This is a genomic window from Williamsia sp. 1138 (assembly GCF_002095435.2).
Classification (GTDB): Bacteria; Actinomycetota; Actinomycetes; order Mycobacteriales; family Mycobacteriaceae; genus Williamsia.
Genome location: NZ_MJEJ02000019.1, coordinates 1 through 47,343 on the forward strand (window position 1 = coordinate 1; position 47,343 = coordinate 47,343).

Annotated in this window: 45 protein-coding genes, 1 tRNA gene and 1 pseudogene; 15 read left to right on the top strand and 32 right to left on the bottom strand. The window is 65.6% G+C overall.

The features are described from left to right. The first annotated feature begins 250 nt into the window (after positions 1-250). A complete protein-coding gene (locus BH683_RS01700) occupies positions 251-1,306 on the top strand; it encodes an IS110 family transposase (protein WP_084834247.1) in 1,056 nt (351 codons plus the stop codon). A 66-nt stretch (positions 1,307-1,372) separates the two neighbouring features. On the opposite strand, the gene BH683_RS01705 is transcribed toward BH683_RS01700, so the two are convergent. The 5 genes from BH683_RS01705 to BH683_RS01725 all read right to left on the bottom strand — a co-directional run bounded on the left by BH683_RS01705 (position 1,373) and on the right by BH683_RS01725 (position 4,950). Then, complete coding sequence (locus tag BH683_RS01705; RefSeq protein WP_084834541.1) at positions 1,373-2,644, bottom strand: M18 family aminopeptidase; 1,272 nt, start codon at positions 2,642-2,644, stop codon at positions 1,373-1,375. Between the two features lie 7 nt (positions 2,645-2,651). Continuing rightward, positions 2,652-3,335 (bottom strand): phosphoribosylformylglycinamidine synthase subunit PurQ, encoded by a 684-nt coding sequence (gene purQ / locus BH683_RS01710; RefSeq protein ID WP_084834542.1) that lies wholly within the window; start codon positions 3,333-3,335, stop codon positions 2,652-2,654. Beyond that, on the bottom strand, positions 3,332-3,580 hold the full coding sequence (gene purS, locus BH683_RS01715) for a phosphoribosylformylglycinamidine synthase subunit PurS (protein ID WP_084834577.1): 249 nt from the start codon (positions 3,578-3,580) through the stop codon (positions 3,332-3,334). The genes purQ and purS overlap by 4 nt, the downstream gene beginning before the upstream one ends. A 78-nt stretch (positions 3,581-3,658) precedes the next feature. Beyond that, complete coding sequence (locus tag BH683_RS01720) at positions 3,659-4,363, bottom strand: DUF2334 domain-containing protein (protein WP_084834543.1); 705 nt, start codon at positions 4,361-4,363, stop codon at positions 3,659-3,661. Between the two features lie 101 nt (positions 4,364-4,464). Further along, positions 4,465-4,950 carry a glutathione peroxidase gene (locus BH683_RS01725; protein ID WP_084834544.1) on the bottom strand — a complete coding sequence of 162 codons (486 nt, stop codon included), beginning with the start codon at positions 4,948-4,950 and terminating at the stop codon, positions 4,465-4,467. Between the two features lie 100 nt (positions 4,951-5,050). Between BH683_RS01725 and BH683_RS01730 the strand changes: the two genes are divergently transcribed. Together BH683_RS01730 and BH683_RS01735 are read left to right on the top strand one after the other, a co-directional pair. Next, positions 5,051-5,566 (top strand): MarR family transcriptional regulator, encoded by a 516-nt coding sequence (locus BH683_RS01730; RefSeq protein ID WP_246833138.1) that lies wholly within the window; start codon positions 5,051-5,053, stop codon positions 5,564-5,566. 32 nt (positions 5,567-5,598) lie between these two features. Further along, a complete protein-coding gene (locus BH683_RS01735) occupies positions 5,599-7,059 on the top strand; it encodes a DHA2 family efflux MFS transporter permease subunit (protein WP_084834545.1) in 1,461 nt (486 codons plus the stop codon). Between the two features lie 76 nt (positions 7,060-7,135). Here BH683_RS01735 and BH683_RS01740 read toward each other — a convergent pair whose 3' ends face one another. Genes BH683_RS01740 through BH683_RS01750 form a run of 3 tightly spaced genes read right to left on the bottom strand, consistent with a single transcriptional unit; the run spans position 7,136 to position 10,570 of the window. Then, positions 7,136-9,250: a S9 family peptidase gene (locus BH683_RS01740; protein WP_084834546.1), complete on the bottom strand. Its 2,115-nt coding sequence runs from the start codon at positions 9,248-9,250 to the stop codon at positions 7,136-7,138. Further along, positions 9,247-10,140: a phosphoribosylaminoimidazolesuccinocarboxamide synthase gene (locus BH683_RS01745; protein ID WP_084834547.1), complete on the bottom strand. Its 894-nt coding sequence runs from the start codon at positions 10,138-10,140 to the stop codon at positions 9,247-9,249. Before BH683_RS01745 ends, BH683_RS01740 begins: the two co-directional genes overlap by 4 nt. Positions 10,141-10,183: 43 nt before the next feature. Continuing rightward, a complete protein-coding gene (locus tag BH683_RS01750; RefSeq protein WP_084834548.1) occupies positions 10,184-10,570 on the bottom strand; it encodes a DUF1304 domain-containing protein in 387 nt (128 codons plus the stop codon). A 56-nt stretch (positions 10,571-10,626) separates the two neighbouring features. Between BH683_RS01750 and BH683_RS01755 the strand changes: the two genes are divergently transcribed. Beyond that, entirely contained in the window at positions 10,627-10,926 is a 300-nt protein-coding gene (locus tag BH683_RS01755; RefSeq protein WP_084834549.1) for a SelT/SelW/SelH family protein, read from the top strand. On the opposite strand, the gene BH683_RS01760 is transcribed toward BH683_RS01755, so the two are convergent. From BH683_RS01760 to BH683_RS01785, 6 genes are all read right to left on the bottom strand, one after another. Continuing rightward, positions 10,923-11,417 (bottom strand): pyridoxamine 5'-phosphate oxidase family protein, encoded by a 495-nt coding sequence (locus BH683_RS01760; RefSeq protein ID WP_084834550.1) that lies wholly within the window; start codon positions 11,415-11,417, stop codon positions 10,923-10,925. The genes BH683_RS01755 and BH683_RS01760 overlap by 4 nt on opposite strands. After that, positions 11,414-11,866, bottom strand: a complete 453-nt coding sequence (locus BH683_RS01765) for an SRPBCC domain-containing protein (RefSeq protein WP_084834551.1) — start codon at positions 11,864-11,866, stop codon at positions 11,414-11,416. Before BH683_RS01765 ends, BH683_RS01760 begins: the two co-directional genes overlap by 4 nt. Beyond that, entirely contained in the window at positions 11,863-12,210 is a 348-nt protein-coding gene (locus BH683_RS01770) for a metalloregulator ArsR/SmtB family transcription factor (protein ID WP_084834552.1), read from the bottom strand. Before BH683_RS01770 ends, BH683_RS01765 begins: the two co-directional genes overlap by 4 nt. Positions 12,211-12,628: 418 nt before the next feature. After that, the gene (gene purB, locus BH683_RS01775; protein WP_084834553.1) at positions 12,629-14,056 is read right to left on the bottom strand and encodes an adenylosuccinate lyase; all 1,428 of its coding nucleotides are present in this window, start codon (positions 14,054-14,056) and stop codon (positions 12,629-12,631) included. A gap of 73 nt (positions 14,057-14,129) precedes the next feature. Further along, entirely contained in the window at positions 14,130-14,729 is a 600-nt protein-coding gene (locus tag BH683_RS01780) for a TetR family transcriptional regulator (protein ID WP_084834554.1), read from the bottom strand. Between the two features lie 98 nt (positions 14,730-14,827). Beyond that, complete coding sequence (locus BH683_RS01785) at positions 14,828-15,979, bottom strand: pyridoxal phosphate-dependent aminotransferase (RefSeq protein WP_084834555.1); 1,152 nt, start codon at positions 15,977-15,979, stop codon at positions 14,828-14,830. A gap of 96 nt (positions 15,980-16,075) precedes the next feature. Here BH683_RS01785 and BH683_RS01790 point away from each other — a divergent pair, with 96 nt between their 5' ends. Then, positions 16,076-17,032, top strand: a complete 957-nt coding sequence (locus BH683_RS01790; RefSeq protein WP_084834579.1) for an alpha/beta hydrolase — start codon at positions 16,076-16,078, stop codon at positions 17,030-17,032. 135 nt (positions 17,033-17,167) lie between these two features. Here the strand turns inward: BH683_RS01790 and purD are convergent, their stop codons facing one another. Genes purD through BH683_RS01810 form a run of 4 tightly spaced genes read right to left on the bottom strand, consistent with a single transcriptional unit; the run spans position 17,168 to position 20,868 of the window. Further along, complete coding sequence (gene purD, locus BH683_RS01795) at positions 17,168-18,418, bottom strand: phosphoribosylamine--glycine ligase (RefSeq protein ID WP_084834580.1); 1,251 nt, start codon at positions 18,416-18,418, stop codon at positions 17,168-17,170. 10 nt (positions 18,419-18,428) lie between these two features. Continuing rightward, on the bottom strand, positions 18,429-19,751 hold the full coding sequence (locus BH683_RS01800; protein WP_246833139.1) for a low temperature requirement protein A: 1,323 nt from the start codon (positions 19,749-19,751) through the stop codon (positions 18,429-18,431). Further along, positions 19,748-20,071, bottom strand: coding sequence for a nuclear transport factor 2 family protein (locus BH683_RS01805; RefSeq protein ID WP_084834556.1), 324 nt, complete (start codon positions 20,069-20,071; stop codon positions 19,748-19,750). Before BH683_RS01805 ends, BH683_RS01800 begins: the two co-directional genes overlap by 4 nt. A gap of 47 nt (positions 20,072-20,118) precedes the next feature. Beyond that, positions 20,119-20,868, bottom strand: a complete 750-nt coding sequence (locus BH683_RS01810) for an SDR family oxidoreductase (protein WP_084834557.1) — start codon at positions 20,866-20,868, stop codon at positions 20,119-20,121. Positions 20,869-20,983: 115 nt separating this feature from the next. Between BH683_RS01810 and BH683_RS01815 the strand changes: the two genes are divergently transcribed. Beyond that, complete coding sequence (locus BH683_RS01815; protein ID WP_084834558.1) at positions 20,984-21,889, top strand: LysR family transcriptional regulator; 906 nt, start codon at positions 20,984-20,986, stop codon at positions 21,887-21,889. Here BH683_RS01815 and BH683_RS01820 read toward each other — a convergent pair. Continuing rightward, positions 21,873-24,020: a glycosyltransferase family 39 protein gene (locus tag BH683_RS01820; RefSeq protein WP_084834559.1), complete on the bottom strand. Its 2,148-nt coding sequence runs from the start codon at positions 24,018-24,020 to the stop codon at positions 21,873-21,875. The two genes, BH683_RS01815 and BH683_RS01820, sit on opposite strands and share 17 nt — an antisense overlap. Beyond that, complete coding sequence (locus tag BH683_RS01825) at positions 24,017-25,279, bottom strand: bifunctional glycosyltransferase family 2/GtrA family protein (RefSeq protein ID WP_084834560.1); 1,263 nt, start codon at positions 25,277-25,279, stop codon at positions 24,017-24,019. The genes BH683_RS01820 and BH683_RS01825 overlap by 4 nt, the downstream gene beginning before the upstream one ends. 333 nt (positions 25,280-25,612) lie before the next feature. Between BH683_RS01825 and BH683_RS01830 the strand changes: the two genes are divergently transcribed. After that, positions 25,613-26,038, top strand: a complete 426-nt coding sequence (locus tag BH683_RS01830; RefSeq protein WP_084834561.1) for an HIT family protein — start codon at positions 25,613-25,615, stop codon at positions 26,036-26,038. Here the strand turns inward: BH683_RS01830 and BH683_RS01835 are convergent. The 4 genes from BH683_RS01835 to BH683_RS01850 form a co-directional block, all read right to left on the bottom strand. Beyond that, positions 26,028-27,488: a HAMP domain-containing sensor histidine kinase gene (locus BH683_RS01835; RefSeq protein WP_084834562.1), complete on the bottom strand. Its 1,461-nt coding sequence runs from the start codon at positions 27,486-27,488 to the stop codon at positions 26,028-26,030. The genes BH683_RS01830 and BH683_RS01835 overlap by 11 nt on opposite strands. Next, positions 27,485-28,183, bottom strand: coding sequence for a response regulator transcription factor (locus BH683_RS01840; protein ID WP_084834582.1), 699 nt, complete (start codon positions 28,181-28,183; stop codon positions 27,485-27,487). Before BH683_RS01840 ends, BH683_RS01835 begins: the two co-directional genes overlap by 4 nt. A gap of 72 nt (positions 28,184-28,255) precedes the next feature. Beyond that, on the bottom strand, positions 28,256-29,437 hold the full coding sequence (locus BH683_RS01845; protein WP_084834563.1) for a winged helix DNA-binding domain-containing protein: 1,182 nt from the start codon (positions 29,435-29,437) through the stop codon (positions 28,256-28,258). Further along, positions 29,437-29,823: a RidA family protein gene (locus BH683_RS01850; protein ID WP_084834564.1), complete on the bottom strand. Its 387-nt coding sequence runs from the start codon at positions 29,821-29,823 to the stop codon at positions 29,437-29,439. The genes BH683_RS01845 and BH683_RS01850 overlap by 1 nt, the downstream gene beginning before the upstream one ends. Positions 29,824-29,910: 87 nt before the next feature. Between BH683_RS01850 and BH683_RS01855 the strand changes: the two genes are divergently transcribed. Then, positions 29,911-30,402 carry a hypothetical protein gene (locus BH683_RS01855; protein ID WP_084834565.1) on the top strand — a complete coding sequence of 164 codons (492 nt, stop codon included), beginning with the start codon at positions 29,911-29,913 and terminating at the stop codon, positions 30,400-30,402. 90 nt (positions 30,403-30,492) lie between these two features. Here BH683_RS01855 and BH683_RS01860 read toward each other — a convergent pair whose 3' ends face one another. The 5 genes and pseudogenes from BH683_RS01860 to BH683_RS01875 form a co-directional block, all read right to left on the bottom strand. After that, on the bottom strand, positions 30,493-31,731 hold the full coding sequence (locus tag BH683_RS01860) for a glutaminase (protein ID WP_084834566.1): 1,239 nt from the start codon (positions 31,729-31,731) through the stop codon (positions 30,493-30,495). A 145-nt stretch (positions 31,732-31,876) separates the two neighbouring features. Beyond that, on the bottom strand, positions 31,877-32,728 hold the full coding sequence (locus tag BH683_RS28860; RefSeq protein ID WP_246833140.1) for a transposase: 852 nt from the start codon (positions 32,726-32,728) through the stop codon (positions 31,877-31,879). Positions 32,729-33,198: 470 nt separating this feature from the next. Next, positions 33,199-33,302 (bottom strand): annotated as a pseudogene (locus tag BH683_RS29200) (hypothetical protein); the annotation flags it as partial. Beyond that, entirely contained in the window at positions 33,302-33,880 is a 579-nt protein-coding gene (locus tag BH683_RS01870) for an IS607 family transposase (protein ID WP_084834567.1), read from the bottom strand. The pseudogene BH683_RS29200 and the gene BH683_RS01870, both read right to left, overlap by 1 nt. A 311-nt stretch (positions 33,881-34,191) precedes the next feature. Then, positions 34,192-34,266: transfer RNA gene (locus tag BH683_RS01875), tRNA-Thr, on the bottom strand. 7 nt (positions 34,267-34,273) lie between these two features. Between BH683_RS01875 and BH683_RS01880 the strand changes: the two genes are divergently transcribed. The 5 genes from BH683_RS01880 (at position 34,274) to BH683_RS01900 (ending at position 40,828) form a co-directional block, all read left to right on the top strand. Further along, positions 34,274-35,785 (top strand): threonine/serine exporter family protein, encoded by a 1,512-nt coding sequence (locus BH683_RS01880; RefSeq protein ID WP_084834568.1) that lies wholly within the window; start codon positions 34,274-34,276, stop codon positions 35,783-35,785. 25 nt (positions 35,786-35,810) lie between these two features. Next, positions 35,811-35,981 carry a hypothetical protein gene (locus tag BH683_RS28555; RefSeq protein ID WP_168186942.1) on the top strand — a complete coding sequence of 57 codons (171 nt, stop codon included), beginning with the start codon at positions 35,811-35,813 and terminating at the stop codon, positions 35,979-35,981. A gap of 3 nt (positions 35,982-35,984) precedes the next feature. Next, positions 35,985-37,466, top strand: coding sequence for a trehalose-6-phosphate synthase (locus BH683_RS01890; RefSeq protein ID WP_084834570.1), 1,482 nt, complete (start codon positions 35,985-35,987; stop codon positions 37,464-37,466). A gap of 125 nt (positions 37,467-37,591) precedes the next feature. Beyond that, on the top strand, positions 37,592-40,150 hold the full coding sequence (otsB, locus tag BH683_RS01895; protein ID WP_084834571.1) for a trehalose-phosphatase: 2,559 nt from the start codon (positions 37,592-37,594) through the stop codon (positions 40,148-40,150). A 165-nt stretch (positions 40,151-40,315) separates the two neighbouring features. Beyond that, the gene (locus BH683_RS01900) at positions 40,316-40,828 is read left to right on the top strand and encodes a hypothetical protein (protein WP_084834572.1); all 513 of its coding nucleotides are present in this window, start codon (positions 40,316-40,318) and stop codon (positions 40,826-40,828) included. 4 nt (positions 40,829-40,832) lie between these two features. On the opposite strand, the gene BH683_RS01905 is transcribed toward BH683_RS01900, so the two are convergent. Together BH683_RS01905 and BH683_RS01910 are read right to left on the bottom strand one after the other, a co-directional pair. Next, positions 40,833-41,660, bottom strand: a complete 828-nt coding sequence (locus tag BH683_RS01905) for a transglutaminase family protein (RefSeq protein WP_084834573.1) — start codon at positions 41,658-41,660, stop codon at positions 40,833-40,835. Between the two features lie 36 nt (positions 41,661-41,696). Continuing rightward, positions 41,697-42,854, bottom strand: a complete 1,158-nt coding sequence (locus tag BH683_RS01910) for an ROK family protein (RefSeq protein ID WP_084834574.1) — start codon at positions 42,852-42,854, stop codon at positions 41,697-41,699. Positions 42,855-42,897: 43 nt separating this feature from the next. Between BH683_RS01910 and BH683_RS01915 the strand changes: the two genes are divergently transcribed. Together BH683_RS01915 and BH683_RS01920 are read left to right on the top strand one after the other, a co-directional pair. Then, entirely contained in the window at positions 42,898-43,665 is a 768-nt protein-coding gene (locus BH683_RS01915; protein ID WP_094647183.1) for an SDR family NAD(P)-dependent oxidoreductase, read from the top strand. Positions 43,666-43,843: 178 nt separating this feature from the next. Further along, complete coding sequence (locus BH683_RS01920) at positions 43,844-45,448, top strand: DUF6777 domain-containing protein (protein ID WP_084834576.1); 1,605 nt, start codon at positions 43,844-43,846, stop codon at positions 45,446-45,448. Between the two features lie 168 nt (positions 45,449-45,616). Here the strand turns inward: BH683_RS01920 and BH683_RS01925 are convergent, their stop codons facing one another. Then, the gene (locus tag BH683_RS01925) at positions 45,617-47,332 is read right to left on the bottom strand and encodes a transposase (protein WP_210405139.1); all 1,716 of its coding nucleotides are present in this window, start codon (positions 47,330-47,332) and stop codon (positions 45,617-45,619) included. Positions 47,333-47,343: the final 11 nt, after the last annotated feature.

A 47,343-nucleotide genomic window follows, 5' to 3' on the forward strand; every position in this document is an offset into this window, starting at 1 on the left:
CCTCAGTGTGACTCTTGTGTTGCCGCTCTGGCGGTGGTTGGGTCCTGATCACCTGGTGTTTGGCTCTTGATGGGCCTACCGGCATCACCATCAAAGGGTGAGGTCTGGTCTCCAAAAGTTGTGCCAACACCAGGTGTGATGGACCGACCGATGTGGCTTGATAGGAGCGTGGCACCGCCCCCAACTGAGGATTGCCCACCGGCCGGCCCAACCGTCCCTGTCCCTGTTTCTGAATCAGGAGGCAACCACCATGGTTGTTGTTGGAGTCGATGTACACAAGTCCACTCACACATTCGTCGCCGTCGATTCCGTCGGCAAGAAGCTAGGCCACCTCACCTCTGCGGCCACCACCGAAGGGCACCACACAGCGATCAACTGGGCACTCACCGAGTTCGGTGGCGATCTGGTGTGGGGTATCGAGGACTGCCGGCAGATGTCGACCCGCCTCGAGCGCGACCTGCTCGGCGCCGGCCAGACCGCGGTGCGCGTACCCACCAAGTTGATGGCCCAAGCCCGCTCCAGCGCTCGCACCCGCGGCAAGTCAGATCCCATCGACGCCCTGGCCGTGGCGCGAGCGGTACTACGCGAACCGGACCTGCCCGCCGCTGGCGCCGACCCCCAATCCCGCGAGTTACGGCTCCTCGTCGACTACCGGGAAGTCGCTGTCGCCCAACGCACTGCGTCAATCAACCGACTGCTGTGGCGGGTCCATGAGATCAATCCCGCCTACGCTCCCAAACCCCGGTCGCTGAGCATGAACAAGCACCAAAAAATACTCGCCACCCATCTCGCGAACCACACCAGCCTCCTCGCCGACATCGCCCGCGCGGAACTCGACGACATCATCTCGCTGACAGCCCGGATCAACAAGCTCGCCACCGAGATCGGCAAGCGAGTACGCCAACTGGTGCCGACCTTGCTCGAGTTGCCCGGCTGTGCCGAACTGACCGCCGGCAAAATCGTCGGCGAAACCGCCGGCATCTCCCGCTTCCGCTCCGCCGACGCCTACGCCAGCTACGCCGGCACAGCACCCATCCCCGTCTGGTCCGGCAACAGCGCCGGCCGCGTGCGACTACCCCGACACGGCAACCGACAGCTCAATACCGCACTGCACCGCATCGCCCTGACCCAAATCCGCCTCGAAGACTCCGACGGCTACACCTACTACCGCAACCGCCTCGCCGCCAACGACACCAAAACTTCAGCCCTACGGTGCCTGCGACGACGACTCATCCGCACCGTCTACCAACGACTCACCACCGACGCCCACACGCACCCCGCACCGACCGAACAAGCCGCCGCTTGACATAGGAGCAACTTTTGGCGAGCATTCCCCCAGGTGGGGACCGCCAAAGGGCCCCATCATCGGCGGTTACGGGGCGAGAAAGGATGCGAGGGAGGCCGAGTACATACCCACGTCATGGCTGCCCATGAGCTCGCGAGCGCTGTGCATCGCGAGTTGTGGGGCACCGACATCGACCGTGCTCAGTCCGGTGCGGGTCGCGGTGATGGGTCCGATGGTGGAACCGCACGGCAGATCGGCCCGATGAACGTAGCGCTGCAGCGGAACGCCGGCCTTGTCTGCAGCGTCCGCGAACAACGCCTCCCCCACGGCATCGCTGGCGTACCGCAGGTTCTGGTTCACCTTGAGCACCGGGCCACCGTTGATCGCGATCTGGTGCGCGGGTTCGTGCCGCTCGGGGTAATTCGGATGGGTCGCGTGCGCCATGTCTCCGGACGCGCACGCACTCATGGACATCGAGCGGAAGTAGTCTTCACGAGTTCCACCAGCTGCCAACACGATTCGCTCGAGCACCGTGGCGAGCAGATCGGAGGCGGCGCCGCGATCCGAACCGCTGCCCACCTCTTCGTGGTCGAACAGCGCCAGTACGGGGATCGCCGGCCCGAGTCCCGCCTCGACTGCGTCGAGCAGCGCGCGCGTGCCTGCGTAGCACGTGCCCTGATTGTCAAGCCGCGGCGCGCTGATCAGGTCACCTTCGACCCCGACGACGCGACTCGGCGCCAGATCGTGGGTCATCAGCTCCCAACCGAGTACCTGATCGACGGAGACGCTTGCTTGCGACGCAATCCATTCCAGGAAACGCGGCCCCTTGTCGCCGACACCCCAGATGGCGTTGACATGCCGCTGCGGATCGAGGGAGACGCCACCGCGGTCCTCGGACAGATGGATCGCGAGCTGCGGTACCCGCAGAACCGGCTCGTCGACGCGAATCAGCTCCTGGCGCAATCCATCCGGCTCGCGGATGGCGATGCGCCCGGAGATGCCCAGATCGCGGTCGAGCCATGAGTTGAGCCACGCGCCGCCGTACTTCTCGAGCCCGACCATCGACAGTCCCGCCGAGCGCAGTTCGGGATGCTGCTTGACGCGCAGATTGGGGCTGTCGGTGTGGCCCCCGATGATCCGGAAACTCCGGCCGTGCCCGCTACTGTCCCAGGCAACGATGGACCCGCCGCGGATCACGTAGTGCCGACCCGGGGTCGACGGCCACTGGTGGCCTTCGCTCAGCTCACGAAAACCTGCCGCCTCCAACAGCTTCGCGACGGTCTCACACACATGGAAGGGCGACGGCGAGGCGTCGACGAACGAGCAGAGCCCGGATGCGGTGGCCGTGGTGGTCAGCATGAAGTACTCAGGCCGCGGCCAGAACCGCGTCGAGAGCCGAGTAGAACAGGCCGAGGCCGTCGTCGCTCGGGCCGGTCAATGCCTCGGTCGCGTGTTCGGGGTGTGGCATCAATCCGACGACTTTGCCGTTGGCGCTGGAGATTCCGGCGATGGAGCGCATCGACCCGTTCGGGTTGTCGCCTGCGTAGCGGAACACCACCCGCCCTTCGCCCTCGAGCTCGTCGAGCACGTCTTCGGAGGCGACGAAGCGACCTTCGCCTGACTTCAGGGGGATGAGAATCTCGGCACCGGGCTCAAAGCGACTGCTCCACGCCGAGGTGGTCGAGTCGACCCGTAGCCACTGATCACGACACAGGAAGTGCAGACCCTCGTTGCGGGTGAGCGCGCCGGGGAGCAGGCCTGCCTCGCAGAGCACCTGAAAGCCGTTGCAGATACCGAGGATCGGTATCCCTTTGCCCGCGGCTTCGACAAGCGCACCCATCACGGGCGCAAAACGGGCGATGGCGCCGGCCCGGAGGTAATCACCGTACGAGAACCCACCGGGCACCACCACGGCGTCGACACCTCGGAGGTCGCCATCGCCGTGCCAGAGCTCTACCGCTTCGGCCCCCGCGAGCCGGACGGCCCGTGAGGCATCGACGTCGTCGAGCGTGCCGGGAAAGGTGATGACACCGATACGGGCCTTGCTCACGATGCGGGGCTCTCGACGCGGGTGACCGAGTACTCCTCGATCACGGTGTTCGCGAGGAGCTCGGCCGCGATGCGGTCGAGGGCCTCGTCGCTGACCGAGTCATCGACTTCGAGTTCGAAGCGCTTGCCCTGACGTACGTCGGCGATGCCCCCGAATCCCAGCCGGCCCAGCGCACCACTGATGGCCTGCCCCTGCGGATCCAGGATCTCTGCTTTGGGCATGACGTCCACTACCACTCGAGCCACTTCGGCGCTCCTCATTCAGCTGGGGTTTGCAGCCGTCACTCTACCGGCTATCAGCGGTGGTACCGCCGCGCGGAGTCCTCAGGCGGCCTTGCGCACCGACGAGAGGGTCAGGCTCCGATAGGTCTGTGGTTCGGATCCGTGGAGCAGAGCGAGATCGATGCAATCGAGTATCGCCTTGCCTGCGACCGGCTCCTCGAGGTGTTTCGCTGCCACAGACAGTCGCACCACCCCACCCCGTCGGGCGATGCGCGCGGTGTTCGCCACCAGCAGGCGGCACCACCAGGGTTCGGTCGGAAGGCCGTCACCGATACCCACCACGCGAGCCCTCATCTGCGTTCCGGTGACCACATTGTCGATACTCGTCGAACCGAGGTTGGTCCGGAACCCGCGGATCGGCATGGCCGCCCGCGCACCCGGCGATGCGTTCCAGCGCGGCGCCGCGAAGATACGGGTCCTCAGACCGCTGTGCTCGAGGACCCGGTCGGCCGCGAGCAGCCGAAGACCGGCTTCGTGGGAGTTCAGCTCGGCGAACTCGGCGCGCCTCTTGCGGCTCGGTACCTGGTTGTAACCGTGCAGGACGATTGCGTCGTCACCGGCTCGCCGCTCGCGCAACCATTCGCACGTCCGGTCGTCCTCGGCAAGTCGATAGCCGCCTTTGAGGCGCGGGGCGACCAGATACGAGATCGGCACCTCACGCTCTGACATTCGAGCGGCGAAACCCTGCACCTGCGGCAACGTTTCTGCACGAATACCCGACACCGAGACGATCACCTGTCCTGCCATGGGGCCAGTATCGCGAAGTCAGGTGGTCATCCGGTTGCCGTCAGATGGACAACATCGAAAGTCTGGGCAGGCCGGCCAAGACTTTCCCGATGGCCGCTGGGCTAGTCGAGCACTTTCTCGATAGCACCGACGACCTCGGCCGAATCCGGTTCGGTCCGCGGTCGGAACCGGCCCACGACGGCGCCGTCGGAGTCGAGCAGGAACTTCTCGAAGTTCCACTGGACATCGCCCGCTGTTCCCTCGGCGTCTTCGGCCTGGGTCAGCTCGGCGTAGAGAGGGTGGCGGTCGGCGCCGTTGACGTCGGTCTTCTCCAGCAGCGGAAAGGTGACGCCATACGTGGTGGAGCAGAACGTCTCGATCTCCTCGGCGGTGCCGGGCTCCTGACCCATGAACTGGTTACACGGCACCCCCACGACGGTCAGGCCACGTTCGCGGTAGTCCTTGGCGAGCTTTTCGAGACCGGCATACTGCGGTGTCAAGCCGCACTTGCTGGCGACGTTGACCACCAGTACGGGTCCGGGGAACGCTGCGAGGCTCGTCGATTCTCCCGTGAGGGTGCGGAGCGGGATGTTCTTGGTATCGGTCATCCCCTCAGGCTACTGAGATCGCGCCGACCACCCGGTGATGTAACGGAAAACACATTACTTGCGGTGTCATCAATAGTTGCGTTGACGTTACTGTTGCCAAGTGTCAACAGATGTCGAGGTCGAGCAGACCTACCAAACCGTTCATGAGTTCCTGCTGAGGCTCTCGTGTGCCATCGATGTCGACGCCATGGACGACATCATCGACACCGAACTCGGCTTCACCCACTTCAAGGCGCTGCTGATACTCAGCAGGCACGGGCGGGCGCTGTCGGTCAACGAACTGGCCGACGAACTCCATCTGTCGCTCGCCGCAACCGGCCGTGCCGTCGACAAACTGGTTCATCTGGACCTGGTGTTGCGACGCGAGGACGACCACGACCGTCGGATCAAGCGGGTTTCCCTCGCCGAGGCCGGCATGAAAGCAGTTGCGGTCAGCGTCAACCGGCGGGAAGATGTGATCCGTGAAGTGATCGCGAAACTGCCCGAAGACCTTCGGATGAACCTGCGCGATGCACTCCTGCCGATACTCGCCGGCGACTACCTGAGCACACCGGCATGTTCCGAAGGCGCTGTGTTCACACAAGAACTCGAGTCGGCATCGCCGGCTGCACACTAGACGCGCTCGAATCGATTTCAGAAAGTAGCTTGATGACATCTCCCGAAACCACGAAGGACGCGAGCGACAAGCTCGATCCCGCCGTGATCAAGATCGCCATCGTCGTCGTGCTCGGCGCGATCATGGCAATCCTCGACACCACGGTGGTGTCGGTGGCGCAGAACACCTTCCAGGCGGACTTCGACACCGATCAGGCAGGTGCCGCCTGGACGATCACCGGCTACACCCTGGCGCTTGCTGCCGTCATCCCCCTCTCCAGTTGGGCTGCGGCGCGTTTCGGCACCAAGAACGTCTACCTGACATCTCTGGTGCTGTTCGTGCTGGGCTCCGTACTGTGTGCACTCGCCTGGGACATCACTTCTCTGACCGTCTTCCGCGTGTTGCAGGGGCTCGGTGGCGGCATGCTCATGCCCGTCGGCATGATGATCCTGACCAAGGCGGCAGGCCCGACCAAGATCGGTTCGGTCATGGCGGTACTCGGTATCCCCATGCTGCTCGGCCCGATCATGGGTCCGATCATCGGTGGCGCCCTCATCGAGTACGTCAGCTGGCACTGGATCTTCCTGATCAACGTGCCGATCGGCGTAGCGGCATTCATCTACGCGATCATCATCCTGCCCGGTGAAAACGAATCCGCCCGACCGAAGTTCGACTTCATCGGACTCCTGTTGCTGTCGCCGGGCCTCGCGCTGTTCCTGTACGGGATCACGCTGAGCACCGAACATGGAAGCTTCACCGATCCTTCCGTCCTCATCACCGCCGGAATAGGCCTCCTGCTGATGATCGGCTTCGTGTTCCACGCCCTGCGGACCGCGAACCCGCTGCTCGACCTGCGGCTGTTCCGCAACAGCAAGCTCTCCATGGCCGTGATCACGATGGCACTGTTCATGATCGCCTTCCTCGGTGCGGCGCTGTTGTTCCCGCAGTACTACATCGGGGTCCGCGGCGAAACCACCTTGATGACCGGTCTGCTGCTGGCCCCGCAGGGTATCGGCGCAATGCTGACGATGCCGATGTCGGGCAAGCTCACCGACCGTCAGGGACCCGGGAAACTGGTGATGGCCGGAATCGTGCTGATCGCAGCCGGACTCAGTTTCTTCATCTTCCTCGGACCGGACACGTCCTTCTGGTTGCTCAGCGTCGCGCTCTTCATCCAGGGCCTCGGCATGGGTATGACGATGATGCCGATCATGTCGGCCGCGCTCGCCACCTTGTCCGACAAGCAGGTTCCCGACGGCTCGACCTTGATGAACGTCGTCCAGCAGGCCGCCGGCTCGGTGGGCACCGCCATCATCTCCGTGATCCTCGTGAACAACCTGCGAGGAGCAGACAACGTGACCGCGATGGCCGACGGGTTCGGCAAGACCTTCATCGTCACCACGGTCCTGATCGCACTCTGCATCATCCCGGCGTTCTTCTTGCCGCGGAAAGCGATTGCCCGCAGCACCACCGACGCCGACGGCAAGCCCGTGGCACCGGTGATGATGCACTAGCAAAAGCCCCCATCACAACAAGCAGCGCCTGTCCGGTTCGTACCGGACAGGCGCTGCTGTTGTCTGTCGCCCGAGTTCAGATGGCGCGGGTCTGCCGCAGCACCCAGGCGTACTCGAAAGCTACTTCTTCCCACTGCTTGTACCGACCGCTGACTCCACCGTGGCCGGCCTTCATCTCGGTCTTCAGAAGGATGGGCGCGTCGCCGGTGGTGTTGTCCTGCAATCGAGCCACCCACTTCGCGGCCTCGGTGTACATGACGCGGGTGTCGTTGAGCGAGGTGATCGCCAGGATCTCCGGGTAGGCCTTGGCGTCGACGTTCTCGTACGGCGAATACGACCGCATGTACTCGTAGACTTCCTTGTTCGCCAACGGGTTGCCCCACTCATCCCATTCGATGACGGTGAGGGGCAGCGAGGGATCGAGGATGGACGTCAACGGGTCCACGAACGGCACGACGGCCAGGATGCCGTTGAACAGCTCGGGCGCCAGGTTCGCGACCGCACCGATCAGCAGTCCGCCGGCACTGCCGCCCTCGCCCACCAGATGCTCAGGGTCGGTGACCCCCTCATCGATCAGATGCCGGGCCGCGGAGACGAAGTCGGTGAAGGTGTTCTTCTTCGTCAGAGTCTTGCCGGTGTCGTACCAGTGCCTGCCCATCTCACCGCCGCCGCGGATGTGGGCGATGACGAACACCACACCCCGGTCGAGCAGGGACAGCCGGGAGATGGAGAACCCGGGGTCGTTGCTCGACTCGTAGGATCCGTAACCGTAGAGCAGGGTCGGCGCCGGACCCGAGGACTCGCCACGCCTGCGGATCACCGACAGCGGGATCTTGGTCCCGTCGGCGGCGGTGGCCCAATCACGGTGCTGCTCATAATCTGCCGGATCGTAGTCGCCGAGCACCACCTGGCGCTTGAGGAGGATCCGCTCGTCGGTGGCGACGTCGAGGTCGAAGACCTCCGTCGGGTTGATGAAGCTGGTGTAGCCGATCCGCAGGCGCGGCGCGGCCCATTCAGGATTGGCGCCCAGGCCGGCGGAGTAGAGCTCTTCGTCGAAGGAGACCTCCACGAACTCGACGTCACCCTTGCCGAGCTGGGCGATCGAGAGGCGCGGCAGCGCCTCGCGCCGATAGCTCAGGACCAGTTGATCGGCGAACGCGTCGACGTCCTCGATACGCACGGCGCTGTCGTGCGCGACGAGCACGCGCGTGTCGGTGGGGTCGGACACCGGGGCGTCGAGCAGCTCGAAGTTCTCGGCGTTCTTGTTGTGCAGGATCAGGAATCGGTCTTGGCCGTCGATGACCGCGTGTTCGACGCCGTACTCGACGCCTTCCTCCCGCGGCCAGACGATCTCGAACTCACCGGTGGGGTTCGCCGCGTCCAGCACCCGGACCTCGGAGGTGATCTTCGACCCCAGGGAGATCATCAGGTACTTGTCGCTGCGGGTGCCACCGATACCGACCCAGTACTGCTCGTCGGGTTCGTGGAAGACCTTGACGTCGGGGGTACCGGCGCCGAGGTCGTGCCGCCAGACGGTATCGGGACGCCACGCCTCGTCCACCGTCTGATAGAACACGTGGTTGCCATCCAGCGACCAGAGGGCGCCCGGCGCGGTGTCGGCGATCTCGTCGGCGAGCAGCTCGCCGGTCCCGAGGTTCTTGAACCGCATGGTGTATCGCTCGTTGCCGGTCGCATCGACGCTGTAGGCCAGGAGCGTGCCGTCTTCACTGACCGACAGGGCGCCGAGACTGAAGAAGTCGGTCCCCTCGGCCTCTGCATTGGAGTCGAGCAGGATTTCCTCGCCGGGCACCTCCTGCCCCGGCTCTACCTTCGGTGGGGTCCAGTCATCAGGACCTGCGATCGGGCAGCGGGCGTGCAGCGGGTACTGCTTGCCCTCTTCGGTGCGGGCGTAGTACCAGAACTGTCCACGACGGGTGGGCACCGACATGTCGGTTTCCTGTGTGCGACTCTTGATCTCACCGAAGATGTCATCACGCAGCCCGGCGAGGTCCGCGGTGTGTGCTGAGGTGTAGTCGTTCTGCCGCTCGAGGAAGGCGATGACCTCGGGGTCTTCCTTGTCCCGCAACCACTCGTAGTGGTCGATCACCGTCTCACCGTGATGGGTGCGTTCGAACGGGATCTTCTTCGCGGCAGGCGGCGTTGCGCCGGGGGCCTGCGAGGTGTCTGTCACTGTTCTCCCTTCGGCCAGTCATCGAATGACAGGCCTGAAATACGTTCATACGCTTCGATGTATCGATCGCGAGTGCGTTGCGCGACGTCGTCGGGCAGCGGTGGCGGTGGGCCGTCGGCGGCGCGATCCCAGCCCGACTCCGGACTCGTCAGCCAGTTGCGGACGATCTGCTTGTCGAAGCTGGGCTGCACCAGGCCAGGCCGGTAGTCGTCGGCGTCCCAGTACCTCGAGCTGTCCGGGGTCAGGACTTCGTCGGCGAGGACCACGGTGCCCGCCTCGTCCAGCCCGAATTCGAACTTGGTGTCGGCGAGGATGATCCCTCTGGCCGCTGCGAGATCTGAGCCGCGAGAGTAGATGTCGAGCGTCAGCTCACGAAGCCTGGTTGCCAGTGTTTCGCCGACCGTCGCCACCACCGCCTCGAAGCTGACGTTCTCGTCGTGCGCTCCGAGATCGGCTTTGGTGGCCGGGGTGAAGATCGGCTCCGGCAACTTGCTCGACTCTTCGAGCCCGGTCGGCAATTCGATGCCGCACACAGACCCGGTGGCGATGTAGTCGAGCAGCCCCGAACCGGTCAGGTACCCGCGTGCCACACATTCGACGGGCAGCATGTCGAGCTTCTTGACCACCAGGGCACGCCCCACGAGATCGGCGGGGATGCGGGGGTCGTTCTCGTCACCCGCCAGATGATGCGGCACACCGAGTGCTCCGAAGTAGTACACGCTCATCGCTGTCAGCACCCGACCCTTGTCAGGGATCGGTGTGGAAAGGATGTGATCGAACGCGGAGATCCGGTCCGAGGCCACCATCAGCATCGTGCTGTCGTCGATCGAATAGAGATCACGAACTTTGCCGGCAGCAAGGTGTTCGTAGGATTCCAGGCTCGGACGCATGCATTTCAGGCTAGTCGGGCCCCGTTCGGAGCGGTGATCTGCCCTACAGCGACAGCCCCAAGATCAGCGCGACGACACCGATAGCCGGTGGGACGAGCTGAATCAGCGCCGCCCGAGCTTTGCTGGGCGAGGACGTGATGAGTACGAGTCCGGCAGCCACCATCGAACCGGCCCCCGCGAACACCAGCGCTGCACCCGCCGCGGTCTGGTCGACCGCGATCAGCACGATGCCGATCACCGTCACGATCGCGAGGAAGAGATTGTAGAAGCCCTGGTTGTAGGCCATCTCCTTGGTCGCCTCGGCTTGCTCGGCACTGGTGCCGAACGTCTTTCTCGTAGCTGGTGCGGTCCACTGCACCGATTCGAGAACGAAGATGTACACGTGGATGAGCGCGGCGAGGCCGGCGAAGATCAGTCCCAGGACAGTCACCCGTCGAGCTTAGTGCGACGGAACGGATCCGAGTACACGGCTGCAACAATGACCCGGTGACTGAATCGAGCGCGGCCGTGACCATCACCTACTGCACTCAGTGCAACTGGGTCCTTCGGGCGTCATGGATGGCGACGGAGTTGCTCAACACCTTCGGCACCGAGCTGGGTTCGGTCACTCTCGTGCCAGGTACCGGTGGTGTCTTCTCGATCGAGATCGACGGTACGTTGATCTGGGAGCGCAAGCGCGACAAAGGTTTTCCCGACATAGTCACCTTGAAGAAGCTGGTACGCAATGTCGCGGCGCCGGAGTGGGATCTCGGCCACGCAGACAAGACCGATCCCGAGCAGGCCTAGGCGCCGCCGCTGATCGCGGGCGGCGCAGCGCCCGGAAACCGGGTTTCGAAGTCGAGAACGCCCACCCAGGTGGGCCGCACCGCGATGCGGTGCATCCTGGCACCGTCTGCTCGCAATTGGTCGAAGTACGTGTCAGCGTCGTCGGCGGGCATGCCGCGACGCATCGTCAGCTCGTATTCTCCGACGATGCCGTCGACGTCGGTGACCACCGCGTCTCCGCGCAACAGCAGGACATGTGGCGGCGCATCGGCGGTGTCGATCGTGATCGCCACCGCAGGGTGGCGGCGCAGCGCCCGTACCTTGGCGGCGCCGGTGAACGTCGCCATCACCAACTCGGACCCCGTCCACCAGTGATTGATCGGGAGCACGCGCGGCGTTCCGTCGGATGCTGTGTAGGCCAAGCGAGCCGGAATGTCTTTGTGCAGCAGTTCTTGTGCGACGGCCGACTCCAGGAGGGCGAGGTCGCCCTGCGGCACAGCGGCGGTGGTCATGACGCCGCCTCGACGAACCTGCGCAGTTTGTCGAATGAGCTTCCCCAGCCACCCTTGGCGCCGTCGTCCGAGCTCAGGGGCCCCGGGGCGAGCAGGTGGAAAGTCATCGTCGTCGTGCCGGGCGAGGACTCGACAAAGCTCACCGTGCACACCGAGACCGATTCTGCGTCGGTCGGGTCACCCCAGGAGAACACCAGCCGGTCCGGCCGGGACACCTCTTGATAGACGCCGCTGGAGGCGAACTCCTCACCGGCCGGACCCACCATCACACCCCCGTACTCACCGCCGGGCCGTGCTTCGCCATACATCCGGTCTCTTGGCATCGTGAAACCTTCCGGACCCATCCACTGCGACGCCTGATCGCTGTCGACCCAGGCGTCGAAGACCACCTCGGGTCTGGCGGAGAACTCCCGCACGATGGTGAACTCGCGGGTTGCTGTGTCTGTCATGGTTCTTCCTCTCGGTTGCCGGATGCCGTGATCCGATTGATGTGTTGCTCGAGGCGGTCGAAGCTGCTTTCCCAGAATCGGCGGTAGTCACCGAGCCACGCGCTGGCCTCGGCGAGTGGGCCGGCCTCGAGCGAACATGGCCGCCATTGCGCGTCCCGCCCCCGCGAGATGAGGCCGGCCCGCTCGAGCACCTTGAGGTGCTTCGAGATCGCGGCCAGGCTCATGTCGAACGGCTCCGCCAGAGCCGACACCGTCGCCTCCCCTTCGGACAGTCGAGCCAGCAGGGCCCGTCTCGTGGGATCGGCGAGGGCCCCGAACACCACACTGAGCTGATCTTCGGCCACGACGTCGCCTCCTATTATTCAACCGATCAGTTATCAACCGGTTAGTTGAATAGTAGCGCTGAAAGAACGAGTGTCAACCGTTGCTGGAGCTGTTTCGGCACGCTCGCCGGACCCACGAAGAGCGAGCGAAGCTAGGCGACCACGACGGTCTCGCGGCCCCGCGTTGTCTGGACAGACGAGGAGCGAGCGAAGCGATGCGAGGAGGAAGGAAGACGACGCGCCCAGGGCCGGGACGACCCCGCGAGCGAGCGAGCAAATTCAACACAGCCACAACGGTCTCGCGGCCCCGCACGTTCTGGACTGAGGAGGAGCGAGCGCAGCGATGCGACCGACGAGGGAAGAACGTGCGCTCAGGGCCGCGACGACCCCGCGAGCGAGCGAGCAAATTCAACACAGCAAGCGAGCAAATTCAACCCAGCTACAAGATCGGGGCCGGACCGTACCCGGCGGCGTCGGGGTAGGCCGCGATGAGTTCGTTTACCTGGGCCACCACGGCAGCGACCTGGTGTTCGGCGGCACCGATGAAGGCGGATTTGTCGGCCAGAGCTGCGTCGAGCGCGGCCCGGTCCAACGGCAGTCGGTCGTCGGCGGCGAGCCGGTCCAGCAGGTCCGGTTCGCGACCGTCTTCGCGCATCGCCAGCGCCACGGCCACCGCGTTCTCCTTGATGGCCTCATGGGCCACCTCTCGACCGACCCCCGCGCGGACCGCGGCGATCAGTACCTTGGTCGTCGCGAGGAACGGCAGGTACCGATCGAGTTCTTTCGCGATCACCGCCGGGTAGGCGCCGAACTCGGCGAGCACGGTCAGGAAGGTCTCCATCAACCCGTCGATCGCGAAAAACGCGTCGGGCAGGGCTACCCGCCGGATCACCGAACAGAAGACGTCGCCTTCGTTCCACTGGGCTCCCGCCAGCTCGGCTGCCATCGATCCGTACCCGCGGAGGATCACCTGGAGTCCGTTCACGCGCTCGCAGCTGCGAGTGTTCATCTTGTGTGGCATCGCCGAGCTACCGACTTGCCCCGGCTGGAAGCCCTCGGTCACCAGTTCGTGACCGGCCATCAACCGGATGGTGTGTGCGAGCGACGACGGACCTGCCGCCACCTGCACGAGCGCCGAGACGACGTCGTGATCGAGGGATCGCGGGTAGACCTGGCCCACCGAGGTGAGTGACTTCGAAAACCCGAGATGTTCAGCGACTTTCGCCTCCAACTCGGACAGTTTCTCGACGTCTCCGTCGAGGAGGTCGAGCATGTCCTGACTGGTGCCCATCGGACCCTTGATGCCGCGCAGCGGGTAACGGGCGATGAGTTCGCGTAGCCGGGTGAGCGAGATGAGCAATTCGTCGGCAGCTGATGCGAACCGCTTGCCGAGGGTGGTCGCCTGTGCCGCAACGTTGTGGCTGCGGCCCGCCATCACCACCGACGAATACTGTGCGGCGCGCTCGGCAAGGCGGGCTGCAGTCGCGACACCATGCGCGTGGACGTGCTCGAGGGAGCGCAGGATCTGCAGCTGTTCGACGTTCTCGGTCAGGTCGCGGCTGGTCATGCCCTTGTGGATCTGCTCATGACCGGCGAGGGCGTTGAACTCCTCGATCCTGGCCTTCACGTCGTGACGGGTCACCCGCTCACGATCGGCGATCGATTCGAGATCGATCTGGTCGACGACGCGTTCGTAGTCGGCGATGGCGTCATCCGGGACGTCGACGCCCAGGTCGCGTTGCGCCTTGAGAACAGCGATCCACAGCTGCCGCTCCAGCACGATCTTGTGGTCGGCGGACCACAGACGCACCAGGTCAGCAGAGGCGTATCGTCCGGCCAGGACGTTGGCCACGCGGGGTTTGGTCACTGGCAATTCTGATTCAGGCACCGGCCCATTATGCGATACGCCGACAGGGGCGAGAAATTCGTCGTTCGCGACCTCAGGCCGAGGCGACCGGGGCCAGCTGATCGATGACCTCGCACAGCGCCACCTGGGTGACCTTGACCAGGTCGTCGACGGAGTCGGCGAGTGCCCCGATGACGACGCCGTCCTCCACCGCCATGAGCTGCTCGATCCCGGTCGGGTCTGTGCTGCGACCGGACTTCTCCAGGACCTCAAAATGTATGTTGCGTAGCGAATTACGGTGATCGACCAACACCTGATGCAGGCGTGGCACTCGCGCACACAGGACTATCGCCTCGTACCGGCAGGTCAACCGCTCGCGGGTGGTCCGCTCTCCCACGAACACCTCGGCAAGCGCCTCGGCGGTGGTCTCACCGCCCCGGCGCCGCCTGGGTAGTGCGTGCGCTCGTTCTGCGATGGCGTCATGGTCGCCGCGACAGTTGAACTCGACCGCCTCGACGACCAGATCCTCAAGGGAGGCAAAGTAATACGTGGTCGAAGCCAGGGGTAGTTGGGCTCGGTCCGCGACCGCACGGTGACGCACGGCGTCGAACCCACCTTCGAGCAGCAGTTCCCCGGCGGCGGCGATCAGTCGCGCGCGCCGACGCGTTCCTTTGGGGGTTGCTGCTGCTCTCACCCCGCCATGGTGCCAAAGCCGCGCAGCGGTGGGTCCATTTCCGCGAAAATCTGACCCTGGGAAACGATTTCAGCTATTGGGGCAGCCTGGACGACATCTCAGCGCAAGACCGGTTCGAGTCGGCGCAGTGCCTCGCCGATGTCTTCGGTCGCGCCGGCGAAACTCATCCGCACTGTCTGGTTGCCACGACGGGTGTCGAAATCGAGTCCCGGCGCCATCGCGACCCCGGTCTGTTCCAGTACGCCTTCGCACCACCCGAGGGAATCGTCGGTGATCGCGGACAGGTCGGCGTACACGTAGAAGGCTCCGTCGGGCGGCGCCACCTCGGTGACCCCCAGCGCCGCCAGCCCGTCGACGAGCAGTTCGCGGTTGCGGGCGTATCTGTGGACGTGGCCGTCGAGCTCGACCCTCGATTCACGGCTGAACGCCGCGACCGCGGCGTGCTGACTGATCGTGGGCGGACAGATCGTGAGATTGGCCGTCAGTCGCTCGACGGCACGCCGCAGTGGCGTAGGCACCAGCATCCATCCCAGCCGCCAGCCGGTCATCGAGTAATACTTCGACACCGAGCCCATGACCACCGACTGCCTTGAGGTCTCCCAGGCGCAGGATGTGGACCTGCCGTAGCTGATCCCGTGGTAGATCTCGTCGGAGATCAGCAGGGTGCCGTGGGCGTCGCACCAGCGCGCGAGATCGGCGAGTTCGGCGGGGTCGAGGATGGTCCCGGTCGGGTTCGCCGGACTGGCCACGATCAGTCCGGCCGGCGGACGATCGAGTGCGTCGAGCATCGCTGTGGTCGGTTGAAAACGCGTCTGGGGGCCACAGTCGAGTTCCACGACGTCACAGCCGAGCGCGGCGAGGCTGTTGCGGTAGGCGGGGTACCCGGGCCGGGCCATGGCGACCGTGTCGCCGGCGTCGAAGGCCGCCAGGAAGATGAGCGTGAATGCTCCCGACGAACCGGTCGTGATGACCACGTCGGCCGCCTCGGCCCGGACACCGTAGGTGTCGGTGTAGTGCTGAGCGATCACCTCGCGCAGCGGCATGATGCCGAGTGATTCCGTGTAGCCGAGCGGGGAGGCGTCGAGCGCCAGCTTCGTCGCGGCCAGGACCGGAGCGGGAGCAGACGTCGACGGCTGTCCGGCGGCCAGCGAGATGACATCCAGACCCCGCGCCCTCCGCTGCGCGATGGCCGCCAGCACGTCCATCACATGGAACATCTGCACTTCGGATCTCTCTGATTGCGACCGCATGGCTTCGAAGTTAGCTGGTTGTCAGAACGACGTCAGGTGTGTCTGGTGCGTGCACCACCGGCCACCGGTGCGCTCGCAGGTACCGTGTATTCCGCAATGAGTACTTTTGGCATCCGCGCCCGCGACATCGGAGGCAGCGGCGATTCCCGGACACCACGCGGCGTCACCGGCCGTCGCGCTGTGCTGGGTGCCGGGCTGGGCCTGGGAGCGCTGGGAATCCTGGCGGCCTGCGGCAAAGACGAACCGGAGCGGGTCGCGCCGCAGCCCGCCCGCGCCAACGACCCCGGAGCGCAGACCAGCTCTCCCCCACCGGCGGCCACCGGTGCTGCGGAGATGTTCACCGGCAGTTTCGTATCGGCGAAAATGCTTGGTCGGCAGACCAACTGGACCGTCGCCCGACCTGCGGGCGTGACCGGCGACCTGCCCGTTGTCGTCGTCCTCCATGCCCTCAACACCGACCAGCGCGCGGCCTTCCAGGGCGGGCTGGAGATGCAGAACCTGATGCAGCAGTGGGCCACGGAGGGCAATGCTCCGTTCGCGCTGGCATCGGTGGACGCCGCCCGCAGCTATTACCACCCCCGTGCGGACGGAACCGACGGCGGCGCGATGGTGCTCGAGGAGTTCTTGCCACTGCTCGAGGGCACCCCGGAACTCGGGTTGCGCACCGACCGGGTCGGATTCTTCGGTTGGTCGATGGGTGGTTACGGCGCGTTGCGTCTCGGGGCGATGCTCGGCGCCCCTCGGGTCGCGGCGATCGCCGTCAGCTCCCCCGCCCTGTGGGCAGACCCCGCCACCTTTCCGGCGAGGGCGTTCGACAACGCCGCCGACTACCAGGCCAACTCGTTGTTCGGACAACAGGATTCGTTCTCGAAGATCCCACTCCTGATCGAATGCGGATCCAGCGACCAGTTCTTCACCTACACCCGGCAATGGATGGCGGGGCTGCGGCCGCCGCCCGCATTCGGGACGTCACCGGGCGGGCACACCAATCGGTACTGGCGCGGTGTGCTGCCGGGCCAGGTGACCTTCCTCGGGCGCAACCTCGCCGGCTGAAGTCGGAGAAACGCAGACTTCCTCCGATTCTCGCGAGACCCTCCGACTCCAACCGGAGGAAGTAGCCACAATCGGAGGAGGTGTCATCTCCTCCGGTTTCAGCGGCAGCCCGAGCGCGTGGAGAAGTGACCCAGATCAGATACTGATCCGACCCTCTTCGGCGGCAAGCCCGATGTCGCTGCGGAAGTGTGAGCCAGGGAGCTTGACCCCGGCCAGCCGTTCGTAGGCCTGGGCGCGCGCCGCAGCTAGGTCCGCACCGACCCCGACGACGCTCAGCACGCGGCCCCCGCTGGAGACCACTGCACCGTCGGCGAGTGCGGTGCCGGCGTGCAGAACGCCCTCTGCGTCGGATCCGGTGATGGCGTCACCCGTCCGCGGCCTGCCGGGATAGTTCTCCGCGGCGAGCACCACGGTCACGGCGGCGCCGTCCTCCCATTCCAGGGGTGGCAACTGGTCCAGTACACCCGACGCCGTCGCGTTCAGCGCGACACCGAGCGGCGACTTCAGCAGGGCCAAGACAGCCTGGGTCTCGGGATCACCGAAACGGCAGTTGAATTCGACGACGGCGGGACCATCGGTGCCGATTGCCAGACCCGCATACAGCAGACCTGAGAATGGGATCTCCCGCGCAAGCAACTCCGCCGCGACAGGTGTGACGACCTCGTCGACGATCCGTTGCGTCATCTCGTCGGGCAGCCACGGTAGCGGGGTGTACGCGCCCATGCCGCCGGTGTTCGGGCCCGCATCGCCGTCGCCGACGCGTTTGTGGTCTTGCGCGGGCAGCAGCGGGACGACCGTGGCGCCGTCGACGAGGCAGAACAGCGACACCTCAGGGCCGTCGAGGAAAGACTCCAGCAGAACCGGATGACCGCTCTCGAGCAGATCGGCGGCGTGGATGCGGGCGGCGTTCCGGTCGGTGGTGACCACGACGCCTTTGCCCGCGGCCAGCCCGTCGTCCTTGACCACCCAGGTCGGCCCGAAACGATCGAGCGCGGCGTCGAGGTGGGCGGGGTTGTCGACGATCTCGCTGTGCGCGGTACGAACACCGGCTGCGGCCATCACGTCTTTCGCAAAGGCCTTGGATCCCTCGATCTTTGCCGCCTCGGCGCCGGGGCCGAACGTGGCGAATCCCGCGGCGCGCAGGGCATCAGCGACACCGAGCACCAGCGGCACCTCGGGGCCGATGACCACCAGATCTGCGGCGACGGATCTCGCGAGCGCAACCACGGCGTCCGACGAGACGATGTCGACGTCGTGATTGGTGGCCAGCGCTGCGGTACCCGGATTACCGGGCGCCACATGTAGGTCGGTGACCGACGGGTCGCGCTGCAGGCCCAGAACTAGGGCGTGTTCGCGGCCGCCCGATCCGATGACGAGTACTCGCACGTGCCTGACCCTACCGCCCGGCTGCGCCACCGCGAACCGACGCCTCCAGCGCCTCGAGCGCCTGGGCGCGACGAGAAGCACCGACGAGTTCGTCGACGATGACGCCGAGGGCAGGCGCCAGCGCGACCACGAGCAGGCAGATCGCCACCGAGACACCGAAGGAGGCGCAGACCATCGCGGCCACGAGGATGGCGGCCATGCCGATCACCTCGGCCACGTGCACCCGGTGGAAGCCCAGTAAGAAGCCATAGAGCAGGAAGATGCACGCCAGATAGATCCCGACCGGGATGACCACGGCCGCGACGGCGGCGGTCTCACCGATCGTCGCCTCGTGCTCGATGTACAGCGCCGCGACGTGCAGCCCGGCGCCCATCATCGCGATCGCCATGAAGATGATGATGTGGAAGTAACCGAACGTGAACGAGCGGCCTCGGCGCAGGTGCAGCGCCTGTCCGGAGGGCACCACGAAGTAGATCCACCACATGCCGAAGGTGATGCCCACGCCCGCCAGACCGAGGACCGCGGTCTCCACCGTCCATCCTTGTGAGTGCACCACCGCCTGCAGTGCCGCGGCGGTGCCGACGATGCCTTCACCTAGCGTGATGATCGCGAGCAGTCCGTAGCGCTCGGCGATGTGATGGGCGTGCCAGGGCGTGGTTCCCTCCCTGCCGACTGTCTCGGCGATCGCGGGAACCGCCATCTCCGCCAGCACCAGCAATCCGACGATGATCAGTGTTTGGTACAGCGTGGTGTCGAGGAAGATGACTGCAACCCAGGCGATTTGCACCACGGTGATACCGCCGGCGTAGATCAGGCACGTCCGCCGGTAGTCGGAACTGCTCAACGCCGCCCGGATCCACTGCACGACCATGGCCAGACGCATCACCACATACCCGAGAACCAGCACCCGGTTGTTGACGACTCCGCCGTGGTGGTCGAGCGATTCGAACACCGGCGCGATCCCCAGGGCCAGGATGAGCACGCCGACCATCTGCACCATCGTCGTCAGTCGATAGACCCAGTCGTCGGTGTCGAAGGCGGAAGCGAACCACGAGAAGTTGATCCACGCCCAGATCGCCGCGAACGTGCAGAAGACGAATCCCAGCACCGCGGTTTCGAAGTGACCTTCGGCGACGAAATGCGCGACCTCGACGCCGGCGAAGGAGAACGCGACGACGAAGGTGAGGTCGAAGAACAGCTCGAGATTTGTCGCCGCCCGCCCGTCCTCGTGCGGGTCGCGGCCGGCCATCCGCGTCAGCCGGTGTTTGAGGTCCAGCCCGCTGCCCGGCCGACCGTCCACCGAGCGCGCACCGCCGGGTTCGGTCTCGCTCATCCGGTGATGGTCATGAGCGAGACGCGATCGCCTGCCGTGGTGAAGCCGAAGGTGCTCGGACCGTTGAAGCCGTTGCCGCCGACCTGCGCGACGATCGTGGTCACGTGCCCCGATACATCGGCTGTCGTGATGTCGAGGGTGACCTGCTTGCCGATGAACTCTGCGTTCGACCAGTCGGTGATCGCGTCACTGCCGCGGAAGGTGCGGCCCCAGTCGTCGACCGCACCGTCCTCGGTGAAGCCGGCGAGGAACGCCGACGTGTCGCCGGCATTCGTCGCATCGATCAAGCGCTGTACGGGTGAGGGGACGACGTCAGACATTGATGCTGCCTTTCAGGTTGGGGTTGCTCGAGGAAACGGGGTGTCGGTCACCGGGTGGTGTATCCGCCGTTGGCGAAGATGGTTTGGCCGGTGATCCAACTCCCGTCGGTCACCAGGAACTTGACGATCGGAGCGATGTCCTCGATCTTCGTCAAGCGGTCCCCCATCGCCTGTGACTTGTGGAAATCCACTCGCTCCGGCGTCTCCTGAGGATAGAAGAAGGGAGTGTCCATCGGTCCCGGTCCGACATTGTTCACAGATATCTTGCGATCGGCAAACTCTTTCGACGCTGCCCTCGTGAAGTGCTCGACGGGACTCTTCCCGCCGGCGTAGGTGGCATAGCCGTCGGTGTAGGCGGCCAGCAGCGATGTGACGATACTGACGATCTTGCCGCCATCGTTCAGCTGTTTGCCCGCCTCGCGGATGAAGAAGAAGGCCGCCTTCGAATTGATGTCGAACATCGAGTCGTACTCGGACTCGGACGTGTCCACGATCGGTTTGCGCAACACCTTCCCGACCGTATTGATCGCGATGTCGACCCCGCCGAATGTTCGTACAGTCTCGTCGAACAGCGTCTTCACATTCGCCGGAACGGTCAGATCACCCTGGATCTTGAACGCCTTCGCCCCGGCCGACTCGACGGCCGCGACGGTGCGATCGGCGTCCGACTCGGAGCTGTCACTGTTGTAGTGCACGGCCACGTCGGCGCCCAGTTCGGCGAGCTGCACGCTGATCAGGCCACCGAGGTTTTTTGCACCCGCCGCCACCACCGCTGTTTTGCCTTCGAGAATGCTCACGTTCCGCTCCTTCGTGTCCGTTGATGTCACCACAGACGCTAAGCCCGATTACCACAACTGAAAAGCAGATATGCCGGGTGGAAGCACAACGAAGAGTTGTGAAAAACTGAGACGCATGTCGCCCAAGAGCCCACTTGATCTGCGCCGCCTCCGGCAGTTTGTCGCCGTGGCCCAGGCCTCGAGTCTCGCCTCTGCTGCGGCAACCCTCTTCGTGTCCCAACAGGCCCTTTCCACGGCGATGAGGCAACTGGAGATCGATCTCGACGTTGCCTTGTTCGATCGTTCCGGGCGCCGTATGCGCCTCACCGCGGCAGGCGACGAGCTCTACCTCGGGGCGCGGCCGCTCCTCGCCGGTGCCGAGCAGCTTGCCGAACGGGTCCGCGCCACCGCCATCGACTCGGCGCACGCCTTCGTCGTCGGCCATTCACCGGCAATCTCAGGAGAGGAGGTGTTCGACCTCATCACGCGTACCCTCGGTGACCATCCGGGCGCGTCCATCACGGCCCGGCAGATGTTCCCCGGCGACATGCGGACCCAGTTGTTCGACGGAACAATCGATCTCGGGGTCCGACGCGGGGTGGAGACGCCGTCCGATCTGGCCGCCGCAGTGATCGACTATCACCGGGTCAGAATCGCGGTGGCTGCCGATCATCCACTCGCCGACCGCGGTGAGGTGTCCATCGCCGACCTCGCCGAGTTCGACATCGTCGTGTGGTCCCCGCCGCACCATTCCTACTACACGGACTTCCTCGTATCCTCCTGCCGAAGAGCAGGATTCGAGCCCAGTCTCGTGGTCAACCCCATTCAGGGCACTCCGCCCATGACCGCGGTGATCGGTTCGCTGCGGTGCGCTTTCGTCACCGACCCGGCGGGCCCAGGCCTGTCGGGGCGAGTGGCGGTCGTCGATTTCGACGTTCCACCACTCGCCCCGGTGCAGGCACTATGGTTGCCGCACACGGTATCCGCGATCCGAGATGCGATCCTGAACGGACCCGACCACACACTCAGACCGGGTCCGTGAGGTCGTAGAGGGTGACCGAACCAAGCGTGGTGCTGGGGAAGGTCGCCTCGACCCACGCGGTGATCTCCGAGGCCGTGCCGCTGCCGCCGCCCATCATCCCGCCGCCGCCGGCGATGAAGTAGTGGATCTTGCCACCGGCGACGTATTGCTGGAACTGCGCCAGGGTCGGCGACGGATCACTGCCGTTGAAGCCGCCGATCGGCATCACCGATCGCTCGGTGGCCAGCTGATACCCCGATGCGCTGTTGGAGCCGATGGCTGCTGCCACCCAGGTGAAGTCGTCGGCGTTCTGGTTCAGGACCGCAACCAGTTCATCGGTCGGCGTCGATCCCTCCAGTAGTCCCCCACCGCCCATGCCGCGGCCTTCGGTTGTGCCACTTTGACCGCCACCGGTTGCACTGTGCGTTGGATTCGCCTGCGGAACGGTCTGATTCGGTACACCCTGCTGCCCGGTCATACCGGGTGGATTTCCCTGCCGGCCGGTCATACCGGGAGGTGTCATTCCTCGGCCATCCATCCGCATGCCGCCTCCGGGTCCGAATCCGCCGGCGCCGGTGGGGCCCGCGCTGGGGATGGATCCGGACGAACTCGACGTCGCGGTGTCGATGGCGTACGCCGCCGGCCCTGCGAGTCCGAGTGCCAGAGCCACAAGTCCGGCTATCAGCGCTCCCCGCTGCACAGAAGCCTTCTTCACGTTCGAGAACACCAGTGCGACAGCGACGATGACCGAGCCGATCAGCACCACATACCGCAGCAACGGGAGGAAGTCCGCGGACCGATCGAGCAGAACGTAGGCCATGATGCCGGTTGCAACAGACGCGGCGGCCAACACGATCCGCACCCAGAGCCGGTCTCGTCGCCGCCAGCACTGCACTGCGCCCGCACCCACGAGTCCGGCGATCGCCGGTGCGAGCGCAACGGTGTAGTACGCGTGAAAGATACCTGCCATGAAACTGAACACGGCCATCGTCGTGACCAGCCACAGACCCCACACCGTCAACAGGGCACGTCTGCTGTCGGTTCGAGAAGCTCTCCCCCTCAGCACCATTGCGGCAATACCGAGAATGAACGCCGCCGGGATGAGCCAGGCGATCTGACCACCCTGCGCAGAGTCGAACATACGGGTCACACCGGTCTGGCCCCACATTCCTCCGCCACCGCCAGGTCCGCCTCCCGCGCCGGGGGGCCCGCCCGCGAATCCGCCGGCCACGCCTCCCGTGGCACCGAGTTGCTCGGCCATGGCATTGCCGCCACCGCCGGGCGTCACGCTGCCCGTCTCGTTGCCGCTCAGCCGTCCGAACCCGTTGTAGCCGAGCGTCAATTCGAGAATCGAGTTTTCCTGCGAACCGCCGATGTACGGACGCGAGCCCTTGGGCCAGAGTTCGACTGCTAGCACCCACCATCCCGCCGAGACGATCATCGCACCGAGCGCAGCGAAGAGGTGCCCGAGGCGCCTGATCCAGGTCTTCTGTCCGAAGGCGATATACGTCAGCGCCAACGGCGGGATGACGAGAAAGACCTGCATCTGTTTGGTGAGAAAACCGAATCCTACGAACACACCGGTCAAGATCATCCAACGGATACGGCCGTCGTCGATGGCCTTCAGAGTTGCCCAGACCGCCGCGATCATCAGCAGGACCAGAAGCGCGTCGGGGTTGTTGAAGCGGAACATCAGCGCAGCCACCGGGGTCAGCGCAAGGACGGCGCCTGAGATGAGCCCGGCCGCCGGCCCGAAACGCTTACGGACGATCCAGTAGAGCAGAGCCACCGAGGCGACCCCCATCAGCGCCTGCGGCACGATGATCGACCACGAGTTCAGACCGAAGATGCGGACTGCGATGCCCGGTATCCACAGTGACATCGGCGGCTTGTCCACGGTGATCGAGTTCGCGGCGTCGGAGGATCCGAAGAACCACGCCTTCCACGACTGCGAACCGGCCTGTATCGCAGCGGAATAGAACGAGTTCGCCCAACCGTTGGCACTGAGGTTCCACAGGTACAGCACACCCGTGGCCACGATGAGCGCGGCGAACGACGGTAGCTCCCATCGTGATCGTGCCGTGGGCTGGGGTGTCGGGTCCTGTTGTCCCGGTGCCGGACTCGCCGGTGGGCTATCGACGAGGAGGCTCATGCGGCCACCCCTGCGCTGGAACCGTGCGCGGTGCGGAACACCCAGCGGAACCCGACGAATCGCAGCACAGTGGCCACCAGGTTCGCCACCACCAGCACCAGGAGTTCGATGTGCTTGGAGGCGTCCGGGGCCCACATGTGAAGGAGCAACAGTGATCCCGCGGTCAGGGCCCATCCGAAGATGAAGATCGCGAAGCCCTGCAGTTGGTGTTTTGCGGCGCCGTCCCGGCCGCGGACCCGGAAGGTGAAGGCCCGGTTGGCGGTGGTGTTGAACACGGCAGTGATCAACAATGCGAGGAAGTTGGCGACCTGTGCACCGGCAACGGAGTGCAACACCAGGTAGAGGACCGCGTACGCGATCGTCGAGGCGACACCTACGACACAGAATCGGACCAGTTGACCCGCCAGACCGCGTGGCACACCGGTGACCTGCGGCCCGGTGTCCCCACGGCCGAGACTGTCCCGCAGATTTGCCACGGGTAGCCGCCCGGTCGCCAATGCCCGCCCGACCCGCCAGCAGCCTTTGATGTCTTCGGTGGCAGTCTCGATGATGTCGACCTTGCTGGCCGGATCGTCCGTCCAGTCCACCGGGATCTCCGCGATCCGCAGGCCCGCCCGCTGCGCGATGACGAGCATCTCGGTGTCGAAGAACCATCCGGTGTCGTCGACCATCGGCAGCAGATTCCGTGCGACGTCGGCACGTACGGCCTTGAACCCGCACTGGGCGTCGGAGAAGCTCGCCCCCATGGCGGTTCGCAGCATCAAGTTGTAACCACGCGAGATGATTTCGCGTTTGGGACCGCGCACCACCCGCGACGAACGCGTCAGGCGCGTTCCGATGGCGAGGTCGGAGTGTCCGGACACCAGCGGCGCGACCAGTGGTAGCAACGCGTTCAGGTCGGTCGACAGATCGACGTCCATGTAGGCGACCACCTGGGCGTCGCTGTGCTGCCAGATCGCCTTCAGTGCCCGGCCACGGCCTTTGGCGTCGAGGTGCGCAACCCGGACCCGGTTGCCCTCGTCGATGGATGCCGCGAGATTGCAGGCGAGTTGAAGCGTGGTGTCGGTACTGGCGTTGTCGGCGATGGTGATCCGCGACGCATAGGGCATCGAGGAGTCGAGAAAGTCGGCGAGTTGCCGCACACATCGGGCGAGGTCGAGTTCTTCGTTGAATACCGGGACGACGATGTCGAGCACCGGCGCTGCTGGTGTGTCGTCGACGATGATGGCCGGGGCGTCATCGAGAGTGTCTGCTGTCATGGCACTCACTCTTGAACTGAACCCTGCTACGAGACTCGGGCTCGGCTGTCAGTTACCTGTGACCGGACACACCAGGGTCGGTGAGCACAGCGAACTCGACCCGCCCGCCGGTGGCCCCGCGTGCTCTGGACGGAGGAGCGAGGGAGCGCAGCGACTGAGTCGACGTAGGAAGAGCACGCGCTGAGGGCCGCCGGCCCGCGAGCGAAGCGAGCCAAAGACACAGCTGGTGACCCGAACTGGAAAACCCGGCCACAGCGCCGTCACCCGAGCACCTAGCCCAACCACCTCGAAACCCAACCCTGCCTCAAACCCTGCCCCGATAGAGTGACGAGCATGGCATCTGTTTTCTCAATGATCATCAACGGAGACATCCCCGGCCGGTTCGTGTGGAAGGACGACGACGTCGTCTCTTTCCTCACGATCAACCCGGTCACCGACGGACATCTGCTCGTGGTGCCGCGTCAGGAGATCGATCACTGGGAGAGCGTGGAACCCGCGTTGTTCGGGAAGATCAACACCGTCGCGCAGACGGTCGGTCAAGCTGTGAAGAGCGCGTTCGACGCACCGCGCATCGGTTTGCTGATCGCGGGACTGGAAGTGCCTCACCTGCATGTTCACGTGTTCCCGGCATGGCAGATCGAGACCTTCGACCTGGCGACCGCGGACCAGGACCCCGATCCGGCAGCGCTTGACGTGGTTGCCGACAAGATTCGCGCGAAGCTACGCGAGCAGGGCCACGAGCAGTACGTCAGTGACTGACCGGGTGCTGCGGGCCACCCTCACGCGGTAGCCGCACCCAGAAGGTGGCGCCCTCGCCTGGTTCGGAGTCGACACCTACCGTGCCGCCATGGGCCGCAACGAGAGCCGCCACGATGGACAGGCCGAGTCCGCTCCCGGCCGAGCTCTCGGTGCGCTGTCGCGACGCGTCTGCGCGATAGAACCTTTCGAACACCCGGGCCCTGTCCTGTTCGCTCAGCCCCGGGCCGGTGTCGGTCACCGACATCACCGCGTCCGAGTCGACGGTGCCTATTCGGACCGTGATGGTGGCGTCGTCGGGGGTGTGGCGGATGGCGTTGCCGATGAGGTTGCTCAGCACCTGCGTGAGCCGCCCGGCATCACCCATCACCTCGGGTACCCCCGGGCCGTCGAAGACGTCGATAGTCAGGGTGCGGTCGGGCGCCGCGGCCTTTGCCCCGTGCACCACCTCGGCTGCCAGCGAGAGCAGGTCGACCGGCGCCCGTTCGAGAGGCCGCTGGGCATCGAGTCGGGCCAACATCAGCAGATCCTCGACCAGCAGACCCATGCGACCCGCTTCGGTCTCGATTCGCGACATCACCTGATTCGCGTCGGTCATCGCGCCTTGGCGGTAGAGCTCGGAGAAACCCTTGATCGAGGTCAGCGGGGTCCGGAGTTCGTGGCTGGCGTCGGCGACGAAGCGGCGCATGTTGTCCTCGGAACGGCGGGCCTGTTCTTCCGATGCCGCCGTGGCCGCGAACGCCCCCTGGATCTGGTGCAACATCGTGTTGAGCGACGCCGCGAGATGACCGACCTCGGTGTTCGCGGCAGCAGGAGGAACGCGCTGGTCGAGATTCCCCGCCGCGATCTCCTGCGCAGTGGTCTCGACCCGCTGCAGCGGTCGTAAGCTGGTGCGTACCAACAGATAACCCAGCGCGCCGACCAACAGGATCACGCCAGCGCCGATACCGACCTGGAGCCAGATCAACCGGGTGACGGTGTCGTCGACGTCGGTGAGCTTCACCGCGACGATGGACGTTCCGAACGGCGAGGTGGTCTCGATGACGCGCCAACGCGGATCACCGCCATCCACCGAGTTCACGGTCACCGGATCACGTGCCGAACCGCTCAGCTCAGCGAGGTCGGGTTCCCCACCGATATCGTTGATGGTGAACATCGAGCCATCTGCGCGTTGGATCTGCACGAAGAATGGCGACGGCGGCCTACCGTTCGAGCCATCGGGCGGACCCATGTCGCCCTGGGGCAGCTCTTTGGGCCTGGCCCAACCCTGCGACGCCTCGCGCAATGACCTGTCTGTTCGATCCATGAGGTTGTTCTTCATCGCCGAGGTCACAGCGATCCCCGACACCAGCAATCCGAGCATGACGAGCACGAGCGTCAGCGCCACCAGCGAAACCCGTAGTGGCACACCGCGGCGAGGCGATGTGGGCGTCGGCGCGGCACGCTGGGTCATCGGGGCTCACGCATCACATAGCCGACACCGCGCAGGGTGTGGATGAGGCGTTTGTCCCCCGTGTCGACCTTGCGTCGCAGGTAGGACACGTACGACTCGACAACATTGACCTCACCACCGAAGTCGTAGTTCCACACGTGGTCGAGGATCCTCGGCTTCGACAACACCGTGCCCGCGTTGATCATGAAGTAACGCAGAAGCGTGAACTCCGTGGGCGACAGCGACACCAGTTCGCCGTTCTTCCAGACCTCATGGGTGTCGTCGTCGAGTTCGATGTCGGCAAACGAGATCCGTGGGCTCTGTTCCGGCTTGTCACCGAAACCACCGCGCCGCAACAGCACCCGCAGTCGTGCGACGACCTCTTCCAGACTGAACGGCTTCGTGACGTAGTCATCGCCACCGATGGTCAGGCCGGTCACCTTGTCTTCCAGCGAATCCCGGGCGGTGAGAAACAGCGCGGGCGCCTCGACACCGTCCGCACGCAGTCGGCGCAGGAGCCCGAACCCGTCCATACCGGGCATCATCACGTCGAGGATGAGCGCGTCGGGCCGGAAGGCGCGTGCCCGATCGAGCGCCGCCGGCCCGTCGGCAGCAGTCTGGATCTCGAAGCCCTGGAACTTCAGCGACACCGACAACAATTCACGGATGTTGGGTTCGTCATCGACAACAAGCACGCGGGCACCCTGATCACTCATGACCCCCACCTTGCCTGACCTTCTTCTCGGCATTCTGCCGACAAGCTGGGAGGTTCCTGTGAACCTGACCGATCAGGGGAGGTTCGCGAGGAACGGCGCGGGATACCCGGGTTTCGGCCGGTGGTCTCCCAGCCACACCGACAACTCCTCCGCACGTGCTGTGAGGGCCTTGGCGGCTGCGCGGTTCACCTTCTCCAACAGGTGCGTCCCGACGGAGCCGTCGGCCTGCTGGTACCAGCCACCGACGATCCGACCGTCCCACCAGAGGGTCTGCCCGCCGTTGCCGTTGCTGTCGAACAGATGCGGAGCGTGCGACCCCAGGTACCAGTCGCGCTGTTTCCAGCCCATCACCGTCGGATCCAGTTCGGGGAGCACCAGCGCCGCAGGTTCCACCGCATCCACCGGCTCGAGATCGTCGGGTAGCACGTACCCGACCATGTCACCCTCGAGATCCACCTCGACCGCTTCGAGCTGCGAAAGAGCCTTTCGTACAGCTGTTTTCGTCGAACCGAGCCACCACACCACGTCGGTTTCGGTGGCAGGGCCGAACCGTTGCAGATACCGGCGGATCAGGTTTCGATGTCCCGTCTCCGGGTCGTCGATCCGGAGCGGCTCACCCAGCCAATCGGTCATCGACGTCCACTTGGGCCGGGAGCGGAGCCAGTTCCCGTCGTTGGGACCCCGCACGATCGTCCCGCCCGCGCACATGTGGCTGAGAACCCGCGGACCCATCCCCGCGACGCCCGACCAGGCTTTGCCCTCTCCGTGCCGGATGACGCCTTCCAGGGCGGGCAATTCTTTGCGCAGCTCGGTCGACGACGCGCTCCTTCCACCGGTCAGCGCCCCGGTGACAGCCGCGCGAGCGGTCTCGATCCAGCCCTCCGGATCTGGGAAGTCGTCACTGCGCCGCAGGTCTCGCAGCATGTTGGTGCGTTCACTCGCGGCCACCCTCGTCCCCACCGCGCTGACGGCGTCTGCGAGGGCAGGCCTACCGAAGACGAAGAGCGTGCGACGCATCGCGAGCTGCTTGACGAGTGTGCGGTCGACGTAGAGCGCGCGATCCAGCTCGGGGATGTCGAACGACCCCATCCGAGCCCAGGTCGACAGGTACACCGTCGATGCGGTGGTGGCGTGCAGACCGACGACCGCATCGGCGACACCCTCAGCCGTCTCGGCATACGTCTCGGGGACCAGACCATGGCGCCGCAGCAGACGCGCGCGGCGCTGCTCGGTGCTGATCGCCGGGCGGTTCATCAGGCCGGAACGACCGCCACGGCCTCGATCTCCACGAGTTGATCGTCGTAGGCCAGAACCGTCACGCCGAGCAGCGACCCTGCCGGTTTGTGCTCACCGAACGCCTCGGTCACCACATCCCACGCGACGCTCAGATCTGCCTGCAGTTTCTCCGCGACGAACACCGTCACCTTCACGACATCGTCGAGCGACGCGCCGGCCTCTTCGACGGCGGCGGACAGGTTGGCCATGCACCGAGCGGCCTGTTTGCTGACGTCACCCGGGTGAACGGTCCGCCCGTCGTCGTCGATCGGCGCGGCTCCCGCGGTGAAGATGAGCGTTCCCGGCGGGACCGTCGCACTCCGCGTGTGACCGCCCTGATCCCCATTGATCTGCACAGATGACATGGCGTCATCGTATCCGTTTCACGTTCGCCCACCGACGACCCGCGCGGCCCGCCGACACGCGGACCACTTCGGGTGCACAATGCGTCCATGGGACCCGCAGTGACACCCCGCAGCGCGTACTTCGTTCTCGGCATGCCCGATCACGCCCGCGTCGGGACGGGACCCGAGATCAGCCACTCAGAGGTCTACTACGACGAAAAGCTCGCCGCGGCCTCCATCGACAGCCACTACGCCCTCGCTCAGCACCTGGCCACCCCGGAGGTGCTCGAAGCGACCGAGTGGTTCGTGCTGACCGCGCTGATCGGCGACGGAGTGAGCCCCACCTATGGCGACCACTTCTTCACCTACAGCACCGAGAACGTCGAGTGGGCGATCGCAGGCGGGTTCACCCGGGCCGACGAGATGACCGACTGGCTCCCGTTCATCTTCGCGGCCGAAGACCTGCACGACCACTGGTCGCCCGGCGGTGTCGACCACGGCCTCGTACCGACGGACGCCAAGCGGACCGACTCGATGGATATGTCACGGCTGTGGTTCGCCCCGGTCATGTCCCAGCGAGTGTTTCCGACCGCGTCCTGAACAGACCCATTGGTCATTTTCGCCACCACCAGGGTCGTCCGAGGGCGCATGTCCCTCCGAGGTCACTGTGGGGGACGAGTTTCGCCGCGATCACCGGGTCTTGGGATACGTCCCGTCGCCGAGGTCTGGATCGGGCAGTACACCGTCGCGGTCGATGAGCACCACATCCCGACCGTCGAGGCGGACCCGGCGCATACCCTCCAACACCATCCGCCTGCCGACATCGCTGAGTCGATCGACCCGGTGCAGATCGAAGACCACTGTCTGGAAATCTGATTCATCGAGCTCCAAGGCATCGAGGACCGTCTCCGCGCCGGTGAACTGGACGACGCCCTGCAGTTCGAACACGAGCTCGTCGGCGTCGCGGCGGACGTTGCGCAGCACGGTGGATCCGTAGGGTTCGGCGTCCATCAGGTGCATTCCCATGTCGGCCGACATCCGCTGGAACAGCTTCACCCCGCGCACGCTGTTGCCGTGCGCGTCGAGCCGCGGGGAGACGACCCCGATCCCCAACTGACCCGGCAGCGACCCCAGAAGGCCGCCCGCGACGCCGCTTTTCGCGGGGATACCGACCGTGGTCAGCCAGTGACCGGCAGCGTCGTACATACCGCAACCGGTCATCACCGCGAGTGTCTGGCGAGCCACATCGGTGGCCACCACCCGGCGGCCGGTGACCGGGTGGACCCCGGCGTTGGCCAGGGTGGCGCCCATCACCGAGAGGTCGCGGACTGTCACCTTGATGGAGCACTGCCTGGTGTAGCCCTCGACCACGTCATGGGCGTCGACATCGATGACCCCGTAGTTGCGGAGCATGTGTGCGATCGAGAGGTTGCGGTCGGCGGAGTCGAGTTCGGATCGGCACACCGACTCATCGATCGACAGCGTGCGATCGGCCAGCTCGGAGAAGAACTCCAGCGCGCGATCGACCCGGTCCGTCACACTCGCACCGGATTTCAGCAGCAAGAAGTGGGTCGCGATGGCGCCGGCGTTGATCATCGGGTTCTTGGGCCGGCAGGAATCGCCCTCGAGGGACAACTCGTTGAAGGCCTCCCCCGACGGTTCGACGCCGACCGTGTTCAGCACCGTGTCGAAGCCGCGGTCGGTGAGTGCGGCGGCATAGGCGAACGGTTTCGAGATGGACTGGATGGAGAACTCCACCTCGTCGTCGCCCACCGAGTGGGTCCGTCCGTCGACGGTCGTCATCGCGACACCGAAAACATCGGGGTCGGCGTGCGCGAGGTCCGGGATGTAGTCGGCGACCGCGCCGCCACGGTCGTCGACGAGTCCGTCGAGAACCTCCTGCAGGTAATCAGGAACCGGCGATTTCACCGCAAGAGACCTCCGAGAAGTGCGTCGCGGTGCCGACCGGCCACCACACCCGCCAACCTAGCAATCGGTGGTGAACCGCAAGCGTGTCGGGAGGCACGTTGAAACCGTTGCCTTCTGGTGAGCAAACGTGAGTGCTCATGTGTCATTAGGCAGCTTCACCTTGCGGTGAGGCGCTTCCATTGCTGGATTCAGGTTTCGCAGCCACCAGCGCCGCCGGAGCGGTCGTCTTACGGTCGGCTCCACCATTATCGGAGCAGGCACTCTGCTCCGCCTGCGCGTAACGCGCGAGGTTGATCGCGGCGTTGAGATCACGATCGATCTGCAACCCGCAGTCATTGTTGTCGCAGACGTAGAGGCGTTCTGCCAGGCTCAGTTTGGTTTTCACGCAGCCGCAGCCAGAACACGTCTTCGAACTCGGGTACCACCGGTCAGCCTGCACACGCAGGGAGTTGTACCAGGTGGTTTTGTAGTCGAGCTGGCGGGAGAACTCACCCAAACCAGCATCGCCAATCGAGCGGTTGAGTCCCTTCTTGTGGGCGCCACCTGAGGCCATCATATTCTTCACCGCAAGGGTCTCGGTGCCGATCACGTCGAAAGACTGCGCCAACACGGTGGTCAGCTTGTGCAGCCGGTCGCGCCGCAGATCCGCCACCCGCACATGCTGTTTCGCGATGATCTGCTGCGTGCGCAGCCAGCCAGCCGACGGTTCCCGCCGGGCCCTGGTCGTCGCGTCCCACCGACCTTGCTGGCGGGCTGCTTTGCGCTGCAGCGCCCGCAGCTTGCGGGAGGCGTGCCTGAACTCTTTCGGCGCCCGGACGCGCATGACCTCGTCGCCCTGTGGGGTGGCTACGACAACCAAATCTTTGACGCCGACATCCACACCGACTGTCGACGCGACGCGCTTGAGGTGGGCGGGCCGCTGCGCGGTGCGTTGCACGAGACAGGAGAAGCTCACCAGCCACCGGCCGCGGTCGAATCTGACGGTAGCTTTGAGCACTCGCGCGGCCTTGTTCGAGTCGTCGGGCGAGCTTGCGGGTCGACTCATGCACTCGCAGCGTCCCCAATCGGGGCAGTGTCACGTGATGACGGTCAGCCTCGACGTTGATCGTGCCGGTGGTGAACGCGAACTTCTTGGTCGAGCGCTTGGACTTGAACGACGGAAACCCGACACGAGGACCTTGACGTCTACCGCTACGGCAGTCGTCCCAGTTCTTCAACGCCGCCGCGAGGTTCTTGCAGGCATTCGCGTACACCTCTTTCGAGTTCTCGGGCCACCACGGCGTCCCGTCCTCGCCCACCGCCACCTGCTGCTTGCGGCGGGTGAAGTCGTTGCGCAGCGACTGGAACGACCACGACAGGCACGGGGTGAGATCAGCGGTATCGATCCCGTACGAGCGTTCGGCGTCGCGTTGGGACAGGTTGCTCTTCACCGCGGCCAGCATCGTGTTGTACGCGAACCTCGCGCCCCCGGCATGCGACTGCAACGCCGCACACTGCGCCGGGGTGGGGTCCAGAGCAAACTGGTACCCCTGGCACACCCACCCGTCGGGAACCTCGAACTTCTCGGCCATCACCGCATCCCGGTATCGGTCTTGGTGGCGGTGACCGCGCGCATCGCCCGGTTGCGCGCGCCACGACGCCCGTAGAGGCGGGCGCACATCGAGGTCAGGACCTCGATCATGTCCCGGACCAGATCGTCCTCAGTCTCACCTTTGTCGGTCACCACGATCCGCCGACCCTGCGCAGACAGAGCCGCCTCCAGATACTCAACCCCGAACCGGGCAAGGCGGTCGCGATGCTCCACAACCACCACACTCGCAGACGGGTCCGACAACACCCGCCGAATCTTCGGACGTTTCCCGTTCAACCCCGACCCGACCTCGGTCACTACCTCGCCCACCACATGCCCCTTAGCGGTGGCCCATCCGGTCAGGCGCGCGACCTGCCGGTCCAGATCAGAACGCTGATCATGTGAGGACACCCGCGCATAGACCACCACCCGCCCGGCAACCGAAACCTCAGCGACATCAACCCAAATCGTCCCCGACTCCAAGCGTCGAGCAGGCACCGGCATACCGTCCTCACGAAACCACCGATACGCGGTCTGCGGATGCACCCCCTGCATCCGCGCCCACTCAGCCAACTTCACACGCCACCTGCTCTGCGGTCAGCTTCGGCGACCGGCCATTGCTCACACCCGGAGCCGCAACAATCGGGTCAGCGCCGCGGGGAAGGCAATGGAGCAAACGACTAAGACAATCGCAGCCGCCCGCACCCTCCCATTGACTGCCATTGCCCGCGGCCTCCATGCGGACCTACATGCACTCGTAGGATGACGCGCTTGAGGCAGCCGCGCCGAGTTACGACGGCGTTGTGTCAAATAGTGTCACCGAGAGCAAGGTGTAGCATTGCAGGCTGGTAATCGGCCTAGATAAACGGCAGGTCAGGGCCTGTTTTACGTGGAGCCCCCTGTCAGGATTGAACTGACGACCGCTCGCTTACAAGGCGAGTGCTCTACCACTGAGCTAAGGAGGCAAACTGCGTGCGCGAGTATATCGCGAGTCTCGGTAAGCGCCTCGCCGGCAGTCGTCGAGCGACGATCGACACGATCGAGCCGTTCGAGCCGGCGGTGTCGCCACGGCAGCCCGTCGACCTCACCAACGACGCTGCCGTCACCGAGGTACTCGACCTCGCGATCAAGGTCGGGGCGGTTTTGCTCGACTCCGGAACCGGTGCGATCGACACGCAGACACAGGTCAGATTCGTGGCGAGTATCTACGGTGTCGAGAACTGTGAGGTGGATGTCACCTACAACACGATCTGGGTCAGTGCCACCCGCGGCGGCGCGATGCCGCCGGTCACCGCGATGAAGTCCGTCCACTACCGGTCGCTCGACTTCACCCGACTCGCAGCGGTCGATCGCCTGGTACGAAAGATCCGCAACCTGGCCATCGACCCCGGTGAGGGTCATCAGGTGATCGACGCCATCATCGCCGCACCGCACCCGTACCGGCGCTGGATCGCGACATTGGCGTGGTCGTCGATGGCCGCCGCGCTCTCGGTGTTGCTCGGTGGTGGCTGGCTGGTCGCGGTCGTCGCGTTTCTCACGACCGCGGTGATCGACCGCACCAACCGCCTGCTTAACAAGATCGGGACGCCCCTGTTCTTCCAGCAGATGACGGGCGGGTTCATCGCCGTCATCCCGGCCGCGGTGGTCTACCAGAACCAGGAAGCCCTGGGGCTGAACCTGATGCCGTCGCAGGTCATCGCCGCCGGCGTCGTGGTGCTGCTGTCGGGGCTCTCATTGGTCGGCTCGGTGCAGGACGCCATCACCGGGGCACCCATCACCGGGTGCGCGCGATTCTTCGAACTCCTGATCATGACCGGCGGCATCATCAGTGGCGTCGGTATCGCCATCACGTTGATGGAGTCCACCGGTATCTACCTGCCCACCATCACGTCGACAACCTCGTTCGATCTGGCGGCCACGCCGCTTCGGGTGCTCGCCGGTGGTCTGGCCGCCGCCGCGTTCGCCCTGGCGAGTTACGCCGAGACCCGGGCGCTGCCGACCGCGTTCTTCGGCGGTGCGATGGGCGCCGCGATCGTGGCGGCCGCAAACCACTTCGGCATCGGGTCCGTCATCTCCGCAGGCATTGCCGCCGCGATGGTCGGCCTCGTCGGTGGTCTGCTGGCCCGCCGTGCACTGACGCCGCCTCTGGTCGTCGCTGTCGCAGGGATCACACCGCTCCTGCCCGGTCTGGCGATCTACCGGGGCCTCTACGGACTACTCAGCCAGCAAACGATCGAGGGCCTGACCGCGATCGGGTCGGCGATCGGTGTCGGCTGCTCCCTGGCCGCCGGTGTGACCCTCGGTGAGTTCATCGCCCGTACGCTGCGACGCCCCCGGATCTCGACCCGTCCGACCCGAGCGCTGTTCACCGCCCGCTCGGCGATCCGGCCCGGTCGGATGACGACCGATCCCGAAGTCGATCCCGACGCGGTGACCGAGCCGTTCCGCGAGATGGACCTGCGGCCCGGCCTTTCCGAGGGGTGATCACGGCGCAGGTATCATGTTCGCCATGCCTGCCAAGACCAGCGACAAAACCGAAATCTCTGACGAAGAAGACTTGGAACCCGTAGCCGACGAGACCGCGAACTCGGCTCGCCGGGTGGTCGCCGCTTACGCCGTCGACGCCGACGAATGCCGCATGTTGTTCTCGATGCTGGGTATCGCGCCGGACGAAGCCTGATTCGTGGCGCCCTCGGGTAAGAAGTCACGTTCCGACGACCGCGCCGACTTCGTCGTCGTCGCCAATCGACTTCCCGTCGACAAGGAGACCCTGCCCGACGGTTCCGTTCGCTGGAAACAGAGCCCCGGCGGTCTGGTCACCGCCCTCGAACCGGTGTTGCGTTCGCAGACCGGCGCCTGGGTCGGCTGGTCGGGCGTCCCGGATGCCGCCGAGCATCCAGAGGTCGACGGCATCAAGCTCTTCGCGGTGTCGCTGTCCACCCAGGAGATCGCGGACTACTACGAGGGCTTTTCGAACGCGACCCTGTGGCCGCTCTACCACGACGTCATCGTCAAACCCGAATACAACCGGTCGTGGTGGAACAGCTACGTCGCCATCAACCGCCGCTTCGCCGAAGCCGCATCAGAGGCCGCCGCCGAAGGCGCCGTGGTGTGGATCCAGGACTACCAGCTCCAGCTCGTCCCCAAGATGCTCCGGATGCTGCGGCCAGACCTGAAGATCGGCTTCTTCCTGCACATACCGTTCCCGCCGGTCGAGCTGTTCATGCAGATGCCCTGGCGCACGGAGATCATCGAAGGACTCCTCGGCGCCGACCTCATCGGATTCCACCTGCCCGGCGGAGCGCAGAACTTCCTGTACCTCGCGCGCCGGCTCGCCGGCCAGGCCACGTCGAAGGGACAGGTCGGGGTCCGCGCGAAGTTCGGTGTCGTGCAGGTCGGGTTCCGCACCGTCCGCGTCGGCGCGTTCCCCATCTCCATCGACTCCGGCGAACTCGACAACCGCGCGAAGTCGAAGGAGATCCGGACCCGCGCGACCGACATGCGCGCTGAGCTCGGCAACCCGAATAAGATCCTGCTCGGCGTCGACCGCCTGGACTACACCAAGGGCATCGACGTCCGCCTCAATGCCCTGTCCGAATTGCTCGAAGAGGGGCGGGTCAATCCTGACGAGATCACGATGATCCAGCTCGCGACCCCGAGCCGCGAGCGCGTCGAGAGCTACATCAAGATGCGCGGCGACATCGAGCAACTCGTGGGCAACATCAACGGCAACTTCGGCCGGGTCGGACATCCGGTCGTCCAGTACCTGCACCATGGTGTGCCCCGCGACGAACTCGTCTCGTTCTACGTCGCGGCGGACGTCATGTTGGTCACGCCATTGCGTGACGGGATGAACCTGGTCGCCAAGGAGTACGTCGCCTGTCGCAGCGATCTGGGAGGAGCGCTGGTCCTGAGCGAGTTCACCGGCGCCGCAGCTGAATTGCGTCAGGCGTTCCAGGCGAACCCCTACGACACCGACGGCGTCAAAGAAGCCATTCTGGCTGCCCTCGAGCAAGACCCGGAAGAGGGCAAGCGGCGGATGCGCGCGCTGCGTCGGCAGGTCCTCACCCACGACGTGCAGCGCTGGGCGAAGAGTTTCCTCGGAGCGCTCGGGGCAGACACCGACACGATGCCCAGCGGAAACCGCAGCCTCGACGTCGTCTGACCGGCGACCCGGGCGGCCGCAGGCCCCGCCCGACCTGCCTGACGCACTGTGACGAACACGTCAATTCGTCCCACCGGGCGGCGCTGATTGGACGCCGCTGGGGTGGACGGTCTTAGACTCGCGTAGTGAGTGCACAAGACCTCGTCCCGGAATTGCGGCGCGCCCTCAAAGCAATCGCACGTATGCCCAGGCTGTTGGTCGCCTCGGACTACGACGGCTGCATGGCGCCCATCGTGTCCCGCCCAGAAGATGCCCGGCCCAACGGCGATTCTGTGCGGGCGATGCGCGCTCTCGCCGAACTCGATTCGACCACCGCGGCCGTCATCTCCGGTCGCGCGCTGCGCGACCTCGCCACCCTGTCCCGGTTGCCCGCCGAAGTGCACCTGGTGGGCAGCCACGGCAGTGAGTTCGACGTCGGGTTCGTCCACGAGATCACCCCTGCCGCCACCGAGCTCCTCGACACACTGATCGTCGAACTGCGGGCGATCGCCGCCGACTACGAGAACGTGACGGTGGAGACGAAGCCGGCGAGCACCGTGCTGCATTTCCGGAACGCCTCGACCACCGACGGCGACGCAGCCCTGCACCGCGTCCGGATCGGACCGGCCACCTGGGAAGGCGTCCAGGTCACCGAAGGCAAGTCGGTGATCGAACTCGCCGTCATCGTCACCGACAAGGGACAGGCGCTCGACATCCTGCGCCACGAGGCCGGTGCCAGCGCCGCGATCTTCTTCGGCGACGACGTCACCGACGAAAAAGCGTTCCGCCGCCTGCACGGGCCGGATTTCGGCGTCAAGGTCGGCGAGGGTGACACCCTGGCGACCTACCGGGTCGACGACACCGAGCAGGTCGCCACCGCACTCGCGTTCCTGGTCGAAGAACGCCGCAATTGGCTGCGAGGTGGCGCTGCGGTCCCGATCGAGCGGCTGACGATGCTCGCCTCCCCGCGCACCGTCGCGTTGGTCACCCCCGACGCCAAGGTCTGCTGGATGTGCCACCCCGAACCCGACTCCGCTGCGCTGTTCGGCAGCCTGCTCGGCACCGACGAGGCCGGGGAGTTCGCGATCGGCCCGCTGGTCGAGGAGGGCAAGGCCACCCCGCTGCCATTGAGTCAGCGGTACATCGACAGCACGATGACCGTCCGCACCCGCTGGGCCGGACTCGAGGTCACCGACTACCTGCCGCACGACGTCCCGGTGGGCCGCACCGATCTGACCCGGGTCATCCGCGGCGAGGTGGCGGCGAAGATCCGGTTCGCGCCCCGTCCGGAGTTCGGTCAGGCCGCCGTCCGCATCGAGACCTTCGACGACGGACTACGGATCTACGGCTCCAACGAACCGCTGGTGTTGCGGGCTCCCGGCGTCACCTGGGAGATCGAGAGCGACCGTCATCACCAGACGGCCATCGCAACCGTCGATCCATCCGCCGGTGAGATCATTCTCGAACTGCGCTGCGGCACCGAGGATCTCGACATCCATCAGCCGCCGGAGCACGAACGTCGCGCCGAGGCCGAGGCCTACTGGAGCGACTGGGCGAAAACCCTGGATCTACCCGGCATCAAACGCGACCTGATGAAGCGGTCTGCGTTGACGCTGCGCGGACTCGTGCACTCCGACACGGGGTCCATCATGGCCGCCGCGACGACGTCGCTGCCCGAAGAGATCGGCGGTGTCCGCAACTGGGACTACCGCTACTGCTGGCTGCGCGATGCGGCATTGACCGCATCGGCCCTGGTCTCGGTCGGCTCCTACAGCGAGGCCGAGGGGTATCTCAACTGGCTCCACCAGGTGCTGGGCACCCTCAGCGGACCCGAATGGCTCCACCCGCTCTACACTCTCGCCGGTACCGGCCTGCCACCCGAAGCGGTGATCGACTCCCTGCCCGGATACGCGGGGTCCCGTCCGGTACGCGTCGGCAACGCCGCCAATCAGCAGGTCCAACTCGACGTGTTCGGGCCGATCGTCGACCTCATCTCGACGCTCTCGCATGCGCGCAAAGCGGCAGGTGATCCGAAGCCACTGTCGGATGCGGACTGGGACCTGGTGCGCGACATGGTCTATGCCGTCGAACGCCGCTGGACCGAGCCCGACCACGGCATCTGGGAGATCCGCGGTAACCCACGCCATCACGTGTACTCCAAGGTGATGTGCTGGATGACGGTCGATCGCGCCCTCAAGCTCGGGGACGAGTTCGGCCGCGAGACCGAGCTGGGCTGGTCCGTCCTGCGCGACACCATCGCGCGGCAGGTACTCAAGCAGGGCTGGAACGACAAGGCCAACTCCTACACCGCAGCCTACGAAGGTGTCGATCTCGACGCCGCGACCCTGCACATCGGGCTGGCCGGACTGATCGACCCGTCCGACCCCCGGTTCACCGCCACGGTCAACGCCACCGAGGCCGAACTGCGCAGTGGTTCAACGGTCTACCGTTATCACCACGACGACGGCCTGCCCGGCGGCGAGGGAGGCTTCCATCTCTGCGCGGCCTGGCTGATCGAGTCCTACCTGCTGATCGATCGTCGCGGCGACGCCGAGGCCCTGTTCGATCAGATGGTGAAGGCCACCGGGCCCACCGGCTTGCTCTCGGAGGAATACGACCCGGTCGCCGAGCGGGCCCTGGGCAACCACCCGCAGGCCTACAGCCACATCGGCCTGCTCCGATGTGCGCGGCTGTTGAACGGCTGACCCAACAGACCCAGGCGTTCCGGGCACAATCATGTGCACCAACACCTGGTTTTGCCTGATGCGGCTGGGTTTGCACGCGGGCCAAGCACTCTCCAAGCGCTCTCCAAGCACCGCGCGGCACAGTGATCTCATGAGCCACCCGCCCCGCCACGCAAGGAGATACCCATGGGGATGTTCGACGTCTTCACAGGCACCAAACGACCCCCGGACGACACCCCCGTCCGGGCCCCTGGGCAGGTGTACGACTCCATCCTGGCGATCAATCGCCCGACCGCGCCGTTCGTGATCCGAGACGGCAGGCCCGACGGCGTCGACCTCATCGCCGAGTGGCGCATCGTCGATGCCCGCTGGTTTGAGATCTTCGCGAAAGCCGGTCTGAGCAAGACCTTTCGGGTGCTCATGCAGCTCGATCCAGAACGCAACGAGGTCCGCGCCGTCGACCAGGAGTGGGAGGTCGAGTGGCGCGCGGGAGTCCCGTCGCTGCACGCAGCGGCGTCCGGATTCCGCGGCCAGAAGACGTCGGTCCAGTTCGGCACCGCCTATGCGTTCACCGAGGAACTCGAGTTCGGTCAGGTCTACAACTACCGTTTCACCAGCGGCGAACTGAAGAAGCCGATCCAAGAAGCCGTCGCCGCGTCCGGATGGACGTACCGCGGCGTCACATTCGGCAAGCTCTGAGCCGTCAGCGGAGCTGAACCTGCTGACTCGGGTCATCGATGGGCAGGTAGCCAGCGACGACAGCGCTGACCTGATAGCTGTTCAGGATGACGTCGCCGCCGTGATTGTCGAGAAACGCGGTGTCGGCGGCGTCGCGACCGGTGGCGATGCGCAACAACGACTGACGGGGTGCGAGCCCGGTGGCGTCGACCACAACCCAGCGATCGTCGATCATCGCCTCGGCCACGGCGTGAAAGTCCATCGGGAACAGGCCCGGCGCGTAGACGGCGACGAGACGGGCGGGTATCCCCAAGCCGCGCAACAAGGCGACCACGAGATGTGCGAAATCGCGGCAGACACCGGCCCCCGACAACAGGGTGTCGACCGCCCCGTCGATCGGGTCGCTGGCACCGAAGATATAAGAAAGTCGTTGTCGCACAAAGTCGGTGACCGCGATGAGCTGGTCACCCGGGCTCGCCGTGGTGTCGAACTCCCCGGCGGCGAAACCGAAGAACTTGTCGGCCTCAGCGTATCGGCTCGGCCGCAGATAGAGCGAGCGGTCGAACTGCACCACCTCGACCGGGTCGGCCGGGGTGTAGACATTGGCGTTGTAGGTGACGTAGAGATTCCCGGGTTCTGCGTGCAGCCAGTGGATGCGACTTCCGCTGGCGGTGACAATCTCTTCGGGAACGATTGTGTTGCCGTTCAACGTGATCGACAGGTTCTCGTACAGGTCGATCCCGGGGAGCTTCGCCACCGCGATCTGCAGTTCGATCTCCGTCGCCGCGTTGACCGCCACATCGAGATAGACCGACACATCACGCTGGGCACTCTGAGCGAACTCGACCGACATTGTTGGGCGACCAATCCTTCCAAATGAGCTGCCGAGTCAGGCTGTGTGGTTCTGCAAGGCACCGATGGGATCAGCGTAGAGCGCGCCGAGTGATACCACCACCGCAGCGCCCTCCTGCACGCGGGCGCCGAATCGCGGTGGAGACAGTTCTATCGTCGGCAACGAGGTCGCCCCGTCGAACGCCGACTGCACCGGCGCCAGCCCGTGAGGGTGCTCGGCGAACACCTGGCCCGCAAGAACCACCCGATCGGGGTTGATCAGGTCCCGCACCAACGCCACCATCTCGCCGAGCACCCGGGCCCGCTCGTCGAGCAACTCCGCGGCGTCCGCGCCTGCGGCCACCGCATCGTCGAACACCTTTCGGCCGACGACATCCTGCAGCGTCGATTGCGGCGCACCCGTCAGCAGCGGCGCCGACACGGGCAGGTGCCCGATGTTTCCCGGCCGATCGCGCACCCGGCCGTCGATGGTGGTCGCCAACCCGACCGTCTCCCTGACGTAGAACAAGAGGTCGACGCCGGAGGTGTTCGGGTCGCCGGCGAGCAACAACTCCGCGGCCGCCATGGCTTGCACGTGTGGACTGACCGAGACAGGCAACCCGAGTTCATCCTCGAGGGCCTGACCCACCGGCGCCCGGCACCACCCGAGCTGCGCGTGGTCGACGCTGCCGTCCGAATGCACCTGACCACCCACCGCCGCACCGGCCCAGAGCGCGATGCGCTGGGTGAACGAATCAGCGACGACGGCCGCTCGACGGGCGATGAGGGCGAGCGCGGGGCCGGCAGGACCGGACGGGGTGGACATGGCGGCGGTCTGCAGCGGCCTGCCCCCGAGATCTGCGACCATGAGCAGCGTGGATCGGGCGCCGATGTGGATTGCGATCACACAGAATCGATCTCGATCCAACATCAGCGGGACCTTCGGACGACCGATCGCTCCGGGGGCGATGAGGTCGGGGCGTTCACGGACGAGACCGAGTCGATCGAGGGTCTGGAGCTGACGGTTCACCGTCGCCGCCGACAGCCCGGTGGCCTGCGGTAATCGGTCACGCGTCACCGGCCCCTGGGTGCGCACCGCCCGCAGGACGGCAGCCGCGGCGCCGTCGCCGCGCTCGAAAGAGACGGTCCTGATCGGTGGCGCGGAGTGCGAGGGACGGACATCTCCGTCCCGTCCGATCACCGCGCGCGTCCCCATGGGGTCAAAACCTACCGGTCGGGGCGGCCCTAGGATGGAACCCATGACAGTTGCAACCACCGAAGCGTCCAAATCTGGTGATCGCAAGGTCGCCGTAGTAACGGGAGCGAGTTCGGGAATCGGCGCCGCCACCGCGAAGGTGCTTGCCGCGCAGGGCTATCACGTGGTCATCGGCGCACGGCGGGTCGACCGGATCGAAAAGCTGGCCGCCGAGATCGACGGAACGGCCATCGTCCTCGACGTCACCGACGAGCAGTCCGTCGAGGCATTTGTCGAGCAGATCCCCCGGGTGGACGTGCTGGTGAACAATGCCGGAGGCGCCAAAGGACTGGCAACGGTCGCAGACGCCGACCTCGACGACTGGCGATGGATGTGGGAAACCAACGTCATCGGCACCTTGCGCATCACGAAGGCTCTACTACCCAAGCTCATCGACTCCGGCGACGGCCTGATCGTCACCATCAGTTCGATCGCCGCGATCGAGGCCTACGACAACGGGGCCGGTTACACGACCGCGAAACATGCGCAGGCCGTCCTGCACCGCACCCTGCGGCCCGAACTGCTCGGGAAACCTGTGCGGCTGACAGAAATCCAGCCGGGGATGGTCGAGACCGAGTTCTCGCTCGTGCGTTTCGAAGGCGATGCGGAGAAGGCCGACAAGGTCTATGAGGGCTTGACCCCGCTGTCCGCCGACGATGTCGCCGAGGTCATCGGATTCGTCGCGAGCAGGCCCCCGCACGTCAACCTCGATACCATCCTGCTGATGCCTCGTGACCAGGCGTCGGCCCGCCGGAACATCAAAACCGGCTGACGGTCGGGGGCCACCGGCGCTGTTCGGGCCGGGCTGATTCCCTCGTACGATCAGATGAACATCGCGACCAGCTGTAACGACTCGCGCACGCCGTCCGAGAACCAGACATAATCCAACATCGGGAAGTCCGGTTCGCCAGCATGTGGACCAGCGCCCGCACCGGACTTGGAGATGTCGAGTGAATTACCCCAATGGCGCGCCCGCTGGTCCTGTCAGCAATCCACCGAACGACCGCAAACAGATCATCATCGTGCTCGCGGTCGTCGCGGCCCTGCTGCTGACCTTCCTGGGGATCGGCGCGGTGTACCTGACCTCCGGTTCGAGCAAGGTGAAGGCCTCGCCGGCGCCCGAACTCGTGTTGGAGGCCATGAACAGCGACGGACTCGATCCTTTCGCGCCGTCGGTCGCGGTGAGCAATCGCCCGCTCGACGCCAACGCCCGCAACCTGGCGCCACAGGGCCCGGTCACACCACGCGGCGTCCAGGCGGTCGAAGGCACGACCGCCGGCCTCTACGGCGGCACCGGCGAAGCCAGTTGCGACACCGCCGCGTTGGCCAACTTCCTGGCGAACAACCCGGGCAAGGCCGCGGCGTGGGCGAGCGTGTTCGGAATCGGCGTCGACCAGATTCCCTACTACCTCGACACCCTGACGCCCGTCGTGCTCACCCACGACACCTGGGTCACCAACTACAGCTACGAGAACGGTGTCGCAACGCCGTTCCAGTCGGTGCTGCAGGCCGGTACTGCCGTGCTCGTCGACAGCTACGGCATCCCACGCGTGCGATGCGCCTGCGGCAACCCGCTGTCACCGCCCGCGGGCACCCCGCTGTCCGGGTACCGCACCGTGGGATCCCAGTGGGACTACTACGCACCTCGCCAGGTCGTCTACGTGAACTACCACAATGAGCACACGACGATCATCAACAACACGACAACCGTTGTGGCCGCGCCGAATCCGGCTCCAGCGCCCGCCTCGCTGACCCTTCTCGACCTGAACACGCTGCAACCCCTGCTCCGCACGGTCGGCGGGATCCTGAACCTGGCCGGGCTACCGCCACTGCAGGGCGCCTTGCCGACACCCGCGTCGCTGAACACCCCCTTCGTCAGTCCGGACCCCGAGGTGCAGACCGCGAACGGTGTCCAAGCCGACGGGCAGCCTGCCGAGAATGTCCTGCGCCAGGCCGCTGAAGCGACGGACTCCGAATCGTCGTCCGTGGCGGCAGCTGAATCCGCTGCCCCACAGGAGGGTTCGCCGAGTGTCGACGCGAGCGCTCAAGTCCCGGTCGATCCGAGCGTCCCCGCTGCTCCGGGAGGAAGCAGCGCTGCGCAGGCACCGCCGGCCCCGGCTGCTCCTGCAGCCCCGACCAGCGCCGCAGCGACACCGACCGTGTTCACCGGCACCGGAGACATCGTCTCGACTCTGACGTTCACCGTCGATGGAACGCAGGTGAGTTGTTCGGTGCCCGACGTGACCGCGCCGACGGCCGATCTCATCTGCACCGACGGCATTACCCGCACGGTGTCCAGTAGCTACCTGCAGACGAGTTCGGTCACCTCGGCCACGGACCCGGTGGGCGTCTGGACGGTTCCACTGACCAGCGGCGCCGGCGTCGAGCGGGTCACCGTGCTCTCGGCCGCGTGGACCCTCATCCCGACGCCGACGGTGGAAGCGCCCGCTCCTGCCACGGAGACGGCCCCGACCGAGACGGCGACACCGGCACCCGAGACGACGACGGAGACAACTGCTCCCACGTCCGATACGTCGGCGCCTGCAGTTCCTTGATCGTCTGAGGTCGGCGCCGCTCGCGGCGAGGCAGCACCGGATTCGGCCCCGTACCGGGTGTCCGAGGGAAGATCGGGTTGTTTCGAAATGAATTTCTGGGTGTGGGTCTGTGGCGATGGGCTGCCGTTGGTGGTGAGTTGGCGGGCTGGGGCTTTTGGCCCCGGCCTTTCAGGCCGTTCCTGGGGTGAGGTGTCCGCCTCTGATGGCTTTGAAGAGGTTGTGTACGAGGGCGTGAAACGCGAACTCGGCTGTGGCTCTGTCTAATCCACGGCTGGTGAACCGCCGGAACCCGAGGTTGTGTTTGGCGTGTCCGAACGGGGTTTCAGCGATGTGACCGCGTTGGGCATAGAGGGCGTGGCCTTCGGGTGTGGCCAAGCGGTGTCTCATGGCCTCGATGGGGGTGGCCCCAGGCGGTGGAGGTCCTGTGGTGGGCTGCTCGCGGGCGGTTTTGTTGATACGCCGCGCTTTACCGATGGCGATCAACCGGTCCGGCCCTTGACTGGTCAGGTTCTCGTTGGAGAGGTAGCCGGCGTCGGCGAGGAACACTCCAATTCCCGCGGCATCGCCCTCTGGTGCTGAGGTGGGTCGGTGGTTGGCGATGTCGTCGGCGGCGGCCACTGCTTTGTCGAGCATCGCGGCGAACGCGACGACATCGGCGGGGTTGTTGCCGACGCCGGTCGCCAAGAACAGTCCATCGGAGCTGGTCACGGCCTGGCAGTTGAACCCTTGAATCCAGCCCCCGCCGCGCAGCATCATCAGCCTCGACTCGGGGTCGGTGATGTTGCGTTTGGGATCGGTCAACGTGCGCGGGTGCGTGGCTGCGGCCCGCCGATCAGCCTCCTTACGTGCAGCGGCGTCACGGGTTCGGGTGCCCTCGGCGGCCTGGCGGGCGACCCGCTCGGCAGTGGCCCGCTCCAGCGTGTTTCGCGCGCGCACGACGTCGTAGTGGTCGTCGACCGGCACCGGTCGCGGGCCGGGCTGCCCAGGCCGCCACCGGTCGATCTTGGCCTGTTGGGCAGCGCGTATGCGCTCCAGATTCGCGGTGTGGACCTCGACCCGGATTTCAGTGGGCACCCGGGCTGAACGAGAGCCCGGTGGGTGCTGTTCACGCCACCGCGCGACCTTCTCGGCGCGGGCCTGGCGGGCCTGCTCGGCCGCCGCCTCCCGCGCCTGAGCACGCTCATCGGCGGCGTTGTTCTCGGCGGCCTGCTTGGTGTTGTGGTCCTGCAGATCAGCCAGCGCTGCGGCGATCCGCGCAGACCTCGACCGGGGATCGACCAGATCGCCGGGCACCTCATCACCGCGATCATCGGCGCCGAACATCTCGTCTTCGGCGGCATCGACATCGGCATGCTCGGATGCGGCGCGGGCCGCTTGCGCGGCCATCGCCGCCCGCAGACCGTCTTCGGTGCGGTTGGCGCTCATCGAGGCATTCGAGGCGATCTTGACCCCGTCGAGAGCAACGACCCCGATATTGACCATCCCCAGCCGTGCGCACAACACCAGGACCTGCGCAAACAGGTCTTCAACTGCAGTGGCGCAGTCGGCGCGGAACCTCGAGATCGTCACATGATCAGGTGCATCACCAGCACAGATGATGCGATAAGCGATATCGCGGTGGCACAGCCGCTCGAGCTGGCGTGAAGAACGTTGCCCGTGGGCCCAGCCCCAGATCAGCAGGGTCAGCAACATGTCCGGGTCATACCCGGCCCGCCCCACCCCGCCGGTCTTGCGTTGGGCGTGCAACACGCTGGTATCGAGCGAGGCGACGGTCTCGATCACCAACCACACCGGATCCGAATCGGGCAACCAGTCCCGCATACTCGGCGGCAACAGAAAGTACTGATCACGATCCACTGGACGATAACCCTTGGCCACCAACATATTATCGCCCA

Bases quoted from the DNA above. Each gene is read 5' to 3' on its own strand.
- BH683_RS01705 (WP_084834541.1), bottom strand. From the start codon at position 2,644: ATGCTGACCACCACGGCCACCGCATCCGGGCTCTGCTCGTTCGTCGAC.
- BH683_RS01800 (WP_246833139.1), bottom strand. From the start codon at position 19,751: ATGAGCGAGACCGAACCCGGCGGTGCGCGCTCGGTGGACGGTCGGCCG.
- BH683_RS01915 (WP_094647183.1), top strand. From the start codon at position 42,898: ATGACAGTTGCAACCACCGAAGCGTCCAAATCTGGTGATCGCAAGGTC.
- BH683_RS01735 (WP_084834545.1), top strand. From the start codon at position 5,599: ATGACATCTCCCGAAACCACGAAGGACGCGAGCGACAAGCTCGATCCC.
- BH683_RS01855 (WP_084834565.1), top strand. From the start codon at position 29,911: ATGGGACCCGCAGTGACACCCCGCAGCGCGTACTTCGTTCTCGGCATG.
- BH683_RS01850 (WP_084834564.1), bottom strand. From the start codon at position 29,823: ATGTCATCTGTGCAGATCAATGGGGATCAGGGCGGTCACACGCGGAGT.
- BH683_RS01905 (WP_084834573.1), bottom strand. From the start codon at position 41,660: ATGTCGGTCGAGTTCGCTCAGAGTGCCCAGCGTGATGTGTCGGTCTAT.
- BH683_RS01765 (WP_084834551.1), bottom strand. From the start codon at position 11,866: ATGACAGACACAGCAACCCGCGAGTTCACCATCGTGCGGGAGTTCTCC.
- BH683_RS01845 (WP_084834563.1), bottom strand. From the start codon at position 29,437: ATGAACCGCCCGGCGATCAGCACCGAGCAGCGCCGCGCGCGTCTGCTG.
- BH683_RS01835 (WP_084834562.1), bottom strand. From the start codon at position 27,488: ATGACCCAGCGTGCCGCGCCGACGCCCACATCGCCTCGCCGCGGTGTG.
- BH683_RS01825 (WP_084834560.1), bottom strand. From the start codon at position 25,279: ATGACAGCAGACACTCTCGATGACGCCCCGGCCATCATCGTCGACGAC.
- BH683_RS01840 (WP_084834582.1), bottom strand. From the start codon at position 28,183: ATGAGTGATCAGGGTGCCCGCGTGCTTGTTGTCGATGACGAACCCAAC.
- BH683_RS01830 (WP_084834561.1), top strand. From the start codon at position 25,613: ATGGCATCTGTTTTCTCAATGATCATCAACGGAGACATCCCCGGCCGG.
- BH683_RS01785 (WP_084834555.1), bottom strand. From the start codon at position 15,979: ATGCGGTCGCAATCAGAGAGATCCGAAGTGCAGATGTTCCATGTGATG.
- BH683_RS01760 (WP_084834550.1), bottom strand. From the start codon at position 11,417: ATGACCACCGCCGCTGTGCCGCAGGGCGACCTCGCCCTCCTGGAGTCG.
- BH683_RS01820 (WP_084834559.1), bottom strand. From the start codon at position 24,020: ATGAGCCTCCTCGTCGATAGCCCACCGGCGAGTCCGGCACCGGGACAA.
- BH683_RS01815 (WP_084834558.1), top strand. From the start codon at position 20,984: ATGTCGCCCAAGAGCCCACTTGATCTGCGCCGCCTCCGGCAGTTTGTC.
- BH683_RS01745 (WP_084834547.1), bottom strand. From the start codon at position 10,140: ATGCGTCCGAGCCTGGAATCCTACGAACACCTTGCTGCCGGCAAAGTT.
- BH683_RS01925 (WP_210405139.1), bottom strand. From the start codon at position 47,332: ATGTTGGTGGCCAAGGGTTATCGTCCAGTGGATCGTGATCAGTACTTT.
- BH683_RS01910 (WP_084834574.1), bottom strand. From the start codon at position 42,854: ATGGGGACGCGCGCGGTGATCGGACGGGACGGAGATGTCCGTCCCTCG.
- BH683_RS01725 (WP_084834544.1), bottom strand. From the start codon at position 4,950: ATGACCGATACCAAGAACATCCCGCTCCGCACCCTCACGGGAGAATCG.
- BH683_RS01805 (WP_084834556.1), bottom strand. From the start codon at position 20,071: ATGTCTGACGTCGTCCCCTCACCCGTACAGCGCTTGATCGATGCGACG.
- BH683_RS28555 (WP_168186942.1), top strand. From the start codon at position 35,811: ATGCCTGCCAAGACCAGCGACAAAACCGAAATCTCTGACGAAGAAGAC.
- BH683_RS01790 (WP_084834579.1), top strand. From the start codon at position 16,076: ATGAGTACTTTTGGCATCCGCGCCCGCGACATCGGAGGCAGCGGCGAT.
- BH683_RS01700 (WP_084834247.1), top strand. From the start codon at position 251: ATGGTTGTTGTTGGAGTCGATGTACACAAGTCCACTCACACATTCGTC.
- BH683_RS01720 (WP_084834543.1), bottom strand. From the start codon at position 4,363: ATGGCAGGACAGGTGATCGTCTCGGTGTCGGGTATTCGTGCAGAAACG.
- BH683_RS01900 (WP_084834572.1), top strand. From the start codon at position 40,316: ATGGGGATGTTCGACGTCTTCACAGGCACCAAACGACCCCCGGACGAC.